The organism is Actinoallomurus sp. NPDC050550, from assembly GCF_040655075.1.
GTDB lineage: Bacteria > Actinomycetota > Actinomycetes > Streptosporangiales > Streptosporangiaceae > Actinoallomurus.
This window is the reverse complement of sequence record NZ_JBFAJC010000071.1, coordinates 1-51,628: the sequence shown is the minus strand read 5'-3', so window position 1 is coordinate 51,628 and position 51,628 is coordinate 1. Positions and strand designations below refer to the sequence as shown.

The 51,628-nt window shown below is 69.5% G+C and carries 48 protein-coding genes and 1 tRNA gene; 20 read left to right on the top strand and 29 right to left on the bottom strand.

Features of this window, described 5'->3' with window-relative positions; translation table 11 throughout:
• Positions 1–154 precede the first annotated feature (154 nt).
• The gene (gene add, locus AB0I04_RS49025; protein ID WP_360901673.1) at positions 155–1,159 is read right to left on the bottom strand and encodes an adenosine deaminase; all 1,005 of its coding nucleotides are present in this window, start codon (positions 1,157–1,159) and stop codon (positions 155–157) included.
• A 414-nt stretch (positions 1,160–1,573) separates the two neighbouring features.
• Between add and AB0I04_RS49020 the strand changes: the two genes are divergently transcribed.
• From AB0I04_RS49020 to AB0I04_RS49010, 3 genes are all read left to right on the top strand, one after another.
• Positions 1,574–2,398 carry a chaplin family protein gene (locus AB0I04_RS49020; RefSeq protein WP_360901670.1) on the top strand — a complete coding sequence of 275 codons (825 nt, stop codon included), beginning with the start codon at positions 1,574–1,576 and terminating at the stop codon, positions 2,396–2,398.
• Between the two features lie 287 nt (positions 2,399–2,685).
• Positions 2,686–3,873 carry an NlpC/P60 family protein gene (locus AB0I04_RS49015; RefSeq protein WP_360901667.1) on the top strand — a complete coding sequence of 396 codons (1,188 nt, stop codon included), beginning with the start codon at positions 2,686–2,688 and terminating at the stop codon, positions 3,871–3,873.
• 197 nt (positions 3,874–4,070) lie between these two features.
• Positions 4,071–4,754, top strand: a complete 684-nt coding sequence (locus AB0I04_RS49010) for a response regulator transcription factor (RefSeq protein ID WP_360901664.1) — start codon at positions 4,071–4,073, stop codon at positions 4,752–4,754.
• A gap of 278 nt (positions 4,755–5,032) precedes the next feature.
• On the opposite strand, the gene cphA is transcribed toward AB0I04_RS49010, so the two are convergent.
• Both cphA and AB0I04_RS49000 read right to left on the bottom strand, forming a co-directional pair.
• Positions 5,033–7,687, bottom strand: a complete 2,655-nt coding sequence (gene cphA / locus AB0I04_RS49005; protein WP_360901661.1) for a cyanophycin synthetase — start codon at positions 7,685–7,687, stop codon at positions 5,033–5,035.
• A gap of 3 nt (positions 7,688–7,690) precedes the next feature.
• Positions 7,691–8,521, bottom strand: a complete 831-nt coding sequence (locus tag AB0I04_RS49000) for a cyanophycinase (protein ID WP_360901658.1) — start codon at positions 8,519–8,521, stop codon at positions 7,691–7,693.
• A gap of 609 nt (positions 8,522–9,130) precedes the next feature.
• On the opposite strand from AB0I04_RS49000, the gene AB0I04_RS48995 reads away from it, so the two are divergent.
• On the top strand, positions 9,131–9,823 hold the full coding sequence (locus AB0I04_RS48995; RefSeq protein WP_360901655.1) for a hypothetical protein: 693 nt from the start codon (positions 9,131–9,133) through the stop codon (positions 9,821–9,823).
• Between the two features lie 24 nt (positions 9,824–9,847).
• Here the strand turns inward: AB0I04_RS48995 and AB0I04_RS48990 are convergent, their stop codons facing one another.
• The 3 genes from AB0I04_RS48990 to AB0I04_RS48980 form a co-directional block, all read right to left on the bottom strand.
• Positions 9,848–11,056 carry an RNA polymerase sigma factor gene (locus AB0I04_RS48990; RefSeq protein ID WP_360901652.1) on the bottom strand — a complete coding sequence of 403 codons (1,209 nt, stop codon included), beginning with the start codon at positions 11,054–11,056 and terminating at the stop codon, positions 9,848–9,850.
• A gap of 96 nt (positions 11,057–11,152) precedes the next feature.
• Positions 11,153–11,377 carry a hypothetical protein gene (locus AB0I04_RS48985; RefSeq protein ID WP_360901649.1) on the bottom strand — a complete coding sequence of 75 codons (225 nt, stop codon included), beginning with the start codon at positions 11,375–11,377 and terminating at the stop codon, positions 11,153–11,155.
• 652 nt (positions 11,378–12,029) lie between these two features.
• Entirely contained in the window at positions 12,030–12,293 is a 264-nt protein-coding gene (locus AB0I04_RS48980; RefSeq protein WP_360901646.1) for a hypothetical protein, read from the bottom strand.
• Positions 12,294–12,303: 10 nt separating this feature from the next.
• On the opposite strand from AB0I04_RS48980, the gene AB0I04_RS48975 reads away from it, so the two are divergent.
• Both AB0I04_RS48975 and AB0I04_RS48970 read left to right on the top strand, forming a co-directional pair.
• Positions 12,304–12,546: a hypothetical protein gene (locus AB0I04_RS48975; protein ID WP_360901643.1), complete on the top strand. Its 243-nt coding sequence runs from the start codon at positions 12,304–12,306 to the stop codon at positions 12,544–12,546.
• A gap of 146 nt (positions 12,547–12,692) precedes the next feature.
• Positions 12,693–12,765 (top strand) — tRNA-Arg (locus tag AB0I04_RS48970).
• A 79-nt stretch (positions 12,766–12,844) separates the two neighbouring features.
• On the opposite strand, the gene AB0I04_RS48965 is transcribed toward AB0I04_RS48970, so the two are convergent.
• The 3 genes from AB0I04_RS48965 to AB0I04_RS48955 form a co-directional block, all read right to left on the bottom strand.
• Positions 12,845–13,165: a tyrosine-type recombinase/integrase gene (locus tag AB0I04_RS48965; protein WP_360901641.1), complete on the bottom strand. Its 321-nt coding sequence runs from the start codon at positions 13,163–13,165 to the stop codon at positions 12,845–12,847.
• A 453-nt stretch (positions 13,166–13,618) separates the two neighbouring features.
• Complete coding sequence (locus tag AB0I04_RS48960; protein ID WP_360901638.1) at positions 13,619–13,966, bottom strand: hypothetical protein; 348 nt, start codon at positions 13,964–13,966, stop codon at positions 13,619–13,621.
• A 394-nt stretch (positions 13,967–14,360) separates the two neighbouring features.
• Positions 14,361–15,572: an FAD-dependent monooxygenase gene (locus AB0I04_RS48955; RefSeq protein WP_360901635.1), complete on the bottom strand. Its 1,212-nt coding sequence runs from the start codon at positions 15,570–15,572 to the stop codon at positions 14,361–14,363.
• A gap of 80 nt (positions 15,573–15,652) precedes the next feature.
• On the opposite strand from AB0I04_RS48955, the gene AB0I04_RS48950 reads away from it, so the two are divergent.
• Together AB0I04_RS48950 and AB0I04_RS48945 are read left to right on the top strand one after the other, a co-directional pair.
• Entirely contained in the window at positions 15,653–16,264 is a 612-nt protein-coding gene (locus AB0I04_RS48950; protein ID WP_360901632.1) for a PadR family transcriptional regulator, read from the top strand.
• Between the two features lie 256 nt (positions 16,265–16,520).
• Entirely contained in the window at positions 16,521–19,460 is a 2,940-nt protein-coding gene (locus AB0I04_RS48945; RefSeq protein WP_360901629.1) for a right-handed parallel beta-helix repeat-containing protein, read from the top strand.
• A 114-nt stretch (positions 19,461–19,574) separates the two neighbouring features.
• Here AB0I04_RS48945 and AB0I04_RS48940 read toward each other — a convergent pair whose 3' ends face one another.
• Positions 19,575–20,747, bottom strand: coding sequence for a hypothetical protein (locus AB0I04_RS48940; RefSeq protein WP_360901626.1), 1,173 nt, complete (start codon positions 20,745–20,747; stop codon positions 19,575–19,577).
• 300 nt (positions 20,748–21,047) lie between these two features.
• On the opposite strand from AB0I04_RS48940, the gene AB0I04_RS48935 reads away from it, so the two are divergent.
• On the top strand, positions 21,048–22,139 hold the full coding sequence (locus AB0I04_RS48935) for an aldo/keto reductase (RefSeq protein ID WP_360901623.1): 1,092 nt from the start codon (positions 21,048–21,050) through the stop codon (positions 22,137–22,139).
• A 28-nt stretch (positions 22,140–22,167) separates the two neighbouring features.
• On the opposite strand, the gene AB0I04_RS48930 is transcribed toward AB0I04_RS48935, so the two are convergent.
• The 3 genes from AB0I04_RS48930 to AB0I04_RS48920 all read right to left on the bottom strand — a co-directional run bounded on the left by AB0I04_RS48930 (position 22,168) and on the right by AB0I04_RS48920 (position 23,428).
• The gene (locus tag AB0I04_RS48930) at positions 22,168–22,563 is read right to left on the bottom strand and encodes a heme-binding protein (RefSeq protein ID WP_360901620.1); all 396 of its coding nucleotides are present in this window, start codon (positions 22,561–22,563) and stop codon (positions 22,168–22,170) included.
• 132 nt (positions 22,564–22,695) lie between these two features.
• On the bottom strand, positions 22,696–23,112 hold the full coding sequence (locus AB0I04_RS48925; RefSeq protein WP_360901617.1) for a hypothetical protein: 417 nt from the start codon (positions 23,110–23,112) through the stop codon (positions 22,696–22,698).
• A gap of 100 nt (positions 23,113–23,212) precedes the next feature.
• The gene (locus AB0I04_RS48920) at positions 23,213–23,428 is read right to left on the bottom strand and encodes a hypothetical protein (protein WP_360901614.1); all 216 of its coding nucleotides are present in this window, start codon (positions 23,426–23,428) and stop codon (positions 23,213–23,215) included.
• 113 nt (positions 23,429–23,541) lie between these two features.
• On the opposite strand from AB0I04_RS48920, the gene AB0I04_RS48915 reads away from it, so the two are divergent.
• Entirely contained in the window at positions 23,542–23,886 is a 345-nt protein-coding gene (locus AB0I04_RS48915; protein WP_360901611.1) for a hypothetical protein, read from the top strand.
• Positions 23,887–23,991: 105 nt separating this feature from the next.
• On the opposite strand, the gene AB0I04_RS48910 is transcribed toward AB0I04_RS48915, so the two are convergent.
• Positions 23,992–24,336: an STAS domain-containing protein gene (locus AB0I04_RS48910; RefSeq protein ID WP_360901608.1), complete on the bottom strand. Its 345-nt coding sequence runs from the start codon at positions 24,334–24,336 to the stop codon at positions 23,992–23,994.
• A 36-nt stretch (positions 24,337–24,372) separates the two neighbouring features.
• Positions 24,373–24,759 carry an ATP-binding protein gene (locus AB0I04_RS48905; RefSeq protein WP_360901605.1) on the bottom strand — a complete coding sequence of 129 codons (387 nt, stop codon included), beginning with the start codon at positions 24,757–24,759 and terminating at the stop codon, positions 24,373–24,375.
• A gap of 358 nt (positions 24,760–25,117) precedes the next feature.
• On the opposite strand from AB0I04_RS48905, the gene AB0I04_RS48900 reads away from it, so the two are divergent.
• Complete coding sequence (locus AB0I04_RS48900) at positions 25,118–25,546, top strand: hypothetical protein (RefSeq protein WP_360901602.1); 429 nt, start codon at positions 25,118–25,120, stop codon at positions 25,544–25,546.
• Positions 25,547–25,692: 146 nt separating this feature from the next.
• Here the strand turns inward: AB0I04_RS48900 and AB0I04_RS48895 are convergent, their stop codons facing one another.
• From AB0I04_RS48895 to AB0I04_RS48880, 4 genes are all read right to left on the bottom strand, one after another.
• Positions 25,693–26,859 carry an FHA domain-containing protein gene (locus AB0I04_RS48895; RefSeq protein ID WP_360901598.1) on the bottom strand — a complete coding sequence of 389 codons (1,167 nt, stop codon included), beginning with the start codon at positions 26,857–26,859 and terminating at the stop codon, positions 25,693–25,695.
• Positions 26,847–27,518: a 4Fe-4S single cluster domain-containing protein gene (locus AB0I04_RS48890; RefSeq protein ID WP_360901595.1), complete on the bottom strand. Its 672-nt coding sequence runs from the start codon at positions 27,516–27,518 to the stop codon at positions 26,847–26,849. Before AB0I04_RS48890 ends, AB0I04_RS48895 begins: the two co-directional genes overlap by 13 nt.
• Positions 27,515–29,326, bottom strand: a complete 1,812-nt coding sequence (locus AB0I04_RS48885; RefSeq protein ID WP_360901592.1) for an AAA family ATPase — start codon at positions 29,324–29,326, stop codon at positions 27,515–27,517. The genes AB0I04_RS48890 and AB0I04_RS48885 overlap by 4 nt, the downstream gene beginning before the upstream one ends.
• 99 nt (positions 29,327–29,425) lie before the next feature.
• Positions 29,426–29,983, bottom strand: a complete 558-nt coding sequence (locus AB0I04_RS48880) for a hypothetical protein (protein WP_360901589.1) — start codon at positions 29,981–29,983, stop codon at positions 29,426–29,428.
• A 177-nt stretch (positions 29,984–30,160) separates the two neighbouring features.
• Between AB0I04_RS48880 and AB0I04_RS48875 the strand changes: the two genes are divergently transcribed.
• From AB0I04_RS48875 to AB0I04_RS48855, 5 genes are all read left to right on the top strand, one after another.
• Positions 30,161–30,859, top strand: a complete 699-nt coding sequence (locus tag AB0I04_RS48875) for a hypothetical protein (RefSeq protein ID WP_360901586.1) — start codon at positions 30,161–30,163, stop codon at positions 30,857–30,859.
• A gap of 44 nt (positions 30,860–30,903) precedes the next feature.
• Positions 30,904–31,104, top strand: coding sequence for a hypothetical protein (locus AB0I04_RS48870; RefSeq protein ID WP_360901583.1), 201 nt, complete (start codon positions 30,904–30,906; stop codon positions 31,102–31,104).
• A gap of 33 nt (positions 31,105–31,137) precedes the next feature.
• Positions 31,138–32,454, top strand: a complete 1,317-nt coding sequence (locus AB0I04_RS48865) for an SPFH domain-containing protein (RefSeq protein WP_360901580.1) — start codon at positions 31,138–31,140, stop codon at positions 32,452–32,454.
• 290 nt (positions 32,455–32,744) lie between these two features.
• Positions 32,745–33,419 (top strand): NUDIX domain-containing protein, encoded by a 675-nt coding sequence (locus tag AB0I04_RS48860; protein ID WP_360901577.1) that lies wholly within the window; start codon positions 32,745–32,747, stop codon positions 33,417–33,419.
• A 35-nt stretch (positions 33,420–33,454) separates the two neighbouring features.
• The gene (locus AB0I04_RS48855) at positions 33,455–33,760 is read left to right on the top strand and encodes a DUF6401 family natural product biosynthesis protein (protein WP_360901574.1); all 306 of its coding nucleotides are present in this window, start codon (positions 33,455–33,457) and stop codon (positions 33,758–33,760) included.
• Positions 33,761–33,981: 221 nt separating this feature from the next.
• On the opposite strand, the gene AB0I04_RS48850 is transcribed toward AB0I04_RS48855, so the two are convergent.
• Entirely contained in the window at positions 33,982–34,917 is a 936-nt protein-coding gene (locus AB0I04_RS48850; protein ID WP_360901571.1) for a hypothetical protein, read from the bottom strand.
• A 138-nt stretch (positions 34,918–35,055) separates the two neighbouring features.
• On the opposite strand from AB0I04_RS48850, the gene hisC reads away from it, so the two are divergent.
• Positions 35,056–36,135, top strand: a complete 1,080-nt coding sequence (gene hisC, locus AB0I04_RS48845) for a histidinol-phosphate transaminase (RefSeq protein ID WP_360901568.1) — start codon at positions 35,056–35,058, stop codon at positions 36,133–36,135.
• Here hisC and AB0I04_RS48840 read toward each other — a convergent pair.
• The 6 genes from AB0I04_RS48840 to murA form a co-directional block, all read right to left on the bottom strand.
• Positions 36,117–37,091, bottom strand: a complete 975-nt coding sequence (locus AB0I04_RS48840; RefSeq protein ID WP_360901565.1) for an EamA family transporter — start codon at positions 37,089–37,091, stop codon at positions 36,117–36,119. The genes hisC and AB0I04_RS48840 overlap by 19 nt on opposite strands.
• 112 nt (positions 37,092–37,203) lie before the next feature.
• On the bottom strand, positions 37,204–38,790 hold the full coding sequence (locus AB0I04_RS48835; RefSeq protein ID WP_360901562.1) for an FAD-dependent oxidoreductase: 1,587 nt from the start codon (positions 38,788–38,790) through the stop codon (positions 37,204–37,206).
• A 56-nt stretch (positions 38,791–38,846) separates the two neighbouring features.
• A complete protein-coding gene (locus tag AB0I04_RS48830) occupies positions 38,847–39,551 on the bottom strand; it encodes a hypothetical protein (RefSeq protein ID WP_360901559.1) in 705 nt (234 codons plus the stop codon).
• Between the two features lie 5 nt (positions 39,552–39,556).
• Positions 39,557–41,137, bottom strand: coding sequence for a serine/threonine-protein kinase (locus AB0I04_RS48825; protein WP_360901556.1), 1,581 nt, complete (start codon positions 41,135–41,137; stop codon positions 39,557–39,559).
• Positions 41,138–41,596: 459 nt separating this feature from the next.
• Positions 41,597–42,880, bottom strand: a complete 1,284-nt coding sequence (locus tag AB0I04_RS48820; protein WP_360901676.1) for a transcriptional regulator — start codon at positions 42,878–42,880, stop codon at positions 41,597–41,599.
• Between the two features lie 464 nt (positions 42,881–43,344).
• Positions 43,345–44,634, bottom strand: a complete 1,290-nt coding sequence (murA, locus tag AB0I04_RS48815; RefSeq protein WP_360901553.1) for a UDP-N-acetylglucosamine 1-carboxyvinyltransferase — start codon at positions 44,632–44,634, stop codon at positions 43,345–43,347.
• Positions 44,635–44,968: 334 nt separating this feature from the next.
• On the opposite strand from murA, the gene AB0I04_RS48810 reads away from it, so the two are divergent.
• Positions 44,969–46,015: a suppressor of fused domain protein gene (locus tag AB0I04_RS48810; RefSeq protein ID WP_360901550.1), complete on the top strand. Its 1,047-nt coding sequence runs from the start codon at positions 44,969–44,971 to the stop codon at positions 46,013–46,015.
• A 182-nt stretch (positions 46,016–46,197) separates the two neighbouring features.
• On the opposite strand, the gene AB0I04_RS48805 is transcribed toward AB0I04_RS48810, so the two are convergent.
• Genes AB0I04_RS48805 through AB0I04_RS48795 form a run of 3 tightly spaced genes read right to left on the bottom strand, consistent with a single transcriptional unit; the run spans position 46,198 to position 49,559 of the window.
• Positions 46,198–47,010: an MOSC N-terminal beta barrel domain-containing protein gene (locus tag AB0I04_RS48805; RefSeq protein WP_360901547.1), complete on the bottom strand. Its 813-nt coding sequence runs from the start codon at positions 47,008–47,010 to the stop codon at positions 46,198–46,200.
• A 46-nt stretch (positions 47,011–47,056) separates the two neighbouring features.
• Positions 47,057–48,367, bottom strand: coding sequence for an adenylosuccinate lyase (purB, locus tag AB0I04_RS48800; protein WP_360901544.1), 1,311 nt, complete (start codon positions 48,365–48,367; stop codon positions 47,057–47,059).
• A gap of 19 nt (positions 48,368–48,386) precedes the next feature.
• Entirely contained in the window at positions 48,387–49,559 is a 1,173-nt protein-coding gene (locus tag AB0I04_RS48795; protein WP_360901541.1) for a cellulase family glycosylhydrolase, read from the bottom strand.
• A 306-nt stretch (positions 49,560–49,865) separates the two neighbouring features.
• Here AB0I04_RS48795 and AB0I04_RS48790 point away from each other — a divergent pair, with 306 nt between their 5' ends.
• Together AB0I04_RS48790 and AB0I04_RS48785 are read left to right on the top strand one after the other, a co-directional pair.
• Positions 49,866–50,765, top strand: a complete 900-nt coding sequence (locus tag AB0I04_RS48790) for an alpha/beta fold hydrolase (RefSeq protein ID WP_360901538.1) — start codon at positions 49,866–49,868, stop codon at positions 50,763–50,765.
• Between the two features lie 56 nt (positions 50,766–50,821).
• The gene (locus tag AB0I04_RS48785; protein ID WP_360901535.1) at positions 50,822–51,298 is read left to right on the top strand and encodes a nuclear transport factor 2 family protein; all 477 of its coding nucleotides are present in this window, start codon (positions 50,822–50,824) and stop codon (positions 51,296–51,298) included.
• Positions 51,299–51,628: the final 330 nt, after the last annotated feature.

Sequence of the window (51,628 nt, the reverse complement as noted above, 5' to 3'; positions counted from 1 at the left end):
CTGGAACACCCACCCCCGGCCGTTCGTGTGGACCAAGACCGCCGAAGAGATCCTCGAATCCCTAGCACGATTTTGCCGACGAATTTCAGGCGCATAACACTAGGTGCCCGCTGCGCCCGGGGGAAGGTCCTCCGGGCGCAGTCCCTGGCGTCGTTCAGGAGGCGGGTGAGGACAGCCAAGCGTCGATCTCCCGGCGTAGCCGGGCCTTGGTCGCCTCCGGAGCGAACGAGGCGTCGACTCCCGCACGGGACAACGCGGCCAGCGCGGTGTCGTCGTACCCGAAGGCGTCACGGATGCGGGCGTACTCGTCCGTGAGGGTCGTGCCGATAATGACCGGGATGTCGGTGTTGATGGTGACCGTCAGTCCGGCGTCGCGCAGCCGGGGCAGCGGGTGGGCGGCGAACGAGGACACCAGACCGAGCGCGACGTTCGAGGACGGGCAGACCTCGAGCGCCAGTGCCCGGTCCCGCACCTCGGCGACGAGGTCCGGGTCGTCCAGGACACGGATGCCGTGGCCGAGCCGATCGGCCTGGCCGACGGTCATCGCCTCGCGGATGCTCGCCGGTCCGCACATCTCGCCGGCGTGGTGCACCAGACGCAGCCCGGCGTCCCGAGCCTCCCCGACGACCTCGGCGAAGGGGGTGAGGGGGTGGGACTCGTCGCCGGCCATGCCGATGCCGACGACCCCGTCCGCGGCGTGGCGGGCCGCCAGTTCGACGGTGCGCCGGGCGCGGTCCACCGAACGCCGTCGCGAGTGGTCCAGGATCACGCGGCACTCGATGCCGTACGCGGCCTGTCCCTCGGCGAGCCCGTCGAGGACGGCCTCCAGCGGCATCTCAGGCAGGCCCAGACGCTCACCGTGCGCGGCCGCCGTGAAGGTGACCTCGGCGTAGCGGGTCCCCTGCGCCGCCTCGTCCGCGCAGAACTCCACCGCGATCCTCCGGAAGTCCTCCGGACGGCGCAGGCAGTCGCGGACCATCGTGCCGAGGTCGGCGAACTCACGGAAGTCGTCGAACGCGACCGGGCCGTCGCCGTGTCGCGCCGGGACCGGGACCGGGACGCCACTGGCCGCCCCGATCTCCTGGAGCGTCGCCCACCGGACGGTGCTCTCCAGGTGGACGTGCAGGTGGGCCTTTGGCAGGCGGGCCAGATCGCGCATGCCGCGATCCTAGGAACGACATCGCCGCACGTCACCTCATATATCGCGGCATTCGACCGCCACCGGAGCGGCGTCCCGGGCGGGCGCTCGGCACCGTGGGTCATGCCAACACCAAGGATTCGTGCGCGATAGGGGCCTCGGTCATTGCCGCCCGTTGGCGTTTCCGGCGCGCCGCTGAGCCCGTGCCGGTCGCGTCATGGAAAAGCGCTTGGTCGAGCGGGTGACCCTTTTACGTGGCCATCCGCGGCTCACTGGCGGCCCGGAACGGCGGTGTTAGCCTTTCGACCGGTCAGAAAAAGACGTGATCGTGCGATCCCGCCGCGCACGCTGCTCGGCGAAAAGTCATTCGCAGCAGGATGACGGAGAAATCACCCCGCATCAGCATCGAAGAAAACAAACACCCTTGGGGGAACCATGCGTAAATGGACTGTTCGCGCCGCTCGTGCCGTCCTCGTCGGAGCCGCGTTCGCGGCGGTCGGAACCGGCATCGCCAACGCCGACACGACGAGCGGCGACCACAGCATCGCCGGCGGCACGCAGATCCCGGTGTCCGTTCCCAACCTGCTGGCGGGCAGCGCGATCAACGTGCTCAGCCCGCACTCGAACGTCTCGACCGGGAGCACGCAGCGCTTCCGCTACAGCTACCACCACCGCAGCAGCAGCATCACGGCCACGTCGCTCGGCGGGTCGTCCATCGGTAGCGACAACCAGGTCGCAGCGCCGGTGACCGCGCCGATCATCATCTGCGGCAACGCGGTCTCCGCCGGGGGCCTCGGCACCGCGACCTGCAAGGGCCACTCGTCCATCTCGAGCGGCGCCTCGTCGTCGCAGGCGTCCTCCGCCTGCAACGCCTCGTGCGCGCAGGCGCCTTCCGCCTGCAACGCGTCCTGCGCGCAGGCGCCTTCCGCCTGCAACGCCGCGTGCGCTCCCGCGGCTGAGGCCCCGGCCGCGCCGGTCTGCTCGCAGGCCTGCGCTCCCGCGGCCCCCGCGAAGCCGGAGGCGCCGGTCTGCTCGCAGGCGTGCCAGCAGCCGGCCGGAGCGCCGGCCGCCTGCCAGGAGACCTGCGCCCAGCACTCGACGCAGAGCACCGACATGGCCCGCGACCAGCTCCTCAGCAACAACCAGGCGACGGTTCCGGTCACCGCGCCCATCGTGGTCTGCGGCAACTCGGCGGCCATCCGCGGCATCGCCGCCTCGGCCTGCGACGGGGACGCGTCCTTCACCCGGAACGTCTCCTGACCTGAAGCATTTCCGCCCGGCCGGTCCTCCGGCCGGGCGGTTTTCATTTTTCCAGGTGGGTATTCTGTCCTCGATCGCTCGAATCGCCGGGCGGATCGGGTGCCTGTGTTTACTTCTATCTGGCTTGGATCTGGCACATCCGAATACCAGGACTGACCTTTCCTTTCTGTGGACCCGGTCGATATCCAGATGGCGAGCAATGCGCCGAAAAGGGTAATGGTACGTCTCCCTTCTTCCAGGGTATGTGCTGCTGCTGAGTAGCTCGCTCGCCATTTGGAGGACGGTGGATGAAGTCGCCTGGTCACGAATATGCTTCGGTCGTAAAGCCGCACGTAGGCTCGGCCCGTCCCGCGTTACTGCGATATCCGGTCATCGGGGTGAGCGTGCTGCTCGCCTTTTGTACGCCCGGCGAGGCGTCGGCCCGTACGGACCGCGGATCCGCGGTGACGGCCGCCGCCCGGCCGTCCCAACGGCAACTCCGGGTCCTGCACGCCTATGAGCGCTACCTGACACGGGTCGCCGCCCAGCGGGCCGCCGCCCGACGGGCCGTGCACTTCGCCTACCGGCAGATGGGCAAGCCCTACCGATGGGGCGGGGCCGGCCCGCGATCGTACGACTGCTCGGGCCTGGCCATGGCCGCGTGGCGCAGAGGCGGGGTGCCCCTGCCGCACCGGGCCGACATCGAGTACCACACGATCAGGCGCAAGGTGCCCATCAACCGTCTGCGCCCGGGCGACCTCGTCTTCTTCTCCGGCGCCCGCCACGTCGGCATCTATGTCGGCCACGGCCGCTTCGTCCACGCCCCGCACACCGGGACCGTGGTCCAGCGCGGTTCCCTGACGGGGTGGCGACGCCGGGCGTTCGCCGGCGCCGCACGGCCGGGCGCTCCCGCCTATCGGGTCTGGCCTCGCTGGGTCCGGTCGCTCGCCGCGCGGCCACGGAGACGGATCAGCGGATCGATGTCCGTCCCGACCACGGCCGCGCCCGGGTCGGTGTCCGTTCCGCACCGTCCCGCCCGGTCGGTCTCGGAGCCGACGTCCGTCCCGGCACCGCACCCGAGCACCGCACCCACCGCGCCGGCGTCCGCCCCTGCGGAGTCGGCGCCCGCGGGGTCTGCCCCTGCGATGTCCGTGCCTGCGGCGCCGACATCTGTGGCGCCGACACCTGCGGGGTCTGCCCCTGCGAGGTCCGCCCCTGCGAGGTCCGCGCCTCCGGGGTCGGCCTCTGGGGCGTCGGCGCCTGTCGGGTCTGCCCCTGCGGGGTCGGCGCCTGGGGCATCCGCGCCTGCGGGGTCCACGCCTGCAGCATCTGCGCCTGCAGGGTCCGCCTCTGCGACGCCCGGCCCTGTGGGGTCGGCGGCTGCCCCGGCGCGGTCCTTCGGGGGCTCGCCCGAATCGGCCGCCGCAGGGGCGCCTGGCACGGCCCCCGTTTCCGCCCGGCCGATGGGCGGGTCCGGGACGACGGAGCAAGAGTGAGGCGGCCATCCACCGTACAGGCAAGTCGGCGACGGACGTGGCGCGCACTCCGCCGAACGTGTGCGACGAGTCGCCACGGGGTCCTACCGGAGACGGCAGGGCGTTGTGACGTTGTCCCTTCAACGACATCACGCCATGCAAGGTTTATTTGCGATGTAGTGGGCAAAGTGCGGTCACGGCTGCCGTGGGGGCGAAACATGAACAGACACGATCACGGATCGGAACGATGGCCGGGTTCGCGGCATGGGCGGTGGGGCGCGCAGCGGAAGGATCCGCACCAGCCGGTCATCCGGACACTCGTCGCCGAATACGTGCACATCCTCCGGTTAGGGCTGTCCGCCTGCCTCGACGACGAGCCTGATATCCAAGTCGTCGCCGACGCGTGGGACGCGGACGCTCTCGCGGCGGCCGTGGCGGAGCTACGGCCCGCCGTGGCCGTCATCGATGTGGACCTGCCCGGTACGGACGCGGCGACCCGCTTCCATGCCGTGGCGTCCGGATGCGCCGTCGTGATGCTGGCCGACCAAGCGGATCCGGGCGGTGTCCGCCGGGCACTGGCCGTCGACCCGCTCGGTTTGATCAGCAGGCAGGCGCCGGCGGAACTGGTGACGCGCTGCGTCCGCCATGTCGCGACGGGCCGACGGGTGATCGATCCGGAGCTGGCGCAGACCGCCCGCGCCGTCGGGGAGAACCCACTGACACCCCGCGAGCTGGAGGTTCTGCGGATCGCGGCGAACGGAGCCACGACCGCGGAGATAGCCGATGTGCTGTCGCTGTCGGTCAAGACGGTCCGGAACCACCTGTCGAGTGCCATCAGCCGGACGGAGGCCCGCAACCGGATCGACGCGATCCGGATCGCCAGCGAACACGCGTGGCTCTGACCATCGACGGGCGGCCGGCCGCGGCGCGCGGTCGTCGATCCCACCCTGCGGCCGGCCCCGCCGCCCGACGATGGTCAACCCGTCCCCAGCCCGGTCGCCCGTCGACGGTGAATCCGTCTCCGGCCTGGCCGTCCGTCGTTGGTGAGCCCGTGCGCGGCCTGGCCGTCTGTTGACGGTCGACCTGTGCCTGGCCTGGCCGCCTGTCGATGGTGAGCCCGTGCGCGGCCCGGCCGTCTGTTGACGGTCGACCTGTGCCCGGCCAGGCCGTTCGCCGACGGTCAACCCGTGCCCGGCACGCGGACCGCGCCGAGCGTGTGCAGCAGGTCCATCACCGGCTGGAGTTTCTCGTACAGCAGCAGGATCGGCTCGCCGGGTGTGGCGACGCCGAGGGCGATGCCGGCGGCGTCCTTGAGGTCCCCCGCCGGGTGGCAGCGGACGTCCGGGCGGGCGTCGACCAGTCCTCGTACGATCAGCCGGGACATCTCGCCGGGGCGGCGGCCTCGCAGATCCTCGTCCTCGTACACGACGACGCGGCCGAACGACCGGGCGACCGCGCGGGCGGTGTCGATGACGAGTTCGTCGCAGCGGTCTCCGGGCAGGGTCACGGCGGCCACGCCGTCCCGTCCCCAGACCTGCCGCAGGAGTTCGCCGGCGGCGGCGACGGCCGCCGGATTGTGCGCGTAGTCGACCACGATCGGGCGATCGTCGATCAGGAAGGCGCAGCCGCGCCCGGGGTTCAGTTCATGCGGGTCGAACGATCGGAGACCTCGTGCCACCAGGTCGGCCGGCACGCCGAGCGCGCGTGCGGCGGCCGCGGCCGCCAGCGCGTCGCCGATCACGTGCCGCGCCCTTCCCCCGAACGCCCCGGCCACGTCGGCGACCGGCAGTAGCGCGTACCGGCGCGTCCCCTGGCCCTCCGTCAGCGCCCCGTCTTCGACGAAGTACGCGACGCCGCCGTCGCCGAGGTGCCGGGCGAGGCACGGTGTGGTCGCCGAGATTCCGAAGTAGCGGACGGCCGGTTCGCGATCCCGGACGCGCCGACGCTCGGCGAGCTCGGCGGTCCGCGGGTCGTCGGCGTTCAGCACGAGGTGCCCGCCGCGGCGGATCTCCTCGGCGACCAGTGCCTTGATCTCGACCAGGTCGTCGACCGTGGTGATGTCGTCGACGCCGAGGTGGTCGTCGGTGATGTTGGTGAGGACGGCGACGTCGGCGCGGTCGTAGCCCAGCCCGCGCCGGACGATGCCGCCGCGCGCGGTCTCCAGCACCGCCGCGTCGACGGTCCGGTCCCCGAGCACCATCGCGGCGGAGCGGGGACCCGAGGCGTCGGACTTGTGTACGAGTTCCCCGCCGACGTACACGCCCTCCGTGGTGGTCATGCCGACGCGCCGGCCGTCCTGCGCCAGGATGTGGGCAATCATGCGTACGGTCGTGGTCTTGCCGTTGGTGCCGGTGACGGACACGATCGGCACGCGCCCGGACGTGCCGGGTGGATAGAGGCGGTCGACGATCTCGGCGGCGACGTCGCGGGGCCGCCCCTCGTACGGCGCGAGGTGCATGCGCAGGCCGGGTGAGGCGTTCACCTCGATGACGCCGGACGCGCCGGCGTCGGCGGGCAGCGGTGCGGTGATGTCCGGCAGGCGCAGGTCGATCCCGCAGATGTCGAGGTCGACGGTCGCCGCGACGCGGCGGCAGAGCCGTACGACGTCGGGGTGGACGGAGTCGGTGACGTCTTTGCTGGTCCCCCCGGTCGACAGGTTGGCGTTGCGGCGCAGCGTCACGACCTGGCCGGCGTCCGGCACGGAGTCCGGTCGCAGGCCCTGCCGGGCCAGGTGGCCCAGCTCCGTGGGGCCGAGCACGAGGCGGGTGAGCGGACGGTCGTGGCCCTCGCCGCGTGCCGGGTCGGTGTTGGCCGTGGCGACCAGTTCGGCGATCGTGGAGATGCCGTCGCCCGTCACCTTGGCCGGGCTGAGCTCGGCGGCGGCGATCACACGATCTCCGACGACGAGCACCCGGTGGTCCCGGCCGGGCACGTACGCCTCGACGAGCGCGGCACCCTCGTCGGCGGAGGCCGCACGGAACGCGGCGGCCACCTCGTCGGGGTCGGTCAGCTCGATCGCGACGCCGGCCCCGTGGTGGCCGGCCGGCGGCTTGACCACGACCGGGGCGCCGATCTCGTGGAAGGCCGCGATCGCCTCCTCGGCGGTCGTCACGATGAGGCCCTCCGGCACCGGCAGCCCGGCTCCTTCCAGCAGCCGTTTGGCGAGCATCTTGTCCCCGGCGGCCTCCACGCCGATCGCCGAGGTCCGGTCGGTCATCGCCGCCCACACCGTGCGCCGGTGCCGTCCGTATCCGAGGTGGAGCAGGTTGAGGTCGCCGACCCGGCGGACGGGGATGCCCCGACGCCGGGCCGCGGCGGCGAGCGCCGCGGTACTGACGCCGAGGCGGGTCCGCTCGTACGCGGCGGCGAGGGCGGCGAGCTCGGCGTCGAACGCTCCGCCCACCTCGCCCTCGCTCACCAGACCGGTCACCGTCCGGATGGCGAGCTCGATGAGCCCGCCGACGAGCGAGCCTTCGGCGGGCTCGTCCCGGGGGCGTTCGAGGATGACGTCGTAGCATCCCGGCGCTCCGGCCCAGACCGTACGGCCGAAGCAGACGTCCCGGCCGATCATCGCGGACAGCTCGAGCGTCACGTGCTCGGTGACGTGCCCGAAGTACGTGCCCCGGGCCATCGCGGCCAGCAGCCCGCCCGGCCGGCCCGCGGAACAGTGGTGGTCGGCCAGGCCCGGCAGGACCGACTCGAGCCGCGCGGCGAAGCCGGGGACGTCGCTGGTCTCGCGCTCGGTCAGTTCTCCTAAATCGAGACGAGCGATCACCACCGGTCGCGCGGTGTACACGTTGGGACCGTTCAGCCAGCGCAGATGCTCGAGGCGCACGGTTCACTCCTCTTCTGCGGGTAGTGGGCCGAACCACGGTTTGCGCTGTTCCATGTCGAACCAGCAGCCGGCCGGAAGGAGGTGGAGGCGTACGTGGAAGAGGACGATCGGATCGTCGTCGCAGTCCGCGTACCCCACGGTCGCCTGGTCGGCGTCGACGACGGTCACGACGCCGCTGCCGATCACTTCGAAGCGGCCCTTGCGGACGACGATCGCGGTGTCCTCGTCGATGCCGACGCCCAGCCGCCGGGTGTCGAGCGCGATGCCGCTGAGCAGCCGCGGTAGCCGGCCGCGTTCGGCGAAGTGCATGTCGATGAGCACGTCGTCGAGCAGACCGAGGCCGGGGCCGAGCCGTACGGCCGAGGCGGAGACCTCGTGACCGTCACCCCCGAGGATCATCCAGCGGCCCATCGCGGTGGCGCCCGCGCTCGTGCCCGCGATGACGAGCCCGTCGCCGCCGAGCCGTCGCCGGAGCAGGGCGTTGACCTTCGATCCCACGAGACCGCGGATGCGCGACTGGTCACCGCCGCTGAACAGGACGCCGGTGGCCTTCCGGAGCACGTCGAGCGCCGCCTGGCTGTCGGCGGTGGCGCGGTGCGGGAGCCGGAGTTCGGTGACCGAGGAGACGCCGAGCCGGCGGAACACCCGGGTGTACTCGGCGGCCACCTCCTCGGGCATCTCGGTGGCCGTGGTCACGATCACGATGTGCGAGTCCCGTGCGCCGGAGAGGGCGACGAACTCCTCGAGAGGCCCGGTCCCGCAGGTGCGGTTCTCCGCGCCGCCGATGACCAGGAGCCGGCCGTCGCGCGGACGCTCCTCCCTTATGTCGGTCACGACAGCTAGTTACCCTAATGTCACTTCAAGTAGTCAGGCCGAGGCTCGGCTCGTCCCTGGCGTCCTGCGCCGCGCCGGACGGGGCCCCGGTCGCCGTCGACGGGATCGCCGGAATGGCGACGTGCTGCCGGGGAGAAGTGGCCCTGGAGCGTACGGGTGAAGTGCCGGAGCGTAAGGGCGATGTAAGGGAGTGCGAGGGACGAAGGCCGATGAAGGTCAGCGCGCCGGACGGTAAGGTCGCGGCGAATTGCCCTAAACGCCGTGAAACTGGGCTAATGTGTAGCGCTCTTGATCGCTCTGACTGCCACGAGCCTCTCCGGTCGAGATCGGGCGGGTGGGCTTCGTCGGCGACGTCGGTCTCCTGACCAGGAAGGACTGTTTCGGCCGCCGTCGTAGTCCGACAGGTCGACTGCCCCTTCGGTAAGCTTTTTCTTACCTCAAGGATCCCCGTCCGGTCGTCGTGCGTCTAAGGGGCGCTGGATTCACCGCTCACCGGAAGGGCGTCGGGTAGGTAAGAAAAAGAGGCGCGCTGGTCATCCTCTGAGGGGCACACTCTCTCCGAAGTGGAGCGAATGGGGGCGCAAAGCCCAGTTTGCTTTGGAGGTGGCCATGCCGCACACGGACGTTTATGCCGACGTTCGCCTTATCTACCGTCTTCTTCTGGCGGTCGACGTCGAGAAATATAGTACGCGCGACGCGCGGGGACAGCTGCGCGCACAGACTGATCTCCGCAGCATCCTCAGTCTGGCCGCGCAGAACGTCGGCCTCGACCGCAGCCTGTGGTACGAGCAGGTCAGCGGCGACGGCGAGCTCGCGGTCCTGCCCGAGGACGTCGACGTCTCCCTCGTCGTCGGCGACTTCACGCGCCAGCTCGAGACCGTCCTCGGCGAGTTCAACCACGCGCGGAGCGGGGGCCGGCGGCTGCGACTGCGCGTCGCGCTGCACCACGGCACCCTCACGCCTGGACCGTTCGGGCCGGCGGGCGACGCCCCCATCGTCGTCAGCCGCCTGCTCAACGCCAAGCCGCTGCGCCGCGTGCTCGCCGACCAGCAGCACCGCGACGTCGCGCTGATCGTCTCCCAGACGCTCTACCAGGACGTCGTACGGACCGGGTTCTGCTCCCTCGATCCGCAGGACTTCCATGCGGTGCGGGTCAACGCCAAGGGCGTCCTCTACCACGGCTTCGTGCAGCGGCGCGCGGTCGAGGAGGAGCTCGCCCAGCCGGTGCTCCGGGCGATCGGGGAAGGCGGCGGCGGAGGGCACGTCGCGAAACTCGTCGCTCTCCCCGGCGGCCGGGGCTGATCGATCGCGCCGCGGCACCGGCGGTCAGAAGAGGGACAGGTCCCAGGTGACGGTGACCGGCGTGGAGCGGCCCGCCCCGTCGGTCACCATCACCACGGTCTGACCGGGAGGAGTGATGCCCTTCCGGTCCAGGATGACCTGGACCGTGGCGTGCTCACCGGCCGAGATCTCGCCGGTCACGTTGGAAAGGACGATCTGCGGGTCGGAGTTGGAGGCGTTCCAGGCGACCTTGCCGTTCTTCGCGGTGAGCTGGATGTCGGCGATCTTGCTCATGGCATACAGGTGGATCGACACCGGGCTCACCACGAGCGTGCCCTTGGGCGGCTTCGGCGACTTCTTCGGCGGGGACTTCGTCGGGCCGGGCGACGGGACCAGCTCCGGTCCCGGGAGTTCCGGCCCCCTCGGCAGTGAGGTCCGAGGCGTGGCGACGACGGGAATCTTGGACCGATGCGTCCGGGAGTTCGGCGTCTTCGGCCGGGGTTTGCTCTGGCCGGGCCACTGCAGGTCCGGGACCGGCACGTCCGGGCCGATGAACATCATCACGACGACCGCGGTCGCCACCGCCGCCACCGACCCGCCGCTCGCGAACGCCCACCGCCGCGCCAGCCTGGACGGCGCGTCGGGCTGCTTGGGCATCCCCTCGGGCGTCAGGGCACCGCCACGCGCGGCGATCTCCGTCCGGTATCCGGAGAGTTCCGGATCGGTGCCCGCGTGGAGCACCCGATGCCGCAGCGCGGAAGGAGGTTCGGGCACCGGTACGGCGCCCACGACCTCCTCCGCGTCGGAGAACTGCCGGGTGGCGCGGTTCAGCCGCTCCTGCGCCCGGCGCGTCGTGACGCCGAGCGTCGCGGCCAGGTCCTCCCCGGTCACGTCGTGGCGGTGAACGAGGAAGAGCACCTCACGGTGGAAGAAGTCGAGCCGGGCGAAGGCCTGGTCGTCCGCCATCGCGGCCGGTCGCTTGCGGAGGAGGCAGCGCCGCCGCGCCGAGGCGTACAGCCAGGCGCGGAGCCGCTCGCGCTCGCGTAGGCGGGGGGCTCGGCGCGCCGCGTCGATGAAGGTGTCGTGCACGACGTCCGCGGCGACCTTGTCATCGTCGAGAAGCGCCGAACAGTAGTCGTACAACCGCTCGGCGTAAACGTCGTACAGCGTCGCCAGGGTCTCCTCGTCCCCCTCCTGCAACGCCTTGACGAGACGCTTGTCGGCGGTGGGGGCGAACCGTGACCACCTTGCCATGCACGTGCTCCACGTATCGGACCGGACGGCAGCGCTCCTGATTTACACCAGTGTCAAGGATAGGTCACAAGATCGCCCGAATTACCGCAAAAGCCACTACGAGAACTGAGCGGCGGCACCCATCTCGACGGCCGGCCGGTACGCGTTCATCGTGTCCTCCGGCCGGTACGCGCCGGCGCCGCGGTGCGCGATCACGATCGGCTCTCGCGTCCGTGGCCGCGCCGGGGCGGCGGCGCTGCTGCTCGTGGCTGCCACGGCGAACGCCGTACCCGCCGTCGCGAGGGCCGGTCCGCCGGCCGGCAGTCGTCGGGACAGTGACATCGGATACCTGCTGGGCCGGAACGTGCGGAGGCTACTTCTGCGACATGACGAGGTGGAGACCTCCCGTCGGCGGGAAGCCGTCCGTACGCCTCCCGGGCGCGAGTCGGCCGAGACAGACGACTCAGTCGAATCCGTCAGCCGTCCACGCCGTTGATGAGCCTGCCGTCCGTCGACAGGGGAGGATCCGCGAGCTGAGGAAAGTAATGGCGGAAGAACAGATTCGCGGTGAGCTCCCGGCGGCTTCGCACACCCGCCTGTGCTCGCCCCCGGTGTCCAGCATCGTCGACGGATCGAGCAGGACCCCGCACCACACGTCCGCCGGCATGGCCTCCGCCAGCGCACCGACGGCATGGTCGATTATCTCGACGGCCCCGGTATCGGACCGAAGGTTCGACTGAAATCGCCGGACCGAATCAGAGATAGCTCGATCTCGGCGCGCTTTTGCCACGGTGGCATTGTAGTCAGGCATCCCACAAATCTGGGATGGTCTGCTTTCTGCCGCGAACCTACCCTCGAGGGCAATGGGGGTGAGATCGAACGATCTCTCTCGGGTGGGTTTCCGAAAAGAGGTATGCCATATGGTTCAGTCGACGGGGAACATGCGAACCGAACAACCGCCGCCTCGCGACCGCAGAAAGCATCCCTATCTCTTCTACTGGCTCACCGCCGGCATCGGATCCGTCATCGTCGCGGTCATCAGCCTGGTCGCATCCTTCGTCTCCGGCTCGGGCTCTGGATCCGGCTCCGCGCCCGCCCAAGTGCAACCGCCGGTGTACGTTTCCTCGCCGTCGTCCCCCGTGTCGGAGTCGACCCGGTCGTCACCACAGTCATCACCGGCCTCATCACCCGCCTCGCCCCCGTCGTCACCCGTCTCGGCTCCAGCCACGCCGGTGGCCGACAGCCAGGCGCCGGCCATCGGGGCGATCATGGTTCCGGCGGGGTACACCGTGGCCCTGGTCCACGAGGGGCAGTGGCTCAGCACGCCGGTGACCGCCCGGCTGGTCCGGGGTACGAGAGTCCGGATCTACTGCACCGTCGAAGGAGGCCCGGTCACGGGACCCACCGGTCAGCAGAGCACCCTCTGGGACAAGATCGACGGCGGCTACATCCCCGACGCCGACGTGGACACCGGAACGCAGCAGCCGGTCCGTGGCAACTGCGGTCAGTGAGGGCCGCACGGCCTGCGACGCCTGAAAGGGCGCGTACACCGCCGGATCGAGCGACGGCGGTCTCCGACGCGAACGCCCTGGCCTCGGCGGGCGGACGGGATTCGATTCGCGCGCTGAGGTCAAGTCCCGTACACTCTTGGACGCCAGCAGCCGTAGCTCAACGGATAGAGCATCTGACTACGGATCAGAAGGTTGGGGGTTCGAATCCCTCCGGCTGCGCTCCACGTCAAAGGCCCATCCCTGTCAAGGAATGGGCCTTTGCTTTTGGCCGTGGGAGCCACGCAGGGAGCCACCCGGGTCAGGACCCGAACAGAGCCCGGCTCATGGACGTCGCGGCAGCCCGCTTGTCCCCCTCCATGAGGTGGCCGTACACGTCCTTGGTGATCGTGATGCTCGCGTGGCCCAGGATCTCGGAGACCACGTGCAGCGGCGTCCCCTGGGCGAGCATCAGCGAGGCCCCCGAGTGCCGCAGCTCATGCGGATGCCAGTGCCCAAGTCCGGCCTTCCCTGTCGAAGGTCGTGCATGCGGACGGGATGACCAGGCCGGGGGAACCGTGCGCGTCGCGCGGCATAATCTCGGAATGGCTGGAACTCCGCACGATCTACTAAACGAACTCACCAGCGTGGATCGCCGCGTACGCCAGGATGCCGCTGCCTGCCTAGGTGACTGGCTCGCCTACGCAGCCAAGGCTGGACGGAATGTGGATCAGGTCGTTACAGCGCTTGTCGATGCGCTACTAGCGGAGAGCGATCCTGACGTCCAAGAGGAAATCGCGCACTCACTCGGTTACCTTGTCGAGTACGGAGAGGTACCGACAGAGATCGTCCAGCCTTTGGCGCAGCATCTGACGCGGCTGGACCCGTGGGCCGTTGAACATGTGACGGCCCTCTTGGAAGCGAGCACCTGGCCAAGCTCGCCACCGGAACCAGGCGCGCCGCCTCGACGGGCCATTAGCGGGCCATTAGCCCCGGTGATCAGGGGTCAACAGCGGTCATTCGCGGACACATGACCGCGCAGGTCAGCGGCTAAATGGCCCAAGATCGGCATGATTTGCAAGAAGGAAGTCCGGGTCTAGGTCCCTGCTTCAAGAGCATCGGCTCGGCGTCGGAGGTCCGCAGCGATGTGGTCCCAGTCAGGACCGTGCAGGTACAGGCTGTCTGCAGCCTCGCGCATCAGGGTCGGTTCGTCGGGCCGCTGCAGGAGCACGAGTCGGTATGCCAGGTTGCGAATCCACACGGGAAGATGACCATCGGCCAGATGCGGAGACAGTTCGCGGAGCATGGCCAGAATCGAGTCGGCGTCGGCGAAGGTCAACTCCTCGACGAAGTAGTGCTCGCCGTGTTCAAGGTTGCACTCGGGCGTCGGCCGATATTCATCTCCGTAGAGGCACCGAGCGTGCTCCGTGATGGTGGCGTGCATGGGCAGAAGCCTACGGTCACTTGATCCGGAGGCAGCGTGGCTGCCGGGAGCCACTGTGGGAGCCACCGGGACAAACGATCTCGACGCCAGGCGTACGAATCCGGACGGCTGAATTGACGTTCGCCCAGCGTGCGGACTGATCCGAACGACCTCGGAGATCATTTGGGTACCTACGGGTCAGAAGGTTGGGGGTTCGAATCCCTCCGGCTGCGCACCAGCTAAAAGGCCCCTCGCGATCACGCGAGGGGCCTTTTGGCCAACGGGTTGCCAATGCGAGCTGTCAGCGCCGGCCCGACTCCCGCCACGCTATCCGCGCGTCGCGCGCCGAGGCCTGATCGCCAGCATGGTGATCGTCGGCGTGGCGCCGGCTTATCGTGACGACCGCCACTCGGGGTCAGTCAAGGTGGCTGAGTTCGTGTGATCCGACCGGGACGTCCCAGTCGATGGCGTGGTCGAACATCCACGCCATCTTCTCGGGCTTGATCAGTCGGGCGAAGATCCGGAGTGCCCAGGCGTTGAGCACTCGGCCCACCGGTCCGGCGGTCTTGGCGCTGTTCTTGTGCGTGGTGGCTTTGATGATCTTTTCGACCCGGGGGCGGCGCAGTTCCTCGTAGGTGGCGAATGCCTCGTCGTACGGTAGGTCGCGCAGGCACCGGGCCAGCTGCACGGCGCTCTCGATCGCGAGGGACGCGCCCTGGCCCGAGCTGGAGGACGGAGCGTGGGCGGAGTCGCCGACCAGCACCATCCGGCCGCGGCTCCAGACCGGGACCTTGGGCGGCATGTTCTCCATCGGCCCGACGACGACCAGATCATCGGGCCGGGTCCCAGCGATGAGCTGCCGGGCGGGCGTACGGTCTCCGGCGAACGCCGCCTCCAGGACCGGTAGCCACGCTGCGGCAGGGGTCTGCCGGGCCTCGGCGGCGGTCATCGGCTCCTCGTGCGGAAGGTTGACGAACCAGACCGCGGTGTCGTCGTCGAACACCTGGTAGCCGAAGAAGGCCTGCTTGCCGAAGCTCATCGGCATCTTGCCCAGGGTCGAGGCCACGCCGGGGTGCTCCACCCGCCCACCGAAGCTGATCAGACCGGCGTACGCGGGGCCGGGCGCGTCGGCGTCGATCAATGTGCGGACCGTGGAGCGGATGCCGTCGGCTCCGATAAGGACGTCCCCGGTGACTTCCGTCCCGTCGGCGAAGTGCGCGGTGATCGAGTCGGGAGCCTCGGTCACCGACACCAGCCGCTTGCCGAATTCGGTGCGGATGCCACGGCGGGCAGCCTCCTGATTGATGGCCCGGTAGAGGTCGGAGCGCCAGAAGAACCGCATCGGGGGCACACCCGGCGGGTTGCCGAACTCGGCCAGCCGCCGGCCCGCCCAGTCCTGCATGACGATCCCGGTCATGGGCTGTCCGGCCGGTCGGACCAGGTCGCCGAGGCCTAGCACGTCCAGCGCGTCCAGGCCGTTGGGAGCAAGGCTCATGCCGCCGCCGACGCCTTCGGCACTGCGCGGGTAGGCCTCGAAAACGGTCGCGTCGATGCCCGCCTTCTGGAGGGCCATCGCGGCGATGGGACCGGCGATCCCGCCGCCGATGATCAGCGCTGTCTTCGTCATGGCTGTCTTCGTCATAGCGTGATAGTCGCACTGAAACTAGTATCAAGTCAACTAGTAATTTCGCGGCTAGTATCAGAACCATGACCACACCCAAGGGATCCCCGCTCGCCCTGACGATCCTGGGGATCCTGCACACCCGCCCCCTGCACCCGTACGGCATCCAGCGCCTGATCAAGCAGTGGGGAAAGGACCAGGTCGTCAACGTCGGCCAGCGGGCCACCCTCTACCGGACGATCGACCGCCTGCAGGCCGCCGGCCTGGTGGCCGTACGGGAGACCGAGCGTGACAGCCAGTACCCGGAGCGAACCGTCTACGAGATCACCGAGGCCGGGCGGCGCGCGACGCGGGAGTGGCTGGAGGAGATGCTGACGGTCCCCAGGAAGGAGTTCTCCGACTTCCCGGTGGCGCTGTCCCACGTCCTGATGCTCGAACCGGCCGAGGCCCTGCAGCTCCTGGAGCGCCGGGAGGCCCAGCTCTCGGCGGCGTTCCAGGGCCTGGAAGCAAACGCGGGCGCGGCGGAGTTCCTGCCGCGCGTGGTGACGCTGGAGTCGGAATACGTGCTGAAGACGGCGCAGGCCCAGCTCGACTGGATCCGGTCGGTCATCGCGGACCTGCGCAGTGGGCGGCTGACCTGGTCGATGGAGGAACTGGCAGCCATCGCATCGGGACAGACCGAGCAGTACGAGGAGTAACCACTGGAACCTCGAGGTTACGGTCGAGGGCGGCCGCACCGCGCTCTAGGACTTGAGGGCCGGCGTGGCAAGGTGGCGGGCAATGCCGTCGGTGTCCTACCCCACCAACGGCTCTGGAACGTCGTGGACCAGGACCGGCGGCCGCGTTCGGATCGGACTTGTCCCCGGCGGAAGTGGCAAACATGGCCATGCAGGCGGTATCTGTGGTGGCATGCATTTTGCCGATCAGGGGAGATGACCGTTGCGGGGCTTTGTCGTGTCCCAGACAAATCCACGGGCTTTCCCGACGATCGCTGACGCAGCGAAGGCTTCGGGGCCGCCCGGGGAGCAACTGCGCCACATCGTCGTGGAGCCGGGCAACTACCGTTCGGACGCCCTCAGATACTGGGGGAACGCGGTGATCACCGCGGCCGGGGGGCCCGGGACGGTCACGGTGAACTGCAACGGGAATTACACGCTGCGGGTCGAGGGCCACGTCACCCTGCGGGGCCTGACGTTGCACAACTGGAACGTCGACGGCAACGTCCTGGAGGCGGTGGGCGGCACCCTGATCGTCGAACAGTGTGAGTTGGTGAGCAAGTCGAGCCGCGCGATCAGCGTGTGGGACGGAGCCGAGCTCTTCGTCCGGCACAGCCGCGTCCACGGCGGTGGCATCGTCTACTCCGACTCCGCCGGTCTGGTCGAGCACACCGAGGTGTTCAACGCCGATCTGTGCGGGATCGCCATCCGCAACGCGAGCAGGGTCACCGTTCGAGACTGCCGCGTCCAGCGTGCGGGCGAACACGGCATCTGGGTGGCCGAGGGCTCGACACCGCTGATCGAGCGTTGCGAGATCGAGGGCTCCAAGTCCGCGAGCGTCCTGGCACAGGGCCACGCCAAAGCCACTGTCCGCGACTCCCGGCTCCGCGCGTCGGGTCAGTGCAGCCTTGTGGTCCGCGACAACGCCTCCGCCACCGCCGAGGAGTGCCTCGTCACCGGATCAGGGGCCGAAGGCGTATGGGTCACGGCCAACGGAACGCTGACCGCGCGGAGAGTACGCATCGAGGACGGAAAGCGCCACGGTGCGCTGGTGGACGACTTTTCCACGGCCGACTTCGAGGACTGCGACATCATGCAGTCGGTGAACTGCGGGCTGGCCGTGAGCGGTTCGGGCACGGCCAGGTTCACCGGGGGCACGATCACCAAATCCCAGTTCGGCGCGTCGGCCGCGAACGAAGGGGTGCTCACGCTCGACGGGGCCAAGGTGTCGCACAACAAGAGCATCGGCGTCGCGGTGGATCCGGGCGCCAGAGTGGTCCTCCGCGACTGCACCATCATGGGCAACGCGGGGCAGGGCATCGTGACGGCCGACGGCGCACAGGTACGCATGGAACGGGTGAACTCCGAGGCGAACGGCGCCGATGACATCATCGGAATCGAAATCGGCGCCCCTGCCAATTCCGGCGCCGCCACGACGGCGACTCCGGCGGAACCCCGCACCGCCGCCCCGGAGACCGCAGGCACGGCGCCCGAACTCAGCATCGACGAACTGCTCGCCGAGTTGACCGCGATGGTGGGGTTGGCGGAGGTGAAGCGAGAGATCGGCAAACTGGTCGGTCTCCTGCGCATCGCCGAACAGCGCAGGCAGGCGGGGCTGCCGAGCGGACCGGCCATCGGCCGCCACATGGTCTTCGCCGGCGCCCCTGGCACCGGCAAGACCACGGTCGCCCGGCTGTACGGACGACTGCTCGCCGCTCTCGGCGTGGTCCCCACCGGGCAGTTCACCGAGGTATCGCGCGGGGAGCTGGTGGGGCAGGTGCTGGGCGAGACCACGCAGAAGACGACCGCCGTCTTCAACAAGGCGTTGGGCGGAGTGCTGTTCATCGACGAGGCGTACACCTTGTCCCGCCGGTTCGGCACAGGCACCGACTTCGGGCAGGAGGCCATCGACGCGCTCGTCAAACTCATGGAAGACCACCGCGACGAGATCGTCGTCATCGTCGCCGGCTATTCGGCCGAGATGCGCGAATTCTTGACGGCGAATCCTGGGCTGAAGTCGCGTATCTCCCGCACTATCGAATTCGAGAATTACAGCCCGGCCGAGTTGACGAGCATGACCGAGGCGCTCGCCGCACAATACGGTTTTCGGCTCACCGAGCAGGCACAGGCGTCGCTTGTCGCGCACTTTCAGCGGGTACGGAGAGACGAGACCTTCGGCAACGGCCGGGAGGCCCGGCGCGTCTTCGAAGCCGCCGTTGAACAGCAGGCGCTCCGACTGTCCGGCCAGGACGGTCCTGCGTCATCGGAGGACCTGACCCTTCTGCTGCCCGAAGACTTCGATGGCGTCGTCGACAACGGCCTGAATGCCAGGCTGGGTGAGGTCCGCGACGCGGGACAGCTCCAAGTGATTCTCGACCGGCTCAATGCGATGATCGGCCTGGAGGCGGTCAAGAGCCAGGTCCGGGACACCATCGATCTGATCGCCGCCACTCGGCGCAGGCAGCAGGAGGGCCTCGACGCCACACCGATCTCCAGCCATCTGATCTTCTCCGGCCCGCCCGGAACCGGGAAGACCACGGTCGCGCGGCTCTACGGAGAGCTCTTGGCCGCTCTCGGCGTGCTGGCCCGAGGCCACTTCGTCGAAGCCTCCCGGGCCGACCTGGTCGGCCAGTACCTCGGTCACACCACGCAAAAGGCCACCGCCACGTTCGACAAGGCGCGTGGCGGGGTGCTGTTCATCGACGAGGTCTACGCTCTCGCACGGCAATTCGGCGCGAATGCCGATTTTGGGCAGGAGGCCATCGACACGCTCGTGAAGCTCATGGAAGACCACCGCGAAGAGGTCGTCGTCATCGTCGCCGGATACACCGATGAGATGAACGACTTCCTCGCGGCGAACCCCGGACTCGCGTCGCGGTTCTCCCGGACCATCACCTTCGCCCCGTACGGCCCGGACGAGCTGGTCGATATCTTCATCGGCATCGCGGAGTCCTCCGGATTCGAAGTCCCCGGCAATACGCGCTCCGCCATCCACGATCACGTGACCGGTCAGACCGAAAGGTTCGACCAGGGAAACGGCCGCGAGATCCGCAAACTCTTCGAAGCCGCCCAGACCGCGCATGCGCGCCGTATCGCCCAGCTCGAGCGCGGCGGAACTCAGGCGACCCGCGATCAGCTGCGGACCCTTCTTCCCGCGGACGTCGAGGAGGCCCGCTGAGATCTGCGCGGCCACGGTACTGGCCAACGAGATCTCACGGGCCTTTGCTCTTGGCCGTGGGAGCCATGCTGGGAGCCACCGGGGGCAGCGTCCAGCCACACGCCGGGGATCAGGTCACGCGGGAACGATGTAGAGGTGGCTCATCGCCGATCGATGCGTCGAGGTGGAACCGCGCCGGTCGGGCAGGCCGACCGCCGTGCCCTGCACCGCGCCGGTCTCGCCGCGCAGCCAGTCCACCCGCACGTAGGCGTTGAAGACCGGGGCGCAGCCCGGTGCTTTCGACACCGCGAAGTGCGGGGTGTACAACGGCACTACGGCGTGGTGCACCCAGTACGGGATCGTCTTGGTGACGCTCGTCGAGGAGCTCGTGTGGCAGATCTTCTTGCCCGCCGCATTCCACTGGTTCACGATCAACGTGAACCGGGCAGTCGAGGAGCCGGCCTTGTTGCACGCGCCGACGCGCTGACACACCTGGTAGTCCACGTCGCCGAAGACGCTGAGTTCACGGAACCCGGCCGGCGCAGTGGTGATCGGCAGCGCGGGCTGCCGTACGGTCCGGTGGGTCGAGTCCACCGGGAGGTCACCGTATGGGATCTCGTAATCGAGCGGTTTGCCGTTCGCCGCGTTCCTGACCGACTTGTTGGCGAACCCCAAAGAACCGCCCACGATCTGCACCGAAGATGTCTGCTTGTAAAGTGAGGCGACCCTCGCGTACGTCGTGCAGGTGGCCGTCGTGGCAACGCCGGGGTGCAGCAGGAATTTGGTGACGATCCAGGTGTCTTCCCACTGCGGGTTTTGACCCGTGCCCGCGTAGACGTTCTGGCCCATCACCAGGTTCTTGCTGCCGCCCGGCCACGTGCAACGCACTTCATTGTCAACCAACGTTCGTACGGTGGCCGCGTTCGCGCGCAAGCGCGAGACCACGTACGCGGTCTGGTCCGCGGCCATTGCCAACCGTACGGTGCCGAGCGCTACGACGTTATGGTCGATCCCCGATTTCGGTGGCGGCGGGCCGGTGACTCGCTGCGGTTTGAACGTGGCCGACGAGGCGGCGGAAGCCTGGACTGGAGGGCAGTGGCCTGTCCGTTCGCCGATGCTGTCGATCTCTGCGTTGGGCCTGGAGTCACCCGAATAGTCGTTCTGGTCGGTGCACTTCACGCCGGCCTTCACCTGCGTACTCACCGGAGCGCTCGCGCTTTTCTGGGCCGGAGTCGCGGTGCTCGTGGGAGACGAAGCCGCGTTCACCGCACCTCCTCTGCAACCGGTCAGGAAGATGCCCAGTGTCACTATTGCGACCCCACCGAAGGTAGCCCTCTTCGCAGGCAAAAGACCCTCCTCTATTCGCTGCTCCATGCTCCCGTGATCGGGCCGCACTCTTGAGACGCGCCGGAGGCCGGCAAGGTTCACGGATCGGAGACAGGCGCCTACCAACTGTGGCGTACGGACGCCGGGCAGGCGTCGAGAGGCTCTGGTCGCCGCCACGGCCCTGACGACGGCCGTGACGACAACGACGATGACCAACGCCTCACCGTCCTGGCCGTCGGGCACCGCTCGCCCACGGTCACCCTGGACGGTGATCAAGGATTCATGCCGCCGGCCAACCTGAGATCGCAGAATTGCGGGCTTGAAGTGGAGCGCGCTCTAGGTTCTAGCGTGCCGGGCATGGACTACAGATTTCTCGGAGCGACAGGTCTTGAGGTCAGTGAGCTGTGCCTGGGCGCGATGATGTTCGGCAGCCGCACCGACGAGCGGACCAGTACGCAGATCCTGGACACGTTCACCGAAGCGGGCGGGAACTTCATCGACACCGCCGATGTCTACGGCGAAGGAAGGTCGGAGGAGGTCCTCGGCCGGTGGCTCAAGACCAGACGCCGCGAGGACCATGTCGTCGCGACCAAAGTGTCGAGGCCGGTGGGCCCGGGACGCAACGACCGCGGCCTGTCCCGCAAACACATCCTCGACGCAGTGGATGCGAGCCTGCGCCGCCTCGGCACCGACTACATCGACCTCTACCAGTTCCACATCTGGGACGCCGGCACGCCTCTCACCGAGACACTGTCGACCCTGGATACGCTCGTCCGAAGTGGAAAGGTCCGCTACGTCGGCGCCAGCAACTTCTGCGGATGGCAACTACAAAAGGCGATCGACCTCTGCCGTCAGCACGGCTGGGAACCACTCGTCAGCCTGCAACCGCTCTACACCCTGCTCGACCGTGAGGCCGAGTGGGAGCTCCTGCCCGTGTGTCAGAACGAAGGCGTCGGCGTGATCACCTGGTCCCCACTGCGGTCTGGCTGGTTGTCAGGGGCCTACCGGCGCGGAATGACCGCACCACCGCCGGACAGCAAGGTCAGCCAGCCGGGGTCGCACACCTGGGACAGGTACGCCAACGACCACACGTGGCATGTGCTCGACGAGCTGGCGGCAGTCGCCGACGAGGCCGACAGCACGCCGGCACGGGTGGCGGTCCGGTGGCTGCTGCAACGTCCCGGCGTCACCGCACCCATCATCGGCGCGCGCACCCATGCCCATCTCGACGACCTCCTCGGTGCCGTGGGATGGTCGCTCACGCTGGAACAGATGAGCCGACTCGACGCCGCCAGCGAACCGGCCAGACTGCCCTACCCGCACAACTTGCCTCCGCTCGCCGGTCGTTCGCGACGAGCCGCGGGGCACGGCTGACGATGACCCCCGCGTCACTTCTGGCCGTCTACGAACGGTTCTCCTGCCAGCGCTGCACTGCCGTTTGCACGGCCTCTTCGTCTTCAAGAGCATGGGCGCCGGATGCGCCTGCGGCACCGAGGATCAATTCACCGTCGGTGACCAGAACACCGCCCGCCCACGGGACGAAGTCGCCGCCGTAGAGGTGCTGGATGCTGTCGACGATCCCCCCGGGGAGGTCGATCTGGCCGGAGGGCTTCAGTGCGGACAGCGCCGTGCGCGCCTTGGCCACGGCGATTCGGCTGGTCATGGGCATGCCGCCGTCGTCCCGCCGCAGGGTGATCACCTCCCCGGCAACGTCGACGACGGCCACCGCCAGCGGAGGGAAACCTCGCTCCGCACCGACCGCCAACGCGGCTTGCACCAACCAATCCGCGTCGGCCAACTTCAGTCCAGGAAGGCGTGGAGTATCAGACATGAAGGAGAAATTAACGGCGCCGACCCCGGAAGTCAAAAGGTCGGCAGGACGACCTAGAGCGCCTCTCGAACGAGAGACGCTCCGGCCGTTAGTTCCTTGTCAGCGGTGATGAACTGGGGGGCAGTAGCCTGTTCGTGCGCCGATGCTGTTGATTTCCGCGTTGGACCTGGAGTCACCTGAATAATTGATCTGGTCGGTGCACTTCGTGCCGGCCTTCTCCGGTGTGCAGGGAGGAGTTTTGCCGCGCTGGACCGGAGGACAGTGGCCCGTCCGTTCGCCGATGCTGTTGATCTCTGCGTTGGACCTGGAGTCACCCGAATAATTGATTCGATCGGTGCACTTCACGCCAGCTTCCACCCGCTTACCCACCGGAGCCCTCGCGCTTTTGTGGACCGGAGTCGCGGTGCCGGTGGGCGACGAAGCCGCGTTCACCGAACCTTCTTTGCAACCGGTCAGGAAGAGGCTCAGTGCCGCTATTGCGATCGCCGCACCGTAGGTGGCCTTATTCGCTGCCAAAACACCCTCCTATATTCGCTGCTCTGTGCTCCCCTGTATCGGGTCACAACTCTTGAGATGCGGCGGAGGTCGACAAAGTTCACGAATAAAAGACGGGCGCCTACGAAATGTGGCGGACGGACGGCAGGGCTGCGGTCAGCGCTTTGAACTCGGTGATCCGGAGCACGTGTGCGATGAGGGCGTAGAGGATGCCGCCGGCGGTGGCAGCGGCGGTGACGGTCAGGAGCGAGGCCGTCCAGGTGGTTCCGGTCGCTGAGCCGATCGCCCATGCCGTGCCGGCGGCCGCGGAGGCGGCGAAGGCCGCGGCGATGAGCATTCGGACATGGGAGTGCAGGAGGCGGTGTCCGTCGAGGCGGCCGATCCTGCGGCGGAGTAGGTGTGCGGTGAGCAGCAGACCGGTGGTGTAGGCGATCGCGGAGCACGCCGCTGGTGGGTACGTCTCTCGTCGCGGGGCCGGCGATGGCGATCCCGCCCTCGTCGGACCCGGTCAGGGCGCCGTTGTTCCGCATGTGGAACCCGACGATCGGCGACCACTTCTACACGACGTCCGCGCAAGAGCGCGACCGGGCGATCGCGAGGTACGGCTACACGGACGAGGGCGTAACGGCCCGCGTGTACACGACTCCGCACTTCGGAACGACGCCGCTGTTCCGGCTCTGGAATCCGACAATTCGCGACCATTTCTACACGACTTCCGCTGAAGAGCGGGACAACGCGATCGCCAGGTACGGGTACATCAACGAAGGCGTCGCCGGCGAGGTCTTCACAGCCTGAGTTCGCATCGATTATCCCTGGCGTTCACGGCCTTCTAGGGGCGGCGACCGCCAGGGATTTTCGTGTGCCGGGCCGGCGGCCGTCACGTCGAAGGCGGTGCGGCTCTCAGGTATCGGCGAGAGCGGCGGCGACGTCGTCGTATATGGGGAGGCGCTGGGCCAGGCCGGTGATCCACAGGACTCGCGCGGTGCGGTACTTGGCGCCCGCCAGGGCGAGGAAGCCGTCTTCGGTCGCGGTGAGGCGCTTCCAGTAGGAGACCACGGTGCTGAGGGCGCTGGTGTCCATGAAGTCCAGGCCGGTCAGGTCAAGGATGATCTTGCCGCCGTGCTCCTTGATGACCTCGTCGAGGCACGTGATGAGCTCGGCCCTGCTGATGATGTCGAGTTCACCGCTGACGTGCAGGACCGTACGGTCGCCATGTCGGCTGGAAGAGAGTTCGAGCGCTGACATGGTGCCCCCTCGGCCGTGGAGGACCCACGGTACCGGTCAGATGTACCGCGCTGTCGGAGAGAGTTCCAAACGTACGACTGTGCCGTTGATTCCCGTCCTGATGTTGACCGCCGAGCAGATCTGACGGGCGACCCAGATGCCCATGCCACCCTCCGCCTCGGGCGGTGGAGGAGTTCCGCCGGGGGCGTCGGCGGGTGTCCAGGTGCCGCTGTCGTGGATCTCGGCGATGACGCTGCCGTCCTCGGTCCACATGCTCAGCTCGGCGTGGGGCGACCCGTGGCGTACGGCGTTCGTCGCGATCTCGTTGACGGCGATGACCAGGTCGCCGACCAAGCCTTCGTTCACCTTGTAGCGGCGGGCGAGCGCCTCCGTGAAGCGACGCACGCTTGGCAGCTGTTCCGCCGTGAACCTCATCTCGCTCATGGAGCCGGCCGAATCGCTCGGTGGTCGCTGCCAGGGCCGTGCCATGGAGTGCGTAGCCACCATAACGAGCCCTCGCATGTCTGTCTCACCCTGCCCGTCATTTGAGGTCATACTCACCCGTGCCATCGCGACTCAGTACTGCGCAGTGTCATATACCCATTTGACGTGCTTTGCTGCGCGCCGGTGCCGACTTCCGGAAAGTCCGATCCGGCCGGGCGTCCGCGGCGGCCGGGGCCGCACGCGCCGGGCGACACGCTGAACCGCGTACGCGGTTCCGCCGACGCGGAGCCTGACGCCCCTCGGCGAATGATCGGATTTGGCCTACTTTGCCAGTAACGGACGCTTCTGGGGAGGTCTGGTGGCCATCGTCGTGAGCCTCGCGGCAGGGGAGGACCAGCCGGTCGACCCTCGTGCCGACGCCTTCGTGCTGTTTCGTACCGAACTCTCCGACACCCACGGGCTGCACGGAGGTGATCTCTACTCGATCATCGTCGGCGGGGAGTACTGGGCGCTCTGCGACGCGCTCGCCGTCATCACGGGACTGAAGGCGGACGACCCGGTCGATGTCGCCTGGACCCGGATGAACGCCCAGGGCACGTCCGTCGTCGACGATCCCTGGCGCATCACGTACCGGGGTGACCCGGGAGGCGGCCTCCGGGCGTCGCACGGCGGCCAGTTCGGCCTCGACAGTACGGTCCGGCTCCGCCTCCGGGTCCACAATCCGAACGACTACCCGGTCACCGTCGGCGCCGCGACCGTCGCGCGGGTCGCGCTGGTCGGCTACTGATCCGCGCCGCTCGGCTGCCGGCGACCTGATCCTGTCGGTTACTGATCCGCGCCGCTCGGCTGTCGGCGACCCGGGCCTGTCGGCTGCCGATCCGCGCTGATCCGGTCCCGGTCCGCCGGGACCGGATCAGCGCGGAGGAGACCATCTCAGCGGCCGAACCGCACCTGGCCGCGAGCGTCGGCGGCGAGACGTATGGAGTCGCCGTCGCGGATCGGGGCCTGCTCGCCGGGTTGGAGCCGCCGGTCGTTGACGAAGGTGCCGTTCGTGGAGCGCTCGTCGCGGACCCACGGCTGGCCGCCACCGTCGATGCCGATCGTGGCGTGCCGGCGCGAGACGTTGTCGAACCGCGAGAACGTTCCCGCCACCGGCGACTGCACCGGGTCACGGCCCAGAACGAGTTCCTGGCCGGCGCTGCACTGCAGCTCGCCGGAGGAGAACTGGACGAACACCGTGAGCTGCTGCTGCCCCGGGCCGCCCGCCTGGTCGTGCAGCGGACGCAGACACGAGACACAGACCGGGTTGCCGATGTCGGGGATGTCGGCCCCGCAGTGCGGGCAGAACGGCGTGAACGCGGCGGTCGACTCCCCACCGGTCATGGTGGGCTCGCGCGGCGGCGGCGGCACGTGCGGAGCGCCGGGAGCGCCCGGAGCACCGTAACCGCCACCTCCGTACCCCTGCTGCTGGGGCGGCGCGTACTGCTGCTGAGGCGCGCCGTACCCCTGCTGCTGGTCGTGCTGCGGAGGAGCGCCGTACGGGGCCTGCTCCTGCTGCTGAGGCGCGCCGTAAGGCTGCTCCTGCTGCGGAGGAGCGCCGTACGCAGACGGGTCCTGCTGCTGAGGCGCGCCGTACTGCGGCTGGCCCTGGGCCGGAGGGTACTGCGCGTTGCGCTGCTGGTCCTGCGGTGCGCCGTACCCCTGCTGCTGCGGGGGCGCGCCGTACGGGGCCTGCTCCTGTTGCTGCGGAGCGCCGTACGAGTCCTGCGGGGCACCGTAGGACTGCTGCTGCTGGTCCTGCTGCGGCGGATACTGCTGCTGCTGCGCGCCGTAGGGCTGCTGCTGGTAGTCCTGCTGCGGTGCGCCGTACCCCTGCTGCTGCGGAGCCCCGTAGGGCTGCTGCTGCTGGTCCTGCTGCGGCGGGTACTGCTGCTGCGGATAGGACGACTGGCCCTGGCCCTGGTCCTGAGGCTGGTAACCCCCGGGTTGCTGGGGAGCAGGGGGCGCTTCGCGCCGGGCCAGGTTCGCTCCGCAGTTGATGCAGATCAGATCCCCTTGCCGTACCGGAGCGGCACAGACCGGGCATGTCAGGGGCGCCATGAAACCTCCCCGGCGTGTACCCCGGAGAGCGAGAGTCGCTCCGTCAGCCGCTCCATGTCGCCCCTCCGAGGAATCCCGATGTAGTAGATACGGTTGTCTTCCACCGAAACCTGCATATGGGGGGTTTGTTCGCCCCTCGCGTCACCATAGCGTTTCTTGCCAAGGTCACTGACAGCGATGATCTGTTGGTTCGACGATCCACGCCACCGAAGCCCCCGATCTTCTTGGTTCAGGCGTTCAATGTACGGTCCCGCGACGACCGCATCGCACAACTCGAGAAGTTCGCGGGTGCGGGCGGACCTCCGGAGTCGTGACGCTGCGTAGCCGCTGTACACCAGAATGTCCACTTCGGGCGGTGCCCAGGCCCGGATGCCGAGCAGCAGGGCGCGCAGCGCCTCCGGCTGCTGGAAGGGCTCTCCGCCGGAGATCGTGACACCGTCGACGCCGCTCAGGGACCTGAGCCAGCCCAGCACCGTGGCGACCGGAATGGCCGTGCGCGGGTCCGCCTCCCACGTGTCACGGGACAGACAGCCCGGACAGTGGATCGTGCAGCCCTGCGTCCAGATGCCCGCCCGGCGGCCGGGCCCCAGCGTGGTGACCGGGAAGTGCGCCTTGGCCAGCAGGAGTGTCCGCTCCTGGTCACGAGGACCGGCGTTCACCGCAGGTCCAGCCGGACGATGCTGCCGTCGCGGTGGATGTCCGCGACGGTCACGTCGGTGGCCGGGCCGAGGTCGAACAACGCGCGGGCCAGGGGGTTGATGAAGTACGACTCCAGGGCCATGCCGATCCCCCGGCCGCCCTTGTCGAGCTCGCTCGTGCACCAGGCGCGCAGCGACGCGACCACGTCGTCCGCCAGCCGCAGCTTCATGTGGTGTTCGTCACTCACGCGACGGCAGATGTTGGCGAGCTGCAGATCGAAGATCTGATCGGCCGCCTCTGGACCGATGAAGTCGAAGATGACGATGTTGTCGCCGAACCGGTTGAGCAGCTCCGGCCGGTTCAGCGCGGTCGTGAAGTGCTCGGTGACGGCGCCGCGGACCTGTGCCTCGAGCTCCTCGTACGGCATGCCGGGGGTGATGCCACGGGTGCCGAGGTTCGAGGTGAAGACCAGGACCGACTCGGAGAAGAACGCGGTGTTGCCGCGGCCGTCGGTGAGCCGCCCGTCCTCGAGGATCTGCAGGAACTTGTCGAGGATGCGCGGGTGCGCCTTCTCGATCTCGTCGAACAGGATGACGCGGAACGGGTCCTGGCGCACGGCGTTCGTCAACTCGCCGCCCGCCTCGAAGCCGACGTAGCCCGGCGGGGAGCCGATGAGCCGGTCGCCGGCGTGCTCGGCGGAGAACTCGCTCATGTCGAACCGGAGATAGGCGTCCTCGTTGCCGAACACCAGCGAGGTGATCGCCTTGGCCAGTTCGGTCTTGCCGACGCCGGTGGGCCCGGCGAAGAACAGCACGCCGCGCGGGCGGCTGGAGGCGCGGGCGGCCTGCGCCCCCGACAGGCCCAGGACGGCGCGCTTGAGGATGTCGAGCGTCTTGGTGACCGCCTGGGGCTGCCCGAGGACGCGGGCGGGCACGCGCTCCTCCCCCTCGACGATGCGCCGCCGCAGGTGCTCGCGCTTCCAGGGGTTGTCCAGCACACCGAGCTTGTACGTGCGGACGGCGTCGGGCAGGTCGTGCAGCGGGACGTCGCGTTCCTTGGCGAGCCGGGTGATCTCGATCATCGCCTGGAGCGTGAGCCCCTCCGCCTCCTGCGCGAAGTCGTCGGTGATGTCGAGCTCGGGGTCGGTCGTCTCGAACGCGCGGGCCAGCAGCCGCGCGGTCTGTTGCCGGTCGCCGAGGTGGGGGCGCGGGATGGCGATCTCGCGGATCGCGTCGTTGTCGGAGGTCAGCCACGGCGGCAGGTCGCCGGGGCGGTCGGCCAGCCAGATGACCGGGTTGTACAGCGGCTTCGGCCGGTCGCCGTCACCGCGTACGGGCAGCGCGGTGCGGGAGAGCTTCTCGCAGAAGACGAAGAAGTCGCGCTCGGCCGGCTCGAGGTCGGTGGGGCTGCGGGCGATCCGGGAGGCGTAGTCGATGACGAACGCGGCGCGCATCGGCCGGGTGGGCCGGGCCAGCGCGCTCAGGAAGGCGCGGAGCCCTTCGAGGGAGGGGACCTTCCGCTCGTCGACGCGGCTGCCGAACAGGCTCGCCGCGGCGTCGGCGGCGGCCTTGTCGTCGGCGGGGTGGACCCGCAGCCCGTCGACGCGGTCGTAGCCGACCATGAAGGAGTAGCCGCTGCGGCGCAGAGCCTCCCACAGCAGCTCGCGGAGCGGGAAGAGCCGGCCCTCGTCGGGGACGAGGAAACTGTCGTGCAGGTTGCCCCAGAGGACGTACTGCGCGTGAACGGACAGGGTGGCGTCCAGCTCGCGGACGAACGCGGGCCAGCTCGCCAGTCGTGTGTCGCCCGAAGGGCCCGGCTGCGTTGTCACCTGTCGAAGCCTAACCGCTGCGGGCCTCGTCTTCCGGTGGGTGACGACCGCGTGGCCCGGGATGTCCCGGTATCACGCGATCGTCACCCAACGGACAGCTCAGCCGCCGACCGCGCTCGCCGGTGGGGTCTTGTCCTGGAAGCCGGCGCCCGCGCCGCCGGCGTCCTTGCGGAACGCCTCGATCCCGCCGCCGACCCCGTCGATCTCCCCAGGGTCGGCCGTCCCGCCCTTGAGCTTGCCGGCCAGGTCGTGCATCGACGCGCTGAGCTTGTCGATCGGGCCGATCAGCACCTTGCACAGCGTCGGGTCGGCCTGCGCGTTGGTCTTCGCCCGGCGGAGCTGGTCGAAGGCGAACACCGCCGCGACGCCCGCCTTGACGATCGACCTCTTCCGCTTCGGCGCGCCGGCCGAGAAGGCCCCGCTCTTGAACGGCGTGTAGATGTAGCGCTTGAACGTGCCCGCCGCGAGACCGGCGTTCGTGATGAACCGGGTCTTGGCGAACTTCCTCGTCGACTTGGTCGGGCACGTCGCCGGAGTGGCGGTCTGCCCGTACGCGCCCGGCGCCGTCGTAGTGGTGTTCGGCGCGGCGGCGGCCGGTGGCTGTGCCTCCTGCCGGTTCTTGGTGCCGCCGCCGCACCCGGCGAGGGGCAGCAGCATTATCGAAATGATGATGAAGGATTTGCGGAGCATTCGTTTCCCCCGAATAGCCCACTGACTCGGACAATTTAGATGCGTCCTCGGCATCGCACTTCCCTTTTTACCGTGCGGCTTGCGTCGACGTGAATAACAGGCCTTGGATAAGACGGAGGCGTGAGTGCGATATCGTCATTCGATGTGACATCGCGGACCGCATTCGCTCTCGTTCTGCTGCTCCTGGCCGCCGCAGGCTGCGGCCATGCCGAGCGGCCCGATCCGGCGACCACCACCCCGGCCGGACCACCGTCCTCCGAGGCGTACAACGCCGATCAGCTGACCCAGGCGCTCCTCACCGACATTCCCGGATATGAGCGGTCAGGAGCGCCGCAATCAGGGCAGTACGGCTCGTTGACCGCAGTGCGGAATTCCCTGCAGATGCAGCAGGCGGCGAAGCTCGACAAACCGCAGTGCGCGTCGTCCACCCGGGCCGTCTCTTCGGAAAAGGCGGTCTGGTCCGCGCCCTCCGCGCTGGTCGCGTTCGTCAAGGGCCGGGACCAGACCGCCTCGGAGACCTTGATGGCGGTCGGCCCGGACGTCGCCGCCCAGCAGGTGGAGCTCCGCGTGCCCGCCTCGTGCCGCAGCTTCCGCGTCGCCGTCGGCGGGCGATGGGCGACCGGCTCGGTAGTCGAGGGCGGCGGCACGCGCATCGGCGAGGGCTCCCGGACCGTCGGCGTCTCGACGACCTCCGGCACGACCTCGGTCCGGACGTGGTTCGTCGTGCTGCGCTCCCGCGGATACCTGGCCACGGTCACGCTGTACGGGCCCGGCGCGACGCGGGACGAGGCCGAGCGTCTCGCGCAGCAGGCGTACCAGCAGGCCGAACGCATCCTGCCGTAGAAGGGATCTACGAGGTAACGTGCCCATGGGCGAAGGAGGGCGCGGTGGTGGGCAGGCAGGGCCGGGTGACCGGCAAGATCGGTCCAGGCCTGGTCGGTGAGGTCATGATCCCGATTCGCGGCGGGGTCGAGGCGTTCTATGCCTATCCGGCCATCCAGGGGGAGGAGATCCCGGTGGGTTCGCTCGTGGTGGTGATGGATTATCACCCGCCGAGAACCGTCTACGTCTCCTCTGCGTCTATTTGACGTCAGTACCGCTGCGGCTCCCGAGGAGGAGCGATGCCGATAGTCGCCTTTGTGATCGGCGGGGTCGTCGCCGTCATCGTCCTGGTTGTCCTGTTCAAGGCGATCTGGCGGGTCGCCGAACCCAACGAAGCGCTGATCATCTCCGGTCTCGGAGCGAGGGCGCACAACCGGGACACCGCCGAGAGTCTCGGTTTCAAGATCACGACGGGTAAGGGCACCATGGTCCTTCCCGGCTTCCAGACCTGCCGGCGGCTGTCGCTCGACACCCGGGTCTCCACACTCGAGGTCACCTGCGTGACCTCCCAGGGCATCAAGGTGCACGTCCGCGGCGTCGTGATCTACAAGGTCGGGGATGACTTCAGCTCCATCGCCAACGCCGCCCGGCGATTCCTCGACCAGCAGAAGCTCATGGACGACAAGACGCATCAGCTGTTCGCCGGGCACCTGCGCTCCATCGTCGGCAACCTCACCGTCGAGGACCTCCTCCGCGACCGTGACCGGCTGACCAACCAGGTCCGCACCTCCTCCGCCGACGAGATGGGCAAGCTCGGCCTCGTCGTCGACTCGCTGCAGATCCAGGACATCGAGGACGAGGTCGGCTACATCGACAACCTCGGCAAGCCGAACTCCGCCGCCGTCGCCTCGGCCGCGCGCATCGCCGAGGCACAGCGCAACCAAGAGGCGACCGAGGCGGAGCAGCTCGCCGAGCAGGCCAACGCCGGCCAGATCCGCGACACCGAGATCAAGAAGCGCGAGTACCAGGGCCAGGTCGACCAGGCCGCGGCCCAGGCCCGGCAGCAGGTCATCCTCAAGGAGACCAAGAACGCCGAGCTCGAGGCCGACCGCCGCGAGAAGGCCCTGGAGGCCGAGGTCCGCAAGCCCGCCGACGCCAAGGCGTACGAGCGGGTCACCCTCGCCGAGGCCGAGCGGAAGGCGGCGGTGGCCAAGGCCAGCGCGGATGCGGAGGCCACGAAGATGGCCGGTCAGGCCCAGGCCGCGGCGACCCGGGAGAAGGGTCTGGCCGAGGCCGAGGCGATCAAGGCCAGGGCCGAGGCACTCGCCGAGAACCAGGAGGCGGTCATCGCCCAGCAGCTCGCCGAGAACTGGCCCGAGATCGTCGCCGCCGGCGCGAAGGTCTTCGGCAACGTCGACAACATGGTCGTGCTCAACGGCGCGGAGGGCGTCGAGGACATGCTCGCCAAGGCGCTCACCCTGGGCGGCACCGGCCTCGGCGTCGCCCGGCAGCTGCTCGCCTCCATGAACGGGCAGAACGGACAGCAGGACCTCGCCGCCCACAACGGCAGGCCCGCCTCGCCGGAGCAGGCCATCGAGCCCGGCAGCACCGCCTGAGAACGGGTCCGCGCGCCGCGGGTTCCGCTCGCGTTCAGGGCGCGGCTCGCGCGCTGCGGGTTCCGGTCTCGTTCAGGGCGAGGCTCGCCTGCTGCGGGTTCGGCTCTCGGTCGGGGTGGGGCTGCGGGCCGCGGGTTCCGCTCTTCAAAGCGGAGCCCGTACGCCGCGGGTTCCGCTCCTCAAGGCGGAGCCCGTACGCCGCGGGTTCCGCCCGCGTCGCCTGAGGCCGTGAGGGTCCGGAGCGTTCGTTCCGGACCCTCATACCGTGTGCGGCCCGATAGCGTTCCGATATGAGCGATGCACGGGTTGCCGTCACCGTCGATCTCGTCGTCCTCACGGTCCGCGAGCATCGGCTGTGCGCGCTCGTGTGGCGCCGCGACCGGCCGCCGTACGCGGGGGCCTGGTCCCTCCCCGGCGGCTTCGTCCAACTCGATGAGGACCTGCCCGTCGCCGCCCAGCGGCTGATGGCCGAGCGGGCGGGTCTGGCCGGGGTACGGGTGCACCTGGAACAGCTCGCGACGTACGGCTATCCGGACCGCGACCCGCGTCAGCGGGTGGTCAGCGTGGCCTACCTGGGGCTCGCCCCCGATCTGCCGGCGTCCAGCCGGGCCCAGGTGCTGTGGGAGCCGGTCGACGACCTGACCCAGCGCGACCGGGCGGCGTTCGACCACCGCCGTATCCTGCTCGACGGGGTGGAGCGCGCCCGGGCCAAGCTGGAGTACTCGCCGCTGGCGGCGGCGTTCTGCCCGCCCGAGTTCACCGTCGCGGAGCTGCGGCGCGTGTACGAGATCGTGTGGGGGACGCCGCTCGATCCGCGGAACTTCCACCGGAAGGTGACGAAGGCGGAAGGGTTCCTGGTGCCGATGGACCGGACGACGACGCGGGACGGCGGCCGGCCCGCGCGGCTCTACCGTCGGGGCAGCGCCGAGTCGCTGCATCCCCCGATGATGCGCCCGGCCTGCTGATGAGTTATATGTCCGGTTTTGGTACCTTTCTGGCCATGCCCGATGACCTCTCCCCAGAACTCGTACGCCAGATGATCGACGAGGTCGGCGAAGAAGGCGTCACGGCGATGGGACGGATGCCGGGTCTCGCCGCCGCCGTCGACCAGCACTCCGCCGCGATCCGCGACGTCATCGCCGCGTCGGGCGAAGAGCTCACCCCCCGAGTCCTACGGGACTACCTCGAAGGCTTCACCGACGCCGCCATCGAGCGTGGCTGGTGGCCGGGCGACGACTTCGACTGGGAGACGGTCCGTGTGATCGCCGTCTGTTCGATCATCCACGAACTCCAGGAACTCGGGTAGTCACCGGCCGACCGGTCCGCGTCTCACTGGCTGCCCGGTCCGTGCCTCACCGGCCGACCGGTCCGTGCCTCACCGGCTGCCCGGTCCGTGCCTCACCGGCCGACCGGTCCGTGCCTCACCGGCTGCCCGGTCCGTGCCTCACCGGCCGACCGGTCCGCGTCTCACCGGTCGCCCAATCCGTGCCTCACCGGCTGCCCCGTCCGAGCGTCAGCCGGTCGCCGTCAGCGCGGCCGGTCCCGCGGCTCCCGGGGTGTCTCGGGGGCCGGGCCACGCGGCGGTGCCGTCCCCGTCTCCGAAGGCCCGCGCGGTGCCTCGGGTGCGCCGCGTGGCGGCATCGCGCCGGTCTCTGACGGCCCGTGCGGTGCCTCGGGTGTGCCGCGAGATGTCTCCTCCGTTCTGGTCATCCCGGGCGAGGCCTCGCTCGGGGTTCCCACGCCTCGTTCGGCGTCCTCGCGCCCCCGCGCGTACGCTCCGGTGCGGGCCGTCGCCGTCTCGGTCTCCGCGCGCGTCAGCCACCGCTCCCAGCGCTGCTGCATGGGCCGGACCAGGCCGCCGCCCACGCCGATGGCGATGACGGCGCCGATCGTGGCCAGGACGGCGATCAGTACCGGTTCGGTGACGGTCGTGGCGATGCCCATCTGGTTGAGGGCGGCGATGACGCCCAGCGCGATGATGAAGATCGCGGAGAGGTTCGCCAGCAGCCGGCCGTACGACAGCCCGCCGAGCGCGCCGCCGACGAGGTCGCGCACCGCGTGCGCGATCGCGGAGGCGACGATGACGATGATCACGGCGACCGCCAGCCGGGGCAGCCAGGCCACGATGGAGCGCAGCACGTTGCTGACCGGGTTGGAGCCGAAGACGTTGAACGCCAGTTCCAGTGCGACCAGGAGGATCGCGTAGTACACCAGCTTGGCCAGCAGGCCGGACGCGTCGTATTCCCCGCGCCGGAGCGCGTCGCCCACCACTCCGCGTTCGGCGACGCGGTCGAAGTGGAGCCGTCGCAGGATCAACGCGACCAGCCGCTGGATGACCTTCGCGATGATCCAGCCGATGACGAGGATGATGACGAAGACGATCAGCCTCGGCACGATTCGGGCGACGGCGTCCAGGACGTTCTGCAGGCTCTTGCCGACATCGATTTGCGCAACGGTGCCCATGGCGATCTCCCCCCGATGGCGCGGACACCTTTTGTAGTCATTCGTACCCTTTTGTGGAGCAGCGCACTCTGGCGGGCGACAGCGCCCCGCCCGACTTCGTAGAGTGATCCCGTACGTCTTCATCCCGGGAGGACAAGGGTGTCCGAGCAGCGCAGTCCACGCTTCCGTTCCGTACTCGACGACTACGTCGCGTACAAACCCGGCAAGGTCGCCAGGTCACCCGAGGGACGGTCGTTCAAGCTCTCGTCGAACGAGTCGCCGTACGGGCCGCTGCCGTCGGTGCGCGAGGTGATCAGTGAGGCGGGCGGGCTCGTCAACCGCTACCCCGACAACGGCTGCACGGCGCTGATCGACGCGATCGCCGGGCGCTTCGGCGTCCCGCCGGAGCACGTCGCCGTCGGCTGTGGTTCCGTCGGGGTGGCGCAGATGCTGCTGGAGTCCGTCGGCGAGCCCGGCGTCGAGGTGGTGTACGCCTGGCGTTCCTTCGAGGCCTACCCGATCCTCGCCGACCTGTCCGGCGTCACCTCGGTGCGCGTGCCGCTGGCCGAGGAGACCCACGACCTGCGGGCGATGGCCGACGCGATCACCGACCGGACCCGGCTGATCTTCGTCTGCAACCCGAACAACCCGACCGGCACGGTCGTCAAGCGCCCCGAGCTGGAGGCCTTCCTCGACCGCGTGCCGGAGGACTGCCTCGTCGTGCTCGACGAGGCCTACCACGAGTACGTCCGCGACACCGAGATCCCCGACGGGCTCACGCTGTACGGCGACCGGCCGAACCTCGCCGTCCTGCGCACCTTCTCCAAGGCGTACGGCCTCGCGGGCCTGCGGGTCGGGTTCATGGTCGCGCAGGAGCACATCGCCGAGCAGGTGCGCAAGACGTACCTGCCGTTCTCGGTCAACGCCGTCGCCCAGGCGGCCGCCGTCGCGTCCCTGCGCGCCGAGGACGAGCTCCTCGAACGCGTCGAGGTGACCGTGAAGGAACGAGAGCGGGTCCGCGACGCGCTGCTCGCCCAGGGCTGGACGGTCCCGCCGACCGAGGCCAACTTCGTGTGGCTCCGGCTCGGCGAGGACACCATGGCGTTCTCCGGCGCCTGCGACGCCGCCGGGGTCAGCGTGCGCCCCTTCGCCGGGGAGGGGGCGCGCGTCACGATCGGCGCCCCGGAGGAGAACGACGCCTTCCTCGCCGTCGCGGAGGACTACCGCGCGCGGTCCTGACCCGCGGGCTCCACGGCCTGCTCGCCCCCGGGGCTCGGCTCCGGGGGCGCTTCCGTACGGGACCGCCGCTCGGTGGACACGACGAGGCCCACGCCGGCGATGATGATCAGGCCGCCGGCGAGGATCGTCCAGGTGGCGTGCTCGCCGGCGAACGCCACGCCGAGCAGCACCGCCACCGCCGGGTTGACGTACGCGTACGTCCCGACGAGGGAGATCGGTGCGTTGCCCAGCAGCCACACGTACGACGTGAAGGCCACCAGCGAGCCGAAGACGATCAGATAGGCGAGGCCCAGCCAGGACGCCCGGGAGACCGCGTCGAGGTGCAGCGTCTCGCCGCGCCCGAACCCGAAGACGAGCAGCGCCAGGCCGCCCGCCGCCATCTCGTACACGCTCGCGGCGAAGGGGTTCTCCGGCATCGGCAGCCGGGACGACAGGAACGAACCGATCGACCACGACAGTGAGGCGAGCAGGATCACGACCACGCCGGTCGCGTCGCCCGACCCGCCGCCGCGGGTGAGGGTGAGCAGCGCGAGCCCACCGAAGCCGACCAGCACGCCCCCGATCGTGGTCGCCGCGGGCCGGTCGCCGGTGCTCCACCGGAAGACGACCAGCCACAGCGGCACGCTCGCGACGAGCAGCGCGGCCAGACCCGTGGAGATGTGCTGTTCGGCGACGCCGACCATGCCGTTGCCGCCGGTCAGCAGCAGCACGCCGACGAGCGCCGCGGTGCCGAGCCGACGCCAGGGAACGCGCAGCACGGACGGTCCGCGCAGGATCACGAGCACGGCGGCGAGGACGATGGAGGCCGTCAAAAACCGGATGGCGGCACTGACCATCGGCGGCATCGTCTCGACGACGAAGTGGATGCCAAGGTAGGTGGAGCCCCAGACGACGTAGACGATCGGGAGGGTCACCCAGACCAGCGGCGAGCGGGTGTCATGAGTCTGTGTGGTCATCGCTCATTACACGTTAGCGGTGCGAAGCACTCCGCGCCACGCCGTTTTTCGGACGTTCACCCCTTTGATGCCGCCACTGTCGAGTCCCCGCTGCGAGGGGTCGCCTTCGCGGTCAGGCGGACACCCCGACGGTCTGTGGGGAGTGGAACACGCGGTCGGGGTCGTATTGGTTCTTCACTTTGAGAAGTTTTGTATAGTTTGCCCCGAAATATGCCTGTTTCCAGTTGGAGAGCCCCGCGTCGGCGTAGTTCTGGTACGCCTGCCCGCTCGCGTACGGCTTCATCGCCGTGTGGAAGGAGCGCAGCCAGGCCTGCTGGGCCCGGATCGCTCCGGTGGCCGCGGCCGTCGTCCAGGTCGTGGTGAACTGCGCGTTGAAGAGGCCGTCCCGGTGGACGAACGCGGTGGCGTCGGGGGCCACCCGGTTCACGGCGCCGCCCAACGCGTCGAAGGCGATCCCGCCCTGCCCGCCGCCCGCGAGGCCGCCGCGCCGCCGGACCGAGTCGAGGATCGTGTCGATGGCCGCACCCGTCATCGGGCGAGTGAAGATGTGGGATGCCGCGTATTCGGGTTCGCGGCTCTCCTGACCTGCGGGCGTACGGCCGGGAAGGCCGCCCGGCAGGTGGCATTGCGCCGTACTCCGCGTCGTGCAGCCGGCCTCGACCATCATCGCGTGTTCATAGGTCGTCGTCTCGACCACCTGCGATGAGGGCACCGCGCCGATCTTGGCCTGCAGGGCTTCGATCAGCCGCAGGGCGTCATCCCGGGCACCGAGATAGGTGCCCCCGACCTGGAGGGTGGGCGCGGCCTGGGCCTGACCGTCGAGAACATGAAGGTTGGACCAGAGCGCGTCCGGCGCGAACGGCGCCCAGCGCTGCCAGGCGTCGATCACCGCTCGGGCGCTCGACCACGGCCAGCTCAGAAAGAACACGACGATCGACGAGGTGGGGTGCGTGGCGAACGTGAACGAGGTCGCCACGCCGAAGGTCGCACCACCGCCTCCTCGGCAGGCCCAGAACAGATCGGGATCGTTCCGCGCGTCACAACTGCGTTTCCGCCCGTCTGCGGTCACCATCTCGACCGCGCGGAGATTGTCGGAGAGGATTCCGTGCGCGCGTGAGACCACGCCGACACCGCCGCCGAGGGTCAGGCCGGAGATGCCGACGGTCGGACAGGATCCCGCCGGAATCGAGACGCCCGCGGTGCCCAGCCGGTCGTACACGTCGACCAGTCGCGCCCCGGCGCCGATCGTCGCGGTACCCGACGGAGCGTCGACCCGGATGGACGACATCGGGCTCACATCGATGACGAGGCCCGTGCTGAGCGACGCCCCGGTATAGCTGTGCCCGCCGCACCGCGGCGTCACCGGCAGGCCGTACCGCCGGACGAAATTCAGGCACTCCGCGACGTCATGCGGACTCTCGCAATAGGCGATTCCCGCGGGTCTGATCGTGTCGAAGCGGGGGTTGAAGTTCTTGCGCGCCGTGGCGTAATCGGTGTCATCCGGCCTTATCAGCCGTCCCGTCAGCGATCTGCCGAGCGCCGACCAATCGGTGGTCTTCGGTGTGTGAGACGCGTGCAGTGGGCTGCTCGCGGCAGGGCTTTGACCAGGCGACTTGCACGCCGCCGCGGCTGTCGTCGTCAGCGCTCCGGAAACAGCGAGCCCGGCGGTACGCAGGAATTCTCTCCGCCCAAAAGTCATATCCCGGTAGATGCGACGAGTGATGGAGAAGTTCGTCTTCGTGTCGGCGGCGGGCCTCAACCGCAGGCGTAGTCGAACGCGCCGGAGGCCTGAACGACGGACTTCCCGGCCCGGACGACCTCCAAGGTGGCGACCGCGTGCATGGTGCCGGTGCCCTTCACCGTCCAGCGCAGCGGGACCTCGACCGAACGCTGCCCCTTGCGCACGCTCTCGGACAGCATCCCGGAGACCTGTCCGTCGCTGCGCCGCCACCGGTACGCGATGTCGCCGTAGCCGCCGTCCGTGCGGATCGTGCCGACCACCGGCACGGTCGTGTCGCAGGACTGCGTCGTATTCGGCGCGCTGACGCTCACGCCGGTCACCGTGACGCCGGGGCCGCCGCGCAGCAGCCACCACACGAGCAGGCCGGCGAGCACGGCGATGCCCAGTGTGAGCAGCCCGCCCACCACCCGCCGCGAGAGCGAGCGGCGCGTCGCGGACCGGCCCCGCCACTTCCTCGCGACCCCCGGCGGCACGCCGGGCCCGAACCGCAGCGACACATCGTCCTCGGACGCCGTCGGCATCGCGCCGCCGTCCACGGGGCGCGTCGGATCGGCAGAACGCGTCCGGTCGACGGGATGCGTCCGGTCGAGGGGACGCATCCGGTCGAGGGGACGCATCCGGTCAACGGGCGGCGTCGGCTCGACGGCGCGCGTCTGGTCGATGGGGTGCACCGGATCGATGGGACGCGTCCGATCGATGTCACGCCGTGTCTCGTCCATACCTGTCATCCCGTCCCCGATTGCGGGCATGTGCCGGTGCCGCCGGCGGAATGGCCGTCGGCCGACGCGGTGGCGTCCACCGCCCTGACGCACTGCGTGATGGTCGTGCCGGCCTGCACGGTGCGACTGCCAGGCCCTTGGGCGCTCGTCGACGCGGAGACGGTCTGCTTTCCGGAGCTGAAGGTCACCGTGATGCTCACCGTGCCGGGACCGCTGATCGTCACGGTGACGGTGGCCGTCACGGGGTAGCTCCCGGCGGCGCGAGCCGTCGCCGAGCCGACGCTCACCTTCTCGACCTTGATGCCGGTGACCGCCGTGGGGACGGTCTTGGTGGGCTTCGGCTTCGGGGCGATGGCGACCGGGGTGGTCGGGTCGGTGGTCGGGGGACTCGTCGTCGTGGCCGGTGAGCCGGTCGTGCCCGAGGCCGACGTCGGCGTGCCGGACGAGGGGACCGAGCCGGTCGGCGTGGTGCCGTCGGCCGGCGTCGGAGTCGCCGTCGGGGACGTCGTGTCGTCCGGAGGTGGGGACTCGGCGACCGCCGACGGCGTCGAGGTGGCCGACGCGCCCGAATCGAGGCTGTGGTGGACGCCCGCCAGGACGTACGCCCCGCCGCCGCCGGCCAGTAGCGCTCCGACCGCGACCCCGGCCACCACCATGAGGCGGCCCTTGCCGAGACGCGTCAGGGCGAGCGTCGTACCGCCGGTGGCGATCGGCTGGGCCAGGGGGAAGAGGTAGGCGAGCAGGGCGGCGAGGGCCGCGAGGCGGACCCGGCCGCGCTCCTCCCAGCCGGGGCCGTACCCGGCGAGCGCCGCGTCCTCCAACTCCCCGAGGAACACCTCGGCCGAGGGAGGCCGGTCGGCGAAGTCCTTCGCGAGGCCCCGCGCGACCAGGTCGCGCAGCTCGAGCGGGACCCGGCCGACCGGGATGGGGTCCAGGCGGTGCGCGGCGGCGAGGGCCCACAGCCCTTCGACCGGGTACGGGCGTTCGCCGGTGAGGCACTCGTAGAAGACGGCTGTGGCGGCGTACACGTCCGTGGTCGGTCCGACGGCGCCGGAGGTCCACTGTTCGGGGGCCATGTAGGCGGGGGTTCCGGAGGCGGTCGCGCGTTCCTCCGCGTGGACGGCGATGCCGAAGTCGGCGAGCCTGCTCGCCCCGTCGTCGCGGACGAGCACGTTGGCGGGCTTGTAGTCGCGGTGGACGACGCCGGCGGCGTGCGCGGCCGCGAGATCTCGCAGCGAGCCCTTGAGGACGACCAGGGCGGCCTCCGGCCCGGTCGGCCCCTGGGTACGGAGGATGTCCTTGAGCGTGACCCCGTCGACCAGCTCCATGACGAGAGCGGCGGCAGCCGGGGTCTCGACGTATTCGTAGAGGCGGACGATGTGCGGATCGGTCAGCTCGGCCATGAGCCGGGCCTCCGCCCGGAACCGTTCGAGGAAGCCGGGGTCCGACCGGAGCTCGCCCGACAGGTACTTGATGGCCGCCGGGGTGCCGGTCGCCTCGTGCACGGCGAGGAGCACCGTGCCGGAGGCCCCTTGGCCCAGGATCCGCACGTGCCGGTATCCGGGAACCGTCCAGTTTCCGTCCATGGCGTTCCTTGCTCGAAACAACGGAGAGCGTCGAAGCCCCGACACTATGTATGCGACGTTCGCCGCACATGCCGAGTTGAAAGAACGCGATGAAGTGGCCGGATTCGGCCATGACCAGTGAAGATAACTATCAGTCGGGAGCAGCGCGAAACATTCGCCGGTTTCAGCCCGTGGACACGCATCGACTCGGGGTCGACCGGGCTGCCCGAGTAGCGACATCCGTCGCCCGGGAGCCGGCCGCAGCCGCCCGCGAGTCGGCCGGGGCCACTACGGGCCGCCCGGGTGTCCGGAGGTCCCGTCGTCGATCGCCGTGGGGCCCGTGGCCGAAGCACGCATCGACCGGGCTGACCGAGACCCGACCGGGGCCGCCCGGGTGTCGGGCGGCCCCGTCGTCGATCACCGTGGGTCCTGCGGCCGGAGCGCTCTGAGCCCCCGCTCCGAGAGCCCCGCGCCGGCAGGTCAGCCCGTGGCTCTCGGCCCCAGCTTCTCGACGATCAGCCGGTACAGCTGACGGGGACGGCCCGGCTGCGGCGTGCGGTTCGGCGGAAGAGGCCAGGCGAGGCCTTCCTCCACCAGCGTCCGCAGCAGCCGCCGGGCGGTGCGCGGGGTGACGCCGAGCATCTTCCCGGCGTTCTCCGCGTCCACGATCAGCGGTTGCTGGGAGCCGCCCTCCTCGCCTGGCTGGTCGGCCAGCTTGTCGGCCAGGCGCGCGAGGATCTCCAGCCCCTTCGGCTTGGCCGGCGCCGGGGCGCGCGGCGGCGTCCGCGGTGCGGGCACGAGCGCCCGGCCGTCCCGGTCGAGGGCGAAGCCCTGCGCCCGCTGGGACGTCTGCGACCGGGCCAGCGCCGCGCGCGCGTGCGTCTCCGCTTCCTGGGCGGTGCGGCCCATGCCGATGCCGACTTCGACGGCCAGGCCCAGCTCCTCCCGTACCCGCTCGATGAACGGCGGCGTGCGGAAGCCCTCCGTCGCCGCCGCGATCGAGCCCCGGGTGGCGGTGACGAGATAGCTGTGGTCGTCGAGCGGCCAGACCGCGCCGCTCATCCGGTGCGCCTCCTGCAGGAGCAGCCGCTGCAGCGACAGCTTCAGCTCCTCGCGCCAGTACCGCGGCGTGACACGGCGGGGAGTCTCCCGCAGTGTCGGTACGTCGACGACCACCACCACGAGCTGGGACTCCTCCAGCCGGTGGTGGGCGCCGAGCAGCGCCGAGGTCTGCAGCGCCGAGCGGATCGCCGCGCCGGTCGGGCGGATGCGGAGCGTGGGCACCCCGGCCAGCTCCAGTCGCTCCGCCGTCGCGTGCACGCAAGTGAGCGCGACACTTGTGGCGCCGCGGCGCCACAAACGCTCATGAAAGGCAGCCAGCGTCCCCGGTCCGGCAGCTTCCTCCCGCAAGTGCACGTGCTCGGTGTTGAGATTGATCTCGCCGTAGGCCTCTTCGACCTCCGCACGGCTGAGCACGTCGATGCTGACGCGCGCCGGCTCGTGGTTCTCGTCGAGCGCGGCGCGCAGAAGTGCACCCTGCAATGCCGCGCCATTGAGAGGGACGAAGGTCGCCGGCATCGTGAGGACGCCCGCCTTGCGGGCGAACTCGTACGGGACCGGGCTGGCGAACAGACAGACGTCCACCCCCGACCCGAGCCGTACGACCTTGTCCGCTGCCTCCTGCTCGTCCCGGTACGCCGCCGCGACGAGGCGGCTGGGTACCGGGGTGGGGCCGTGGCCCATGAGCATGACCCGCTCGACCAGATCGTGTGGTCCGACGACGCCGATGGTCAGATCGGGTGTGACCGATCCGCCTCGAGGTCCGCTCATGTCCGCCCCTCCCGGCGCCGTCGCGCCTCCAGTGGCGGCCCCGCCCGCCGTGTAACCCCGCTCGTGACCGTCCATGGACGGCCTTCACCCAACGCATGACTCATCGCACTGACGCCCCTCCAGTCGTCCGCCCCAACTCCGTGAACTTCGCCTCATTGGGCAGATCGCTGGAGCGCCACGGGATGTGACGCGTCTTCGCGAAATCGGTTAAGAGTGCGTCAGAAAACTACTAGTAGAGCGCGTCCGGTGAGGAAGTTATTACTAACCGGATAGGTCACCGGCGGTCGGAAGCCTTGTGATCATCTCGCATTCGACCGTCACTCGACAGCCGCTTTACGAACAACGCCCCGCCACGTTCATCGGGCGAACGTGACGGGGCGTCGTCGTAAAAGGTGGGATCAGGCCAGGCGCTCGATGTCCGCGCCCAGGCCGTTGAGCCGCCCGGCGATGTGCGAGTGGCCGCGGTCCAGGTAGTAGCCGTTGGTGATGGTGGTCTCGCCCTCCGCGGCCAGGCCGGCCAGCACGAGCGCGCTGCCGGTGCGCAGGTCGTGCGCGACGACCTCGGCGCCGCGCAGCGGGGTCGCACCGTTGACCTTGGCCCGGTTGCCGTTCACCTCGATGTCGGCGCCCATCCGCACGAGCTCCTCGGCCAGCTTGAACCGGCCGTCGAAGATGCGCTCGTAGATGTAGCTCGGCCCGTCGGCGAGGCAGGACAGCGCCATGATCGGCGACTGCAGGTCGGTGGCGAAGCCGGGGTACTCGTCGGTGATCACGTTGATCGGGCGCAGCGGACGCTCGCGGCGCACCCGGAGGACGGCGCCCTCCTGGGAGAACTCCACGCCCATCTGCTCCAGCTTGTCGGCGGCGACGCCGAGGTGCTCGAGCGAGGCGCCGACCAGGCTGATCTCCCCGCCGGTGATGGCGGCCGCCATGACCAGGACGCCGGCGTCGATGCGGTCGGGCATCACCGTGTGCTGGACCGCGGTGAGCCGGTCGACGCCCTCGACGGTGATGAACCCGGTGCCGCCGCCGGTGATGCGGGCGCCCATCCGCTGCACGAACTGGATGACGTCCAGGACCTCGGGCTCCAGCGCGCAGTTCTTGATCAGCGTGGTGCCCTCGGCCAGCGAGGCGGCCATGATGAGGTTCTCGGTACCGGTGTGCGACGGCGTGTCCAGGTAGAGGGTGCCGCCCTGCAGCTGACCGGCCTTGACGTGGATGCTGCCCCGGCCGTCGTCGCTCACCTGCTCGGTGACCGTGGCGCCCATCCGCTTGAAGCCGTTGTAGTGGAAGTCGAGGTTGCGGCTGCCGAGGTTGCACCCACCGACGCCCTCGATCACCGCCTCGCCGAGCCGGTGCAGCAACGCCGGGACGAACAGGAAGGAGCCACGGAACCGCGACGCGATCTCTTCGGGCAGGACGGGGCTGGTCAGCTCCGACGCGTCGATCACCAGGGTGCGCTCGGCCTCGTGCAGCTCGGCCTTGGCGCCGACCGCCTCGGCCAGCTCGACCGCACGTCTCACGTCCTCGATGATCGGTACGTTGCGCAGGACCGTATGGCCCTCCGCCGCCATCAGCGAGGCGCCGATCATGGGAAGTACGGCGTTCTTGGCGCCCTGCACGAATACGGTGCCGCGCAACTCGGCGCCACCCCGCACGCGGTAACGGACCTCGTGGCCCAAGCTCATATCGCCGGTGCTCCTTTGGCTGCGGTGAAGTTAGACTGCCCGCTCGGTCAGGTCGGCGGGTCACGAGTGCCGCGCGTGTGACGCGGGCTGGCCCCAGTATTCCACTGGGTCCCGTGTGGCATGACCGAAACGTCCGGTCTTAAACGTCCGGTCCGCTCAGTCGTCTCGATCTATTGGATGCCACCGGCCCCGGGTTGGTTCGCGGGGAATCCGGATCTCCAGCGACGCGGCGGGCCGATGCGTTCGCCGTGATACGGGTATGGAGATGTGCCCCGAGGATACCCACGTCGACGACTGTTCCTGACGTGTCGGATCGGGCCACTATCGTCGAATCATGACCGAGGCACCCGGCTGGGCCGCGATCGACGACGCGCTCTCCCGCGTCTACGGCGACACCGAACCGCTCCATTTCGGCACCGTCCACAAGTGGGCCCTGGGCGGCCCGGACCCGCTCGACGGCATCAGCGCCTATCCGCGTACGGACCCGGTGCCACACTGGCACTTCGTGAGCTACGGCATGTCGGAGCTGTACTCCAAGGAGTCGTCCGATCCCGACGAGTCCGGCTGGGGATTCGAGTTCACGTTCCGGGTGGCCCGCGACCCGGCCGAGACCACGCCTCCCGCCTGGGCGATGAACTTCCTGCAGAACCTCGGGCGCTACGTCTTCCAGTCCGGCCGGTGGTTCGAGCCCGGCCACACGATGAACGCCAACGGCCCGATCGCCGCGAACCGTACGGACTCGGCGATCCGGGCGCTCACGTTCACCGTCGACCCGGAGCTCGGCGAGATCTCCACCCCGCACGGGAAGGTTCAGTTCCTGCAGGTCGTCGGGTTGACGATCGAGGAGTACGAGGCCGCGCGCCAGTGGGAGAGCGGCGCGCTACTCGGGCTGCTCGAGCCCCGGACGCCGCTCCACGTCACCGACCTCGACCGGGGCTCCCTCCTGGCCGATCCGGCGATCGCGGCGGCGGTGCGAGCCGGCACCGAGCGGGACGGGTCCGCGGGCGGCGCCCTCTACGTCAGCGTGGCGTCCTGGGCGGTCGAGGGGGACACGACGGTCCTGACTTTCGGCGCGCTCCCGGCGCCGGCCATCGCCCGCGCGGTGGCCGCGAGACTGCCGCGCGGCGAGGACGTCATCGTCAGCGAGGACGGCGGGTCCACGATCGCCTTCCTGCCGCATGAGCGGTTCGCCGTCGAGCCGATGGACGAGGACTCGCTCACCATCGGCGTCCCGCCTGGTGCGATCGACGACCTCGTCGCCGCTCTCCGCCCCGAGGCCGGCCGGCACTCCGTGCCGTCCCTGCCCGGCCTCGTCATCGAGATCGAGCCGTCCATCATGCGCGACCCCCACGGCGAGCCCACCGGCGAGGTCATCGGCTGACCAGCCGACCTGGCGTCGGTGCCTGGTCGCGCGCAGTTCGGCTCCGCGTCGGCGTACGGCTGCCGACCGCCCGGATCGGCGTCGGCGTACGGCTGCCGACCGCCCGGATCGGCGTCGGACCGGCCACTCTCCTCGATTGCCCGGCCCCGCGTCGGCCCGGCTTGGCGCCGCCCGGCCCGGTGTCAGTCCGCGACCGTGACGGTGTCGCCGACGGTGATCGTGCCGAGCGTACGGGGGATGGCGTTCTGGCCGAAGACGACGCCGCGTTCGCCGTCGGGCAGCGTCTGGGTGCGGTAGGTCGCCAGAGTGCGCAAGGGCTCGCGGGCCTTGACCGCGGTCTCCTGGTCGGTCGTGGTGATGACGCAGCGGGTGCAGGGCTTGACCAGCTCAAGCTCGACGCCGCCGACGCGGAGGAGGCGCACGGAGTCCTCGCCCCACGCGCCGAGGCCCTCCAGCACGATGCTGGGCCGGAAACGGTTCATCGGCAGCGGCTCGTCGAGGCGGGAGTTCAGCTCGTCGAGGGACTCCACCGAGGTCACGAGCAGCGGATAGCCGTCGGCGTACGCGACGGTGCCGCCGCCCGTACCGGTCGGGCGCCGGCCGGTGAAGCGCATGAGGCGGCACTCCCGGCCCAGGACGTCGGTGAACCACTCGGCCGCCTCATCGCCCTGGTCGATGCCCTGGCACGGCTTGCCGTGCACCGTGACGTCGACCACCGGGCCGTCGGAGTGCGCGACGTGCGCCAGGGGCGTGACGTCACTGGCGGACGGCGCGACGCCACCCGCGAGCTCGACGGTCAGCTTCACGCCGCCGTACGACGGGCGCAGCAGCGCCATGCGCGGGGTCTCCCGCTGCGACAGATGCCGCATGTCCGGGCGGACCAGCATGAACTCCCGGTCGTGCCGGAAGCCCTCCGGCAGCAGCTCGGCGCTGCTCAGCGGCGTGCCGCCACCGCTCTTCAACGGGTAGACGTTCAGCTCAACGACGACGATCATGAAGGCCCCCTTCTCTGGCCTCCATGATCCCACCGCCGTCCGTGGATCAGCTGAGGGCGGCGAGGCGCTCGAACATCCCGTCGAGGCGCTCGACGTAGCGCTCGGGTCGGCAGACCTCGTCGAGCCGCGCCTCGTCGAGCGTCAGCCCCGCCTCGGCCGCGTGCCGGCGCAGCGTCTCGCGGAACGGCGTCCCGGTCTCCCAGGTCTCCATCGCGGCCTTCTGCACGAGCGGGTACGCCTCGTCGTCGCGGGACATCCCGGCGTTCACCAGCTCGAGCAGGACGGTGCTGGTGTAGATCAGCCCGCCGGTCGACTCCAGGTTGGCGCGCATCCGATCCTTGTCGACGACGAGGCCGGTGACGAGGCGGTGTGTGAGGTTCAGCATGTAGTCGAGCCCGATCGATGCGTCGGGCAGGGCGATGCGCTCGGTGGAGGAGTGGGAGATGTCCCGCTCGTGCCACAGCGGGATGCCCTCCATCACCGGGGTCACCTGGGCGCGGATGATCCGGGCGAGGCCGGCGAGCCGCTCGGAGATGATCGGGTTCTTCTTGTGCGGCATCGCGGAGGAGCCCTTCTGGCCCTTCCCGAACGGCTCCCACAGCTCCCGTACCTCGGTGCGCTGGCCGTGCCGGACCTCCAGCGCGATCGCCTCGCACACCGTGGACATGATCGCCAGAGTGGAGACCCACTCGCTGATGCCGTCGCGGATCACCACCTGGGTGGAGACGTCGGCCGGGGTCAGGCCCAGCTCGGCGGCGACGTACCGCTCGACCTCGGGGTCGATGTTGGAGTAGGTGCCGACGGCGCCGGAGATGGCGCAGACGCCGACGGCCGCCCGCGCCCGCCGGAGGCGGTCGCGCGAGCGGGCCATCGCGAACGCGAAGTCGGCGACCCGGTGCCCCCAGACGTCCGGCTCGCCGTGGATGCCGTGCGTCCGGCCGACGCGCAGGGTGTCGCGGTGCGCGAGGCCGTGGTCGCGCAGCGCCGCGACCAGCGCGTCGGCCTTGGCGAGCAGGATGTCAGTGGCTTCGACGAGCTGGACGGCGAGGGCCGTGTCGAGCAGGTCCGAGGACGTCATGCCGAAGTGCACGTACGCCGCTGCCTCACGGGGCTTCGTGTTGTCGGCCCACGCGGACAGGAACGCGATCACGTCGTGCTGCGTCGTCGCCTCGATCTCGGCGACGCGCTCGGGCGTCGGCGGAGGAGCGGCGCGCACCGGCTCGACGACGTCCGCCGGGACGGTGCCCGCCTTCGCGTGCGCCTCGAGCACCAGGGTCTCGACCCGGCACCACAGCTCGTACTTGTGCGCGTCGCTCCAGACGCGGCCCATCTCCGGAAGGGTGTAGCGCTCGATCACCCCTCCAGTCTCCCAGGCGTCAGAACAGGTAGCTCACCCAGGACCGCCAGTTCTCGTTCGCGTCGACCATGCTGAACGGCCCGTTCCCGTTGTCGGAGGAGTATTCCCACCAGGCGTAGTCGAGGCCCTTGGACTTGTAGAGCGCGACCTTGTCCTTGATGTACTGGTCGTGGCCGGTGAGGCCGTTGCCGATGCCGAACTCCCCGATCCACACCGGCAGGCTCTCCGCCTTGGCCATGTCGAGCTGGACCTGCAGGTGCGAGGCGAGCGCGGCCTTGTTGGCCGAGTCGTAGCCGGTGGTGCCGTCGGAGGGGTTCGGGTTCTGGCCCAGTCCGTCTGCGTCGTAGCCGTTGGTGTTGGCGCTGTTCGGGTCGCCGTTGTAGTAGTCGTGGAACGACCAGATGAGGTTGCTGCGGCTGGTCGGTGTGAACGACGAGAACGACGAGGTGGGCACCTTCGAGTCGCCGTACGACGGCTCCAGCATGATGCTGGTGGTGCTGTCCTGGGCGCGGATGGCGTTCACGATCTTGGTGTAGTCGGACAGCAGGCTCGCGGACTGGGTGGACGAGCGGTACGGCTCGTTGACCGGGTCGTACGCCGCGATCGCCGGCTCGTCCTTGTAGCGGTTCGCGATGGTCTGCAGGAAGCCCAGCCCGTTGTCGACGACCGCGGCCAGGCCGTCGGCGTAGTTCATCTTGCCGTCCCCGTCGGGGTCCCAGGCCCAGGTCGGCGCGTGCCCCAGGCCGTCGGGCTCACCGGACATGTGGATGGTGTCGAGGATGACGTACAGGCCGGCGGCCTTGGCCCGGTCGACCGCCGTCGAGAGGGTGGTGAACGCCGTCTCGTTCCAGGCCGCCTCGGTCGGCTGGAACATGTCCCAGAACAGGACCATGCGGACCGCGGTGAAGCCCTTGGCCTTGATCGAGTCGTACGTCGACTGGCCCCAGGTGTCGGTGCTGTTCGCGTCCCAGATCGGCTGGACGTTCGGGCCGATCAGCAGGTGCGTGGTTCCGGCAGAGTCGACGAACGCGTGAGAGGACGTGGCGTGCAGCCGGGTCAGCGCGGCGGCCTGGGCCGTTGCGGCGGCGGTTCGGGCGACCGGTTCGCGGGCCGGGGCGGCGGCCTGGGCCGTCCCGGCGGCACCGGTCGTCATGAGGAGTGTTGCGAGGGCGAGTCCGACTGATCGGCGCATGACCATCTTCCCTTCCGGATGACCAAGATCGTTTGGATCCTAGATCAACTTCTCCGGTCCGAGCAGGGATCTTGAAGTGTTCCGGCGGTGTTCTACTCTCCGCATCCGGCCACAGGCTGTTTAGCCGCGCTCAACGTGCCTTGAGACATTGGGCGTTGTCGGGCCGGAGCGTCGGCTGCCAGCGTGTCGGGTGCAGCGAGCGGGCAATGCTGCCTGTCAATGAACGCGGCCGGCTCAGTCGCCTGCCGCGCGGCGGTCGATCGTCGACATGCCGTACTCCCCTTCCTGCTTAGAAGGAGCCCCGACATGCCCCTACGTGAACAGGTCAACTTCGCCAGTGACGCGGCAAAGCTCACCGGTCACCTTTTTCTGCCCGATACCTCAGGCACTGACGACGCCGTTCCGGTGTCGGGTGTCGTGGTCGCCGGGACCTGGACAAGTGTCAAGGAGCAGATGGCCGACCGGTACGCCGAGCAGCTGGCCCGACGCGGCTTTGCGGCCCTGTCCTTCGACTTCACCGGATACGGCGAATCGGCCGGTGAGCCGCGCGACTTCGAGTCGCCCGAGCTGAAGATCCAAGACCTCCAGGCGGCGGCCGATTTCTTGACCGGGCATCCGGCGGTGAGCGACTCACGCCTGGGCGCATTGGGAGTGTGCGCCGGCGCGATGTACGTGAGCGCCTTCGCCACGGAGGACTCAAGGGTGCGGTCGCTTGCCCTGGTGGCGCCGTGGCTGCACGACCGCCGTATCTGCGAGGAGAACTACGGCGGTTTGGAGGGCATCGAGGCGAAGAAGACAGCGGCGGCTGAGGCCCGGCGCAGGTACGAGGAGACCGGAGAGGTCGCCTACGTGCCGGTGGTCAGCGGCAGTGACCCGGACGCGGCCATGCCCTTCGACATCGACTTCTACCTCAACCCGGAGCGCGGCGGGATTCCGCAGTGGCCCAACCGGTTCGCCGTCATGGCCTGGACGGGGTGGCTGGAGTACGACGCCGTCGCGATCGCGCCGCGGGTGACCGCGCCCGTGCTGCTGGTGCACAGCGAGGACGCCGCCATCCCGGACGGCGCCCGCCGCTTCCACGACAACCTCGCAGGGCCTAAGCACTTCCTGTGGACCGAGGGCATCCAGTTCGACTTCTACGACCAGTCACCACAGGTCGACTTCGCCGCGGACGCGGCGGCCGAGCACTTCGCCCGCACGCTGTGAACACCCCGCACCCCCAGACCCACCCCCTCATCGCCCTGACAGGAGTCCGCTTCGCCATGCCCGAGTCCCTTGAAGCCGCCGCGCCGTCACCGTCCGAGACCAGGATCGAGGTCGTCGAAACCTGCACCCGGATGGCCGTGCACGCGGACCGCCGTGAATGGGAGCTCCTGCGTGACCTGTTCGCCGAAAAGGTGCTCCTCGACTACACCAGCCTGGGCGGCGGCGAACCGGTTCAGCTCACTCCTCAGGAGATCGTCGATGCCTGGTCGGCGACGCTCGGTGGCTACAACGCCACCCAGCACCTGGTCGCCAACCACCTGGTCCAGGTCGACGGGGACCGTGCCGTGTGCACCGCGTCCTTCCAGGCCACCCACCGCCTCGCTACCCCCCATGGCGCTCCGCTGTGGACGCTTGGCGGCGACTACCGCTGGGAATTGGCCCGCACCGGCGGCCGATGGCTGATCAACTCCGTGGTGATGACGGCGACGTGGGGTGACGGCAACAAGGACCTGCTCGCACAGGCAGCCGGCTGACCACACGTACCGCTACGCCGGGCGGCGGGGCCCGCGCCGCCTGGCGTCCCCTCACTTCACCGCGCCAGGGCGTTCCCGCTACCAGCCGACATGTCAGCGGTCGCCCTGACCTCCAATCTCAATTGCGCACCTATCTGAACGTTTCAGGAGTGTCCCTGATGAAGTCCCTGCCCAAGCCCTTCCCTGCCGCCCGCACCGCGGCCGCAGCGCCGGAGGCGGCCCGGGGCGGATCTGTCGTGGTGCTCGGCGCCGCCATGCTGGGCTTCTTCCTCATCTCGCTGGACGCGTTGATCGTCACCGTCGCACTGCCCCACATCGGCCGCAGCCTCG

What these genes read in the sequence shown, in the direction of transcription:
- add (WP_360901673.1), bottom strand. Translation starts at nt 1,159, where the DNA reads ATGCGCGATCTGGCCCGCCTGCCAAAGGCCCACCTGCACGTCCACCTG.
- AB0I04_RS49020 (WP_360901670.1), top strand. Translation starts at nt 1,574, where the DNA reads ATGCGTAAATGGACTGTTCGCGCCGCTCGTGCCGTCCTCGTCGGAGCC.
- AB0I04_RS49015 (WP_360901667.1), top strand. Translation starts at nt 2,686, where the DNA reads ATGAAGTCGCCTGGTCACGAATATGCTTCGGTCGTAAAGCCGCACGTA.
- AB0I04_RS49010 (WP_360901664.1), top strand. Translation starts at nt 4,071, where the DNA reads ATGAACAGACACGATCACGGATCGGAACGATGGCCGGGTTCGCGGCAT.
- AB0I04_RS48995 (WP_360901655.1), top strand. Translation starts at nt 9,131, where the DNA reads ATGCCGCACACGGACGTTTATGCCGACGTTCGCCTTATCTACCGTCTT.
- AB0I04_RS48990 (WP_360901652.1), bottom strand. Translation starts at nt 11,056, where the DNA reads ATGGCAAGGTGGTCACGGTTCGCCCCCACCGCCGACAAGCGTCTCGTC.
- AB0I04_RS48985 (WP_360901649.1), bottom strand. Translation starts at nt 11,377, where the DNA reads ATGTCACTGTCCCGACGACTGCCGGCCGGCGGACCGGCCCTCGCGACG.
- AB0I04_RS48980 (WP_360901646.1), bottom strand. Translation starts at nt 12,293, where the DNA reads ATGGCCGGCGCCTGGCTGTCGGCCACCGGCGTGGCTGGAGCCGAGACG.
- AB0I04_RS48975 (WP_360901643.1), top strand. Translation starts at nt 12,304, where the DNA reads ATGGTTCCGGCGGGGTACACCGTGGCCCTGGTCCACGAGGGGCAGTGG.
- AB0I04_RS48960 (WP_360901638.1), bottom strand. Translation starts at nt 13,966, where the DNA reads ATGCACGCCACCATCACGGAGCACGCTCGGTGCCTCTACGGAGATGAA.
- AB0I04_RS48955 (WP_360901635.1), bottom strand. Translation starts at nt 15,572, where the DNA reads ATGACGAAGACAGCGCTGATCATCGGCGGCGGGATCGCCGGTCCCATC.
- AB0I04_RS48950 (WP_360901632.1), top strand. Translation starts at nt 15,653, where the DNA reads ATGACCACACCCAAGGGATCCCCGCTCGCCCTGACGATCCTGGGGATC.
- AB0I04_RS48935 (WP_360901623.1), top strand. Translation starts at nt 21,048, where the DNA reads ATGCCGCCGGCCAACCTGAGATCGCAGAATTGCGGGCTTGAAGTGGAG.
- AB0I04_RS48920 (WP_360901614.1), bottom strand. Translation starts at nt 23,428, where the DNA reads ATGCTCATCGCCGCGGCCTTCGCCGCCTCCGCGGCCGCCGGCACGGCA.
- AB0I04_RS48910 (WP_360901608.1), bottom strand. Translation starts at nt 24,336, where the DNA reads ATGTCAGCGCTCGAACTCTCTTCCAGCCGACATGGCGACCGTACGGTC.
- AB0I04_RS48905 (WP_360901605.1), bottom strand. Translation starts at nt 24,759, where the DNA reads ATGAGCGAGATGAGGTTCACGGCGGAACAGCTGCCAAGCGTGCGTCGC.
- AB0I04_RS48895 (WP_360901598.1), bottom strand. Translation starts at nt 26,859, where the DNA reads ATGGCGCCCCTGACATGCCCGGTCTGTGCCGCTCCGGTACGGCAAGGG.
- AB0I04_RS48880 (WP_360901589.1), bottom strand. Translation starts at nt 29,983, where the DNA reads ATGCTGCTGCCCCTCGCCGGGTGCGGCGGCGGCACCAAGAACCGGCAG.
- AB0I04_RS48865 (WP_360901580.1), top strand. Translation starts at nt 31,138, where the DNA reads ATGCCGATAGTCGCCTTTGTGATCGGCGGGGTCGTCGCCGTCATCGTC.
- AB0I04_RS48860 (WP_360901577.1), top strand. Translation starts at nt 32,745, where the DNA reads ATGAGCGATGCACGGGTTGCCGTCACCGTCGATCTCGTCGTCCTCACG.
- AB0I04_RS48855 (WP_360901574.1), top strand. Translation starts at nt 33,455, where the DNA reads ATGCCCGATGACCTCTCCCCAGAACTCGTACGCCAGATGATCGACGAG.
- AB0I04_RS48850 (WP_360901571.1), bottom strand. Translation starts at nt 34,917, where the DNA reads ATGGGCACCGTTGCGCAAATCGATGTCGGCAAGAGCCTGCAGAACGTC.
- AB0I04_RS48840 (WP_360901565.1), bottom strand. Translation starts at nt 37,091, where the DNA reads ATGACCACACAGACTCATGACACCCGCTCGCCGCTGGTCTGGGTGACC.
- AB0I04_RS48835 (WP_360901562.1), bottom strand. Translation starts at nt 38,790, where the DNA reads ATGACTTTTGGGCGGAGAGAATTCCTGCGTACCGCCGGGCTCGCTGTT.
- AB0I04_RS48830 (WP_360901559.1), bottom strand. Translation starts at nt 39,551, where the DNA reads ATGGACGAGACACGGCGTGACATCGATCGGACGCGTCCCATCGATCCG.
- AB0I04_RS48825 (WP_360901556.1), bottom strand. Translation starts at nt 41,137, where the DNA reads ATGGACGGAAACTGGACGGTTCCCGGATACCGGCACGTGCGGATCCTG.
- murA (WP_360901553.1), bottom strand. Translation starts at nt 44,634, where the DNA reads ATGAGCTTGGGCCACGAGGTCCGTTACCGCGTGCGGGGTGGCGCCGAG.
- AB0I04_RS48810 (WP_360901550.1), top strand. Translation starts at nt 44,969, where the DNA reads ATGACCGAGGCACCCGGCTGGGCCGCGATCGACGACGCGCTCTCCCGC.
- AB0I04_RS48805 (WP_360901547.1), bottom strand. Translation starts at nt 47,010, where the DNA reads ATGATCGTCGTCGTTGAGCTGAACGTCTACCCGTTGAAGAGCGGTGGC.
- AB0I04_RS48795 (WP_360901541.1), bottom strand. Translation starts at nt 49,559, where the DNA reads ATGCGCCGATCAGTCGGACTCGCCCTCGCAACACTCCTCATGACGACC.
- AB0I04_RS48790 (WP_360901538.1), top strand. Translation starts at nt 49,866, where the DNA reads ATGCCCCTACGTGAACAGGTCAACTTCGCCAGTGACGCGGCAAAGCTC.
- AB0I04_RS48785 (WP_360901535.1), top strand. Translation starts at nt 50,822, where the DNA reads ATGCCCGAGTCCCTTGAAGCCGCCGCGCCGTCACCGTCCGAGACCAGG.